Here is a 56540-nt window from a genome sequence, read left to right on the forward strand (position 1 = left end):
CGGCCGGCACGGGGGCGGCCGGCGCCGGCACCGGGCCCAGGCGCTGGCCGCCGCGGTCGGCGCTGAGGTACCAGCCCAGCACCGCGGGGTGGCCGCGCAGCGCGTCGGCCAGCGGCCGGTCACCGCCCAGCGCGGGCGCCAGCGCCTGGGCAGCCGCACGCAGCGGGCTGTGCGGCGGGACCTGGGCCAGCAGTTCAGCGGCGTGGCCGTCGTCGGGCTCGGCAAACACCATGTCAAAGCCCAAGGCCGCGACACGCTGGCGGTCAAACAGCTCGTCGGCCAGCGCGGCCAGCCGCTGACGTGGCCAGGGCCAGCGGCCCAGGGCCTGCAGGCTGGCTTCGTCGATGTCGACGATGGCGATATCAGGGTGGGGGCCGGCGGGATCGGGGGCCAGCAGGCGCAGGCGCAGGTCGTCGCTCAGCCATTCCAGGCGGTCCACCACCTGCCAGGGACCCTGGGCCGCACTGAGCAGCAGCGGAATCAGCCACAGCAGGGCCGCCAGCCAGGGGCCGCTGCGGCGGGTCAGTCGGCGCAGCATGGGCGCAGCCGACGGGCGACAGGCGCGCGGGCTCTCAGCCCTGGATGAACTGCATCTGGGTGCCCGCCAGGTCGATGACGTCGCCGTTCTTCAGTGGCGCCACGTCCTCGGTCAGCTGGCTGCCGTTGATGGAGGGCCGCGCCGTGCCCTCGACATGGGCCAGCACATAGCCATTCGGGCGCTTGGAGATGGACGCCACCTGCATGCCCGGCTTGCCCACCGTGGTGACCACCTTGGTCAGCAGCACCTCGCGGCCGGCCGCGCCGCCGTTGAGCACCTTGATCGAGGCAGGCAGCATGGACACCGAGGGCGGCACCGTGGCCGGGCCGCTGGCCGGGTGCTGACCGGGGCGCAACACCATGGTCTTCTCGTAGTCGGCGACTTCTTCGGTCAGGTACTTGATGCGGTACTTGCCGATCTCGACGGTGTCGTTGTGCACCAGCAGCTGCTTCTTGATCGCCTTGCCGTTGATGTAGGTGCCGTTGGTGCTGTTGAGGTCTTCGATGTAGACGTCATCGCCCACCGCCAGCAGCACGGCGTGCTCGCCGCTGACCGCCAGGTTGTCGATCACGATGTCGTTGTAGGGACGCCGGCCAAGCGTGGTGCGGTCCTTGGTGATCTGGAACTCTTTGATCACCACGTTGTCGAGGGAGACGACCAGCTTGCTCATGGGAATCCTTGTTTCGTGTCTTGTCACCGGGCGGACGCTCAGCGGCGGAAGGGCCACCAGCCGCGTCCGGCCCGGGTCAAACCTCCGCGCACCCGGGCCAGCACGACGGCGATGTTATCCCGTCCACCCGCGGCGTTGGCGGCATCGACCAGGGCCTGGGCCATGGCCTCGAGCGACTCGTGGCTGCGCATCACCTGGGCGATGACGACGTCTGGAAGCATGTCGGACAGGCCATCGGAGCACAGCAGCACGACGTCGCCGCCACGCAGGTCGTGGGCATGCACATCGGCCACCACCTCAGGCTCCACACCCACCGCCCGGGTGACCAGGTTGCGGTGCATGGAGTAGCTGGCCTCCTCAGGGGTGAGCAGGCCGGCGTCAATTTGTTCCTGCAGCAGCGAATGGTCGCGGCCGAGCTGCTCGAACAGCGCCCCGCGCAGGCGGTAGGCGCGCGAGTCGCCAACGTGGGCGATCCAGACCGAGTCGGTGGCGAACAGCGCCGACACCAGCGTGGTGCCCATGCCGGCGTACTCGGCGCGGCTGCCGGCCGCCTCGTGCACCGCGTGATTGGCCTGCTGCGTGGCCTGGGCCAGGGCACGGCGGATGCTGTCGTCATCGTGCGGGCCGGGCGACTGGCGCAGCCAGGCGGACAGCTGCTCCAGCACGCGGCCAGCGGCCAGATCGCTGGCCACCTCGCCGGCGTTGTAGCCGCCCATGCCGTCGGCCAACACGGCCAGGCCCAGCAGAGGGTCGAGCTTGACCGTGTCCTCGTTGTTGTGCCGGGCACGGCCGGTGTCGGTCAGGCTGGCAAATTCGAGCAGGGGGGGCACGTCAGCGGGTGCGGGGGAAGCGGAATCAGTCATTGTGCCTTGGGAGCCCGAGTGGTGGCGCATCCGGCGTGTTCCGAGTGGGAGGCAGTGTGGCGGCAACGAGCCGAAGCTCCCGTGCCCAGTGCGATGCGTCACGCTGCCTGTCGGCGGGTGACTTGGACAGCCCGCGCTGCAGGATGTCGGACAGCAGCGGCGGCAGGTCGGGGCGCACGCTGCTGAGCAGGTCCGGCGGGCGGTGGACGATGGCCTGCAGCAGCTCGGCCAGCGAGGTCGCCTCGAGTGGCGGGCGTCCTGTGAAGAGCTGCCAGGCCAGGGCGCTGAGGGCGTAGAGGTCGCAGCGCCCGTCGATGGCGCCGCCCAGGACCTGCTCCGGTGCCATATAGACCGGTGAGCCCAGCATCACGCCCGAGCGGCTGCGGTCGGCATCGCTGAGGCGGGCGCAGCCGAAGTCGGCGATCTTCACCACGTTCTGCGCCAGGTTGACCAGGATGTTGCTGGGCTTGAGGTCGCGGTGGATCACGCCCTGGGCGTGCGCATGGGCCAGCCCGTCGGCCACGCGAGCCAGCAGCTCCAGGGCCAGTCGCTCGGGCAGCAGCCAGGGCGAGCTGGCGTAGCGACTCAGGTCGTGCCCGGAGACCCACTCCATGGCAATCCAGCCATAGGCCGCATCACCCAGGCCATCGATGCCTGAGGCGTAGGTGGCGACGATGGACTCGTGGCTGAGGCGAGCAGCGGCGGCTGACTCTGCCAGGAAGCGTTCTCGGGTGAGGTCGTGGCCCGCGAAGCGCACGGTCTTCAGGGCCACAGGCAGGCCCGAGGCCGGGTCGGTGGCCAGGTGCAGCTCACCGAAACTGCCCTGCGCCACGGTGCGCACCAAGGCGAAGCCGCCGATGCGGATGCCCGGCATCTCGCCGGGGATGGGCAGTTCGGGCTCAGGCTCGGTGTCCGGTGGCCGCTGCCACAGGCGCAGCGCACGCTGCCAGAAGCCGGCGCCGGTCAAGGGCATCTCGCACACCTACCACTCGGGGATTCAGGTGGCGGGACCTTAACACAGGGGTGCGCCAGCGTTGGCGCCTTGGGCGTCCCCAGTTGGTGGGATCAGGCCTCGGCGGCGGGCATGCGCGACTGCACCAGCTTGCCGATCAGATAGACCAGCAGTGCCCCTGCGATGCCGGCGCCGTAGCGGACCGTGGACACCACCTCGGGCGGCAGCTCCGGCCGGGCGGCCGGCGTGGTGGGCAGGTAGGCCATCACCGCCGGGTCGGACACGGCCATCGTGCCGGCGATCCAGCCCAGCAGCATGCCGCCCAGCACGATGATGGCGGGGAATCGGTCCATCAGCTTGATCACCATCTGGCTGCCCCAGACGATGATCGGGATGCTGACCAGCAGGCCAAAGATGACCAGCGGCATCTGGTGATCGCCCCCGGCGGACTGCGCAGCGCCGGCGATCGCGATGACGTTGTCGACGCTCATCACCAGGTCGGCCACGATGACGGTTTTCACGGCGCCCCAGAGCTTGTCGCTGCCCTCGATGTTGCCGTGCTCCTCCTCGTCGCCCGGCGCAATCAGCTTGACGCCGATCCAGATCAGCAGCGCGGCACCGGCGATCTTCAGGTACGGAATGGCCAGCAGCGCCAGCGCAAAGAAGATCAGCACCACGCGCAGCACGATGGCACCGGCCGTGCCCCACAGAATGCCCTGGGTGCGCTGGTGGGCCGGCAGCTTGCGGCAGGCCAGCGCGATGACCACCGCGTTGTCGCCGCCCAGCAGGATGTCGATCATGATGATCTGGCCGACGGCGATCCAGAATTCGGCGTGCATGAACTGGTCCATGGGGTGTTCTCGTGGGGAGCTGGGTTCGGGCCGCAGTGTAGGTGCAGCAGGCTGGTGCGTCGTGCGTGGAACTACAGATCCGGCGCCGGCCGAAAAGCACACGGGCCGCATGCTGCGGCCCGTGCGGGGTCAGGCGAAACGCCCGGGGATCAGAGCAGGCCCTTGAGCAGGCGGCCCATTTCCGACGGGTTGCGGGTGATCGTGAAGCCGCACTCTTCCATGATGGCGAGCTTGGCATCGGCGGTGTCGGCGCCGCCCGAGATCAGCGCGCCGGCGTGGCCCATGCGCTTGCCCGGAGGGGCGGTGACACCGGCGATGAAGCCGACCACCGGCTTCTTCATGTGGGCCTTGACCCAGCGGGCGGCTTCGGCCTCGTCGGGGCCGCCGATCTCGCCGATCATGATCACGGCGTCGGTGTCCGGATCGTCGTTGAAGGCCTTCATCACGTCGATGTGCTTGAGGCCATTGATCGGGTCGCCACCGATGCCGACGGCGCTGGACTGGCCCAGGCCGATCTCGGTCAGCTGCGCCACGGCTTCATAGGTCAGCGTGCCCGAGCGCGAGACCACGCCGATGCGGCCCTTGCGGTGGATGTGACCGGGCATGATGCCGATCTTGATCTCTTCCGGGGTGATCAGGCCGGGGCAGTTCGGGCCCAGCAGCAGCGTCTTCTTGCCACCGGCGGCTTCCTTGGCCTTCATCTTGTTGCGCACCTCCAGCATGTCCCGCACGGGGATGCCTTCGGTGATGCAGATGGCCAGGTCCAGGTCAGCCTCGACGGCTTCCCAGATCGCGGCGGCGGCGCCCGCGGGCGGCACGTAGATCACCGACACGGTGGCGCCGGTCTGGCTGGCGGCTTCCTTGACGGTGCCGTAGATGGGGATCTCGGAGAACTTCTCGCCCGCCTTCTTGGGGTTCACGCCGGCAACGAAGCAGTTCTTGCCGTTGGCGTAGGCTTGACAGCCCAGGGTATGGAACTGACCGGTCTTGCCCGTGATGCCCTGGGTAATGACCTTGGTGTCCTTGTTGATGAAGATCGACATGGTGATGGTGCCCCTCGTTTGCGGGGTACCGCAACCGATCCCCCGGGGGGATCTCGCCCGTCTTGGGGCGGCCCGGCGACGGGCTCGGTGCGGTATCCGCGGTGGTGGATTACTTGACGGCTTCGACGATCTTCGTCGCAGCTTCGGCCATGGTGTCGGCGGCGATGATGGGCAGGCCGGATTCGGCCAGCATCTTCTTGCCCAGTTCCTCGTTCGTGCCCTTCATGCGCACGACCAGCGGCACCTGCAGGTTGACGGCCTTGCAGGCGGTGATCACGCCTTCGGCGATGGTGTCGCAGCGCATGATGCCGCCGAAGATGTTGACCAGGATGCCCTTGACGTCCGGGTTCTTAAGCATGATCTTGAAGGCCTCGGTGACCTTCTCGGCGGTGGCACCGCCGCCGACGTCCAGGAAGTTGGCCGGCTCGCCGCCGAACAGCTTGATGGTGTCCATGGTGGCCATGGCCAAGCCAGCGCCGTTGACCAGGCAGCCGATGTTGCCGTCCAGGCTGATGTAGGCCAGGTCGAACTTGGAGGCCTCGACTTCAGCGGGGTCCTCTTCGTCCAGATCGCGGTAGGCGACGATCTCGGGGTGGCGGAACAGGGCGTTGGCGTCGAAGTTGAACTTGGCGTCCAGGGCGATCAGGTTGCCCTTGGAGTCGCAGTTCAGCGGGTTGATCTCGACCAGCGAGGCGTCCGTCTCCATGTAGCAGCGGTACAGGTTCTGGAACAGCTTGACGGCCTGGTCGTGCGAGCCGGCCGGCAGGCCGACCGCCGTGGCGATCTTGCGCGCCTGGGCGTCACCCAGACCGGTCAGCGGATCGATCACCTCGGTGATGATCTTCTCGGGGGTGCTGTGCGCGACCTCCTCGATGTCCATGCCGCCCTCGCTCGAGGCGATGAAAGCCACCTTCTGGCTGGCGCGGTCGGTCACGATGGAGACGTAGTACTCCTTCTGGATGTCCGCGCCTTCCTCGATGTAGAGGCGGCGGACCTTCTGGCCTTCGGCGCCGGTCTGGTGCGTGACCAGCTGCATGCCCAGGATCTGGCCGGCCAGGTCCTTGACGCCGTCGAGCGTCTTGGTGACCTTGACGCCACCGCCCTTGCCCCGGCCACCGGCGTGGATCTGGGCCTTGACCACCCAGACCGGACCGCCCAGCTTCTGTGCCGCTTCGACGGCCTCTTGCACGTTGAATGCCGGGTAGCCGCGGGGCACCGGCACGTCGAACTGGCGCAGGATTTCCTTGCCTTGGTACTCGTGGATCTTCATGGGAGGCTTGTCGTGGGTTCAGGACGAATGAGCAGGCGGAAAATTTCGTATGACGAAATGCTGATGCACACTGCTCGCCGGCGCCGGATTGTGCGGCACTTTCCTGCCAATTGGCTGACGGACCGACCCGCGGGGCCGGCCTGCAGCTGCCCGGGAACAGGCAGGTTTCAGGGCGGTTTCAGACCGGCGGCGACTGTAGCACGCATGTTGCGATGCAGCATCCTGCATGGTGAAACCCGGCGGGGCCGGGTTCAGTCGTCGTCGCGGCCGCCGACAATGCGCCGGATCAGCGCCGGCGCAAAGCCCCGCGCGGCCAGAAAACGCATCTGGCGCGCGCGCTCGGCGGGGTCGGTGGCGGGTTCGCCAAAGCGCTTGCGCCAGACCGCGCGGGCGCGCTCGGCCTCGGAGTCTTTCAGCGCCTGCTGGGTGTCGGCATCGAGCTCGACACCATGGCGCGCCAGCTCCTGGCGGATGCGCGCCTGGCCCAGCTTGGGCGCGCGGGCGTGCACGCGCGACTCGATGAAGCGCGCGTCACTCTGGTGGCGGCGCTCGGCCAGCCAGTCGAGCACGGTGTCGACCTCGGCGGCCAGGGCTTCGGGGTCAGGTTCGGCGGCGGTGGCCGGCAAGGCGTCACCGTCGAAAAAGGCCTGCAGCGGATCGGCGGCGCCCCCCAACGGATCGGTGGCCGCCCACTGCGCACGCTTGCGCGCCTGGGTGATCAGGCGGCCGCGCAGCTCCTGCCGGCTGTACTCGCGCCGGGCCAGCAGCGACAGCGCATAGGCCTTCAGGCCCAGGGGCTCGCGGGCCATGCCAGCCGCGCCCAGCGGGGATTACTCGGCGCTGACCGCGTTGGGCAGCAGGCGCACGCCCAGTTCGGCACGGACCTTGTTCTCGATCTCGTGGGCCAGGTCGGGGTTCTCTTTGAGGAACTCGCGGGCGTTGTCCTTGCCCTGGCCGATCTTCTCGCCGTTGTACGAGTACCAGGAACCCGCCTTCTCGACGATGCGGGCATTGACGCCCAGGTCGATGATCTCGCCCTCGCGGCTGACGCCTTCGCCGTAGAGGATGTCGAACTCGGCTTCCTTGAACGGCGGCGAGACCTTGTTCTTGACGACCTTGACGCGGGTTTCGTTGCCGATGACCTCGTCGCCCTTCTTGATCGAGCCGATGCGGCGGATGTCCAGGCGCACCGAGGAATAGAACTTCAGCGCATTGCCGCCGGTGGTGGTTTCGGGGCTGCCGAACATCACGCCGATCTTCATGCGGATCTGGTTGATGAAGACCACCATGCAGTTGGACTTCTTGATGGTGGCGGTCAGCTTGCGCAGCGCCTGGCTCATCAGGCGGGCCTGCAGGCCGGGCAGCTGGTCGCCCATCTCGCCTTCGATTTCGGCCTTGGGCGTGAGGGCGGCGACCGAGTCGATGATGACCAGATCGACCGCGCCGGAGCGCACCAGCGAATCGACGATTTCCAGCGCCTGCTCGCCGGTGTCGGGCTGGCTGATCAGCAGTTCCTGAAGGTTCACGCCCAGCTTCTGGGCGTAGCCGGTGTCCAGCGCGTGCTCGGCGTCAATGAAGGCGGCGACGCCGCCGAGCTTCTGCATCTCGGCCACCACCTGCAGCGTGAGGGTGGTTTTGCCGGAGGATTCAGGGCCGTAGATCTCGACCACCCGGCCGCGCGGCAGGCCACCCACGCCCAGCGCGATGTCCAGACCCAGCGAGCCGGTGGAGACCACCTGGATGTCCTCGACCGCCTCGCCCTCGCCCAGGCGCATGATCGAGCCCTTGCCGAACTGCTTCTCGATCTGGGCCAGCGCAGCCTGCAGGGCCTTGGCCTTTTCGGGGTTGAGGGTCTTGGTGGGGGCGTCCATGGTGATCTCCTGAGTTCGGCGCGATTATGGCAGCAAAGCTGGATATTCGTACAGTACCGGGTGAGTGTCGACAGACAGGGGCCCAGGGCCTGCCTAAAATCAGCATACCGGCCCGCGCTGGACCATAACGAGAGCCCCGTGGAGACATGCCATGCGCATCCTGATTGCGGAAGATGACCAGGTGCTGGCCGACGGCCTGCTGCGCACGCTGCGTGGCAACGGCTATGCGGTCGACCAGGTCGGCAGCGGTACTGAAGCCGACGCGGCGCTGGCCTCCCACGAGTTCGACCTGGTGATCCTGGACCTGGGCCTGCCGCGCATGCACGGCCTGGAGGTGCTGCGCAAGCTGCGTGGCCGCGGCTCGTCGATGCCGGTGCTGATCCTCACCGCTGCCGATTCGGTGGAGCAGCGCGTCAAGGGGCTGGACCTGGGCGCCGACGACTACATGGCCAAGCCCTTCTCGCTGCAGGAGCTCGAAGCCCGCGTGCGCGCCCTCACCCGGCGCGGGCTGGGCACCGCCTCCAGCGTGATCAAGCACGGCCCGCTCACTTTTGACGCCACCGGCCGCGTGGCCTACATCAACGACCAGATGATCGAGCTCTCGGCGCGCGAGATCTCGCTGCTCGAGGTGCTGCTGCAGCGCGCCGGCCGACTGGTCAGCAAGGACCAGCTGGTGGCGCGCCTGTGCGAGTGGGGCGAAGAGGTCAGCAACAACGCGATCGAGGTCTACATCCACCGCCTGCGCAAGAAGATCGAGCAGGGCCCGATCCGCATCGCCACCGTGCGCGGCCTGGGCTACTGCCTCGAGAAGATCGCGGCCTGAGCCCGGGTCGGGCGGCGTGCGACTGAGAGCGTGAGAGTCTTCCCGCCCCTCGTCGCGCCCGGTCCGGCGCCGCGCGAACAGCACTCGCTGTTCGGCGAGATCCTCGACTGGATGCTCGCCCCGCTGCTGCTGCTGTGGCCGATGAGCGTGGCGCTGACCTGGCTGGTGGCGCAGAACATCGCCGCCCGCCCCTATGACCGCGACCTGGGCCAGCTGACCCGCATGATCGCCCAGCAAATGGCGGTGGAATCGGTGGCGGCAGCCCCCGACGCCCCGCTGAAGCTGCCCGAGTCGGCCGCCGCGCTGCTGCGCAGCGATGATGTCGATCGCATCTACTTCCAGGTCCTGGGCCCGCGCGGCGAGCTGCTGGCCGGCGACCGCGAGCTGCCGCCTCCCGAGCTGGACCGGCTGGTGGTGGGCGAGCTGGCCTTTCGCGACGAATCGCTGCAGAACGAGACCGTGCGCATCGCCGCGCTGCGCCCCGGCAGCCACCCGCGGGTGCTGCTGGTGCAGGTGGCCGAGACCCTGGACAAGCGCTCGCGCCTGGCCACCGAGATCATCAAGGGCGTGATCCTGCCGCAGTTCGTCATCCTGCCGCTGGCGGTGCTGCTGGTGTGGTTTGCGCTGGCGCGCGGCATTGCCCCGCTGAACCAGCTGCAGCAGCGCATCCGCCAGCGCGAGAGCGGCGACCTCAGCCCGATCGACGAGCACGACGCCCCTGAAGAAGTGGCCCCGCTGGTGCGCTCGATCAACGACCTGCTGGCCAGGCTGGACCAGTCGATGGCCACCCACAAGCACTTCCTGGCCGATGCCGCGCACCAGCTCAAGACGCCGCTGGCCGGTCTGCGCACCCAGGCCGAGCTGGCGCAGCGCGAGATCGACGCCGGCTCCGACCCCAAGTCGGTCAAGCGCTCGCTGCAGCAAATCTCGCTGAGCAGCCAGCGCGCGGCGCACATGGTCAACCAGCTGCTGTCGATGGCGCGCGCCGAGGACCAGGAGCAGGCCCGCCGCCAGCAGGCCTACAGCCTGGTGCGGCTGGCCACCGAGACCGTGCAGGACTTCGTGCCCAAGGCCATGGACAAGCGCATCGACCTGGGCTACGAGGGTCCCGACAGCGCCGACGGCGCACCGCGTCTGACCGGCCAGCCGCTGCTGGTGCGCGAGGCCATTCGCAACCTGGTCGACAACGCGCTGCAGTACACCCCCGAGGGCGGCACGGTCACCGTGCGCATCACGCCCGATCCGTTCGGCCAGGTGGTGGTGCTGGAGGTGGAAGACAACGGCCCGGGCATTCCCGAGGCCGAGCGCGAGCTGGTGCTGCAGCCCTTCTACCGCGCACTGGGCACCGAGGTCGACGGCAGCGGCCTGGGCCTGGCCATCGTCAAGGAGATTGCCGAGCGGCACGGCGCCGAGCTGAGCATTTCAGCCGCGCGGCTGGCGCCCGCGAGCGAGCGGCCGGGGGCGCGCTTCACGCTGCGTTTTCCGGTCACCGTCGAGCCTAACCCGTCGGCTTGATCAGCTCTGCATCAGCCGCCGGCTGCGGGCAATGGACATCAGCATCCCCAGTGCCAGGCCCAGCGTGGTCATCGCCGTGCCGCCGTAGCTGATGAAGGGCAGCGGAATGCCCACCACCGGCAGGATGCCGCTGACCATGCCCATGTTGACCATGGCGTAGGTGAAGATCGACAGCGTGATGGCCCCGGCCAGCAGCCGGGTGAACAGGGTGGGCGCCTCGGCGGCGATCGTCAGGCCGCGCAGCAGCACGAAGCTGAAGGTGGCGATCAGTGTGAGAACGCCCAGCAGGCCGAACTCCTCGGCGAAGGCGGCGAAGATGAAGTCGGTGGTGCGCTCGGGGATGAACTCGAGGTGGGTCTGGGTGCCCTGCATCAGCCCCTTGCCGGTCAGGCCGCCGGAGCCGATCGCGATCATGCCCTGGATGATATGGAAGCCCTTGCCCAGTGGGTCCTTGCTGGGGTCGAGCAGCGTGCACACGCGGTGCTTCTGGTAGTCGCGCAGCAGCGGCCATTTGACGTCGGGCTCGCAGATCGCATCGCCAAAGCTCACCAGCGCGCCGATGCCCACCGCGGCGGCCAGCACCACCGGCAGGATCAGGCGCCAGGACAGGCCGGCGAAGAAGATCACGTACAGCCCACCGCTGAGGATCAGGATCGCGGTGCCCAGGTCGGGCTGCTTGACCACCAGGCCCACCGGCAACAGCAGCAGGCCGGCGGCGGCGATGAAGTCCAGCGTGCGCAGCTGGCCCTCGCGCTTCTGGAACCACCAGGCCAGCATCAGCGGCATGGCCAGCTTCAGGATCTCGCTGGGCTGGATCACGATGCCCAGATTCAGCCAGCGGGTGGCCCCTTTCTTGGTGATGCCGAACAGCGCGGTGGCGATCAGCAGCGCCACGCCGAGGGTATAGAGCGGCACCGCCAGCTGCATCAGGCGCTGCGGCGAGATCTGCGCCACCGCGAACAGCACCAGGCCCGCGATCAGCATGTTGCGCCCGTGGTCGACGAAGCGGGTGCCGTGATCGAAACCCGCGGAGTACATGGTCACCATGCCCAGCACCGCCAGCACCATCAGGCCCAGCATCAGCGGCAGGTCGAAGCCGCTGAACACCGGCCGCAGCCGCTGCCACAGCGACGGCCGCTCGAACACCACGCTCATCGCGCACCTCCACTGGCAGCGCTGGCCGCCGACGACGCCGCCGAGGCCGCAGGCACCGGCCCCGACGCCGCCGGTCCGGCCACCAGCAGCGTGGCGTTGCTGGCCGTGGGCAGCGGCACGCTGTCCACGGTCCGCGTCGGCCCGATCGGCGCCGCCGACTGGCCCTTCTGCGTGGCGGCAATGTCGTCGGCGTTGGGGTACTGGCCCAACAGCACGTAGTCGAACACGCGGCGGGCGATCGGCGCCGCGGCAGCCGCGCCCCAGCCGGCGTTCTCAACGACCAGCGCCAGCGCGATGCGCGGCTGATCCAGCGGTGCGAAGGCGACATACAGCGAGTGGTCGCGCAGGTGCTCGGCCAGGCGCGCGGCGCTGTACTTCTCGTTCTGGCGGATGCCCACGGCCTGGGCGGTGCCGGTCTTGCCGCCGCTCTGGTAGGGCGCACCGGCAAAGACCCGGGCCGAGGTGCCGCCCACCGTCACGCCGTGCATCGCCTGCAGCACGACCTGGGCGTGCTCGGGCTTGAGTGGCAGCGGCTCGAGCGGCTTCTTCTCGACGGGGTGGCGCTCGCGCGAGACCAGGTCCTCGACCTCGCGCACCAGGCGCGGCTCGAAGCGCTGCCCGCCCGAGGCCAGCGTGGCCATGGCGCTGGCCACCTGCAGCATGGTGAAGCTGTTGTAGCCCTGGCCAATGCCCAGCGAGATGGTCTCGCCGGCATACCACTTGCGCTGCTCGGGGCGCTTGTAGGTGCGGCGCTTCCACTCGGTGGACGGCAGGATGCCGGTGACCTCACCTTCCAGGTCGATGCCGGTGCGCCGCCCGAAGCCGAAGGGCGAGAGCTGCTCGTGGATCAGATCCACCCCCATCTCGTTGGCCAGCGTGTAGTAGTAGACGTTGCTCGACTCGACGATCGAGCGGCGCATGTCCATCGCGCCGCCGCGCTCGTTCTCGGGGCTGCCGTAGCGGTGGCCGCCGAACATGAAGTAGCCCGGGTCGTTGATGATGACCGAGGGGCTGCGCTTGCCGGAGTTCAGCGCGGCAATCGCCATGAAGGGCTTGTAGGTGGAGCCTGGCGGGTAGGTGCCGCGCAAGGCGCGGTTGAGCAGCGGCTTGTCGATCGACTCGTTGAGCTCGCGCCAGTTCTCGACATCGATGCCGTCGACGAACAGGTTGGGGTCGAAGGTGGGTTTGCTGACGAAGGCCAGCACCTCGCCGTTGCGCGGGTCGATCGCCACCAGCGCGCCCCGGCGGCTGCCGAACAGCTCCTCGATCAGCGCCTGCAGCTTGATGTCGATCGACAGCACCAGGGTGTTGCCCGGCGTGGCGGGCAGGCTGTCGAGGCGGCGCACCGCGCGGCCGCCGGCCGAGGTCTCGATCTGCTCGAAGCCGGTGGTGCCGTGCAGCTGGCTCTCGTAGGCCTGCTCCAGGCCCAGCTTGCCGATGTACTCGGTGCCGCGGTAGTTGGCCTGGGCTTCCTCGTCCCAGTCTTCCATGGCCTGCTTTTCGGCCTGATTGATGCGGCCGATGTAGCCGATCAGGTGGCTGGCCAGCTCACCATAGGGGTAGTTGCGAAAGAGGCGCGCCTTCACGTCCACGCCGGGAAATCGGTAGCGCTGGGCCATGAAGCGCGCCAGCTCCTCGTCGGACAGGCGGTTGCGGATCGGCAGCGACTCGAAGCTCTTGCTCTCGTCGAGCTGGCGCTTGAAGCGACGGCGGTCGCGCGGCTGGATGTCGATGAACTCGGCCAGCGCGTTGATCGTGGCCTCCAGGTCATCCACCTTGGACGGCGTGATCTCCAGCGTGTAGGCGGTGTAGTTGGTGGCCAGCACCACGCCGTTGCGGTCGATGATGCGACCGCGGTTGGGCACGATGGGCACCACCGCAATGCGGTTGGCCTCGGCCCGCGTGGACAACTCCTCGTGGCGCAGCACCTGCAGGTAGACCAGACGCGCCACCAGCAGCGAGAAGCCGAGCAGCACGAAGGCCGCCGCCGCGAAGACGCGCAGCCGGAAGCGATCCAGCTCGCGCTCAAGATTGCGTAACTCCGTCATGCAGGCTCGCCGCTGGCGTTCACAGCGGCCGGTTCTCGTCCGGATCCGGCGGCCGGCGCTGCGGCGCCAGCAGCAGCCAGCTGGCCACCGGCCACAGCAGGGCCTCGGCCACCGGTGCCAGCAGCAGACCCCAGCCGGGCAGGCCGTCGCCAGCGGCCAGCCGCACCAGCAAGGTCACCAGGTGGGCGGCGGCGAACAGCGGCATCACGTGCAGCACCTGCTCGGCCAGGCTGAACCACAGCACCCGGCGGTGGATGGTGATGGCCAGGTAGGACAGCAGCGTGTAGGCCAGCGCATGCTGGCCCAGCAGCGCGCCCTGGTGCACGTCGACCAGCAGGCCAAAGACGAAGGCGGCGATCACGCCCACGCGGCGCGGCTGGTGCACGTTCCAGAACACCAGCACCAGCGCCACCAGGTCGGGCAGCGCCGGGTGCGGGCCCAGCGGCACCATGTTCAGCAGCAGCGCCATCACCAGCGTGAACCACAGGAAGACGGGGTTGACCGGCAGCAGCAGCTGGTCGGATCCGCGCGGCATGATCATCAGCGGCGTCCTCCGCGGTGCGGCTTGGACGCGCCCCGCTCGGGCTCGGGCGGCTGCGGACGGGGCGGCTGCTGCGCGGCCAGCGGCTCCAGCACCAGCACATGGCGCACGCCATCGGGCAGCGCGGTGGGTGCCAGCGTGATGCGGGCAAAGGCCGAGTCGCTGCGCCGATCCACCGCGGTGACGCGAGCCACCTGCAGGCCGGCGGGATAGACGCCGTCGACGCCGCTGGTGGTCAGCACGTCGCCAGTCTGGACGTCGTCATTGCCCGCCATGAAGCGCAACTCCATCGTGTGGCCGGACCCGCCGCCACCGAACGCTGCGCTGCGGTGCTCGGTGCGCGCATTGAGCACCGGAATGGCGGCGTCCTTGTCGACCAGCAGCGTCACCTCGGACGACAGCGGGTAGACGCGGGTCACCTGGCCCAGCACGCCGTCTTCATTGATGACCGGCGAGCCGGCGACGATGCCGTGCTGGCTGCCGCGGTCGAGAAAGACCTTGCGCGAGAAGGGATCGGGCGCCTCGTAGAGCACCTCGGCGGCCTGCGACTTGACGGTGACCGCCGGCCGCAGCTCGAGCAGCGCGCGCAGGCGCTCGTTCTCCTGCGTCAGCCGGTCCACGCGCGACGAGCGCTCGGCCTGCTGCGCCAGCCGCGCCTCCAGCGACTGCACCTGGCTCAGCGCCGAGCGCAGGCCGCCGGCATAGTCCAGCGCGGCGCGCCAGCCGGCCACCGGCAGGTCGAGCAGGCGCACCGCCGGCAGCAGCAGCGTGGCCATGGCGGCGCGCAGCGGCTGGGTCATCGTGAAGCGGGCGTCGGCCGCCATCAGGAACAGCGCCAGCGCCGTGCACAGCACCAGCTTCGTCAGGGCCGAGGGGCCCTGGCGGAAGAAGGGTGGCGGGGTGCGGTCGAGGGTGCCGAGCATGGCGCCTCAGGCGGGGAGGGGTGGGAAGCGAAGAAGCCGGCCCCGTGTCGAAGGTGCCGGCTCCTGCATGGTGGCCCTGGCCTTACTCGCTGGTGAAGATCGAGCCCAGGCGCTCCATGCGCTCGAGTGCCATGCCGCAGCCGCGCACCACGCAGGTCAGCGGGTCCTCGGCCACCAGCACCGGCAGGCCGGTTTCCTCGGCCAGCAGGCGGTCCAGGTCGCGCAGCAGCGCGCCGCCGCCGGTGAGCATCATGCCGCGCTCGGCGATGTCGGCGCCCAGCTCGGGCGGGGTCTGCTCCAGCGCGTTCTTGACGGCGCTGACGATCTGGTTGAGCGGGTCGGTCAGGGCTTCAAGGATCTCGTTGGACGAGATCGTGAAGCTGCGCGGCACGCCCTCGGACAGGTTGCGGCCCTTGACCTCCATCTCCTTGACCTCGGAGCCGGGGAAGGCGCTGCCGATCTGCTTCTTGATGGCTTCGGCGGTGGGCTCGCCGATCAGCATGCCGTAATTGCGACGGATGTAGTTGATGATGGCTTCATCGAACTTGTCGCCGCCGACACGGACCGAGCCCTTGTAGACCATGCCGCCCAGCGAGATGACGCCCACCTCGGTGGTGCCACCGCCGATGTCCACCACCATCGAGCCGCTGGCCTCGCTCACCGGCAGGCCGGCACCGATGGCCGCGGCCATCGGCTCCTCGATCAGGTACACGTCACTGGCGCCGGCGCCCAGCGCCGATTCGCGGATCGCGCGGCGCTCGACCTGGGTAGAGCCGCAGGGCACGCAGATGATGATCCGCGGGCTGGGCTTGAGCACCGAGCGCGGGTGGACCATCTTGATGAACTGCTTGAGCATCTGCTCAGTGACGGTGAAGTCGGCGATCACGCCGTCCTTCATCGGGCGGATGGCCTCGATGTTGCCGGGCACCTTGCCCAGCATGGCCTTGGCCTCGTGGCCCACGGCCTGGATGGTCTTCTTGCCGCTCGGGCCGCCCTCGTGGCGGATCGAGACGACCGAGGGCTCATCCAGGACGATGCCCTTGCCGCGCACGTAGATCAACGTGTTGGCGGTACCCAGGTCGATGGCAAGGTCGGTGGAGAAATAGCGGCGCAGCGAAGCGAACATGGAAACAGGCGTCAGGTCAGGGCAGCCCCGAGGCGTTCCCCTGCTGCCTCTTCGGGCAGACCAGCGGGACCATCGGCCAGGGGGCGATGCATGAATCGGGTGGGGCGGCAGAGGTGGCTGACGGCTGGCAGCACAAGACTGCCAACACCCGCGCCACGGGCGGTTGTGGATAACCGGAGATAATACCGCATCACCCCCTGTTCACCCGGGGCGGCTGCCCGTTTTTTACGCACGGCAACCGGCACTTTCCGGCGGTTTCCAGACCGCCCAGGGCCGCTGCGCCAGGCTCTATTTCACCCGCATCCACCATGGCACTCTCTTCCGAGGACGTGGACCGCATCGCCCACCTCGCGCGGCTGGACCTCTCCGGCGCCGAGCAGCAGGCGATGCTCACGCAACTCAACGGCTTCTTCGACATCGTCGAGCAGATGGGCAAGGTCGACACCCAGGGTGTCGAGCCGCTGTTCACGCCGCTGTCGGCAGCGATGGACGTGCACCTGCGCCTGCGCGAGGACGCCGTGACCGAAAGCAACCAGCGTGAGGCCAACCAGCGCAGCGCCCCGGCCGTCGAGAACGGCCTGTTCCTCGTGCCCAAGGTGATCGAATGAGCGCGCCGCTGCACACCCTGGGCGTGGCCGCCGCGTCGCGCGCGCTGGCCGCGGGAGAGGTCTCCAGCGTCGAGCTGACCGCCGCGCTGCTGGCCCGCGCCGAGGCCCACGCCGAGCTGGGCGCCTTCCTGCACCTGGACCGCGACAGCGCGCTGGCCGCCGCGCTGGCCGCCGACGCCGCCCGCGCCGCCGGGCCGGTGGGCCCGCTGTGCGGCGTGCCGATCGCCCACAAGGACATCTTCGTCACCGCCGACATGCCCACCACCGCCGGCTCGAAGATGCTGGCGGGCTACCGCAGCCCCTTCGATGCCACCGTGGTGGCCCGCCTGAAGGCCGCTGGCACGGTCAGCCTGGGCAAGCTCAACTGCGACGAGTTCGCGATGGGCTCGGCCAACGAGAACTCGGCCTTCCAGCCGGTGAAGAACCCCTGGGACACCACCCGGGTGCCCGGCGGCTCCTCGGGCGGCTCGGCCGCCGCGGTGGCCGCGCGCCTGATCCCGGCCGCCACCGGCACCGACACCGGCGGCTCGATCCGCCAGCCGGCCAGCTTCTCGGGCCTGACCGGCATCAAGCCCACCTACGGCGTGTGCAGCCGCTACGGCATGATCGCCTTCGCCTCCAGCCTGGACCAAGCCGGGCCGATGGCGCGCAGTGCCGAGGACTGCGCGCTGTTGCTGTCGGCGATGGCCGGCTTTGACGAGCGCGACAGCACCAGCGCCGAGCGCCCCGCGCCCGACTACCTGGCGCTGATGAACACGCCGCGCGCCGAGGCCACCGCCTCGCAGCCGCTCAAGGGCCTGCGCATCGGCCTGCCGGCCGAGTTCTTCCCGGCGGCGCTGGCGGCCGATGTGAACGGCGCCGTGCGCGCCGCGCTGGCCCAGCTGGAGCAGCTGGGCGCCACGCTGGTGGACGTGAGCCTGCCGCGCACCGAGCTGTCCATTCCCGTCTACTACATCATCGCCCCCGCCGAGGCCAGCTCCAACCTCAGCCGCTTCGACGGCGTCAAGTTCGGCCACCGCGCCGCCCAGTACGACGACCTGCTGGACATGTACCGCAAGACCCGCGCCGAGGGCTTCGGGCCTGAGGTCAAGCGCCGCATCATGATCGGCACCTATGTACTGAGCCACGGCTACTACGACGCCTACTACCTGCAGGCGCAGAAGCTGCGCCGCATGATCGCCGACGACTTCCAGCGCTGCTTCACGCAGTGCGACGTCATCGCCGGCCCGGTCGCCCCCACGGTGGCCTGGCACATCGGCGAGCAGGGGGGCGATCCGCTGCAGGCCTACCTGGCCGACATCTTCACGCTGCCTGCCAGCCTGGCCGGCCTGCCCGGCATGAGCGTGCCGGCGGGCTTCGGCGCCGGCGGCATGCCGGTCGGACTTCAGTTGATCGGCAACTACTTCCAGGAAGGCACGCTGCTGCACGCCGCCCATGCACTGCAGCAGGCCACCGATGTCCACCTCCGCACCCCGGAGGGCTTTTGAGATGACAACGCCCCAACTCGTGCGTGGCTACGAGGTCGTGATCGGCCTGGAGAACCACGTCCAGCTGTCCACCCAGTCCAAGATCTTCAGCGGCAGCGCCACCGCCTTCGGCGCCGAGCCCAACACCCAGGCCAGCCCGGTGGACCTGGCGCTGCCGGGCACGCTGCCGGTGCTCAACCGCGCCGCGGTGGAGCGGGCCATCCGCTTCGGCCTGGCGGTGGGCGCCAAGGTGGCGCCGCTCAGCATCTTTGCCCGCAAGAACTACTTCTACCCCGATCTGCCCAAGGGCTACCAGATCAGCCAGTTCGAGATCCCGGTGGTCCAGGGCGGGCTGGTGGAGTTCTTCGTCGGCGAGACCAAGAAAACGGTGCGCCTGACCCGCGCCCACCTGGAAGAGGACGCGGGCAAGAGCCTGCACGAGGACTTCCACGGCCAGTCGGGGATCGATCTGAACCGCGCCGGCACGCCGCTGCTGGAGATCGTCTCCGAGCCCGACATGCGCTCGGCCCAGGAGGCGGTGGAGTACGCCAAAACGCTGCACGCGCTGGTGATGTGGCTGGGCATCTGCGACGGCAACATGCAGGAGGGCTCGTTCCGCTGCGATGTGAACGTGTCGGTGCGCAAGCCCGGCGCGCCTTACGGCACGCGGCGCGAGATCAAGAACCTCAACAGCTTCCGCTTCCTGGTGGATGCGGTCAACTACGAGGTCAACTGGCAGATCGACGAGATTGAGGACGGCCGCAGCATCCAGCAGGCCACGGTGCTCTACAACCCCGACAAGGGCGAGACCCGGGCGATGCGCAGCAAGGAGGACTCGGCCGACTACCGCTACTTCCCCGACCCCGACCTGCCGCCGCTGGTGATCGCCCCCGAGTGGGTCGAGCGCGTGAAGGGCGAGATGCCCGAGCTGCCGCGCGCCATGGCCGAGCGCTTCGTCTCGCAGGACGGCCTGCCGGCCTACGACGCGACGATGATGACGCAGAGCCTGGCCTTCGCCCGCTTCTACGAGGCCGCGCGCGACGCCTGCCGCCAGCCCAAACTGGTGGCCAACTGGCTGATGGGCGAGGTCTCCAAGCGCCTGAACACCGAAGGCCGCGACATCGCCGACGCGCCGGTGGCGCCCACCACGCTGGCCGCGCTGATCGGCCGCATCCAGGACGGCACGATCAGCAACAACGCCGCCAAGCAGGTGTTCGACGCACTGTGGTCGGGCGATGCCTCGGGCGTGGACGCGATCATCGAGGCCAAGGGCCTCAAGCAGATGAACGACACCGGCGCGCTGGAAGCCATCGTCGCCGAGGTCATCGCCGCCAACCCGAAGTCGGTCGAGGAGTACAAGGCCGGCAAGGACAAGGCCTTCAACGCCCTGGTCGGCCAGGTCATGAAGGCCTCCAAGGGCAAGGCCAACCCGGCGCAGGCCAGCGAGTTGCTGAAGGCCAAGCTGAACTGAACGCGGGCGGCGGCAAGCTGCGCTGAGCGTCCGCTCGACGTCATTGACTGCGGAGGTGGTGGCGCAGCCAAGGCCCGAGCGGCCAGGGCCTGTCGTCGCAGACGGTGGCGGTCGGCTGCGCCGACTCCCCTGCGGTGCTCGAACTGCAGGGCGGCCCACAAACTCGCTCCGCTCGCCTGCGGCTCGCTGTGCTCAAACAGTGTGGGCCAGTCAGAAGGGATTGCCCTGCAGTCCTGCGCTCCTCGGCGCCCCCGACAGCGCCGCCAGTCCCTGGCCGCTCGTTCCTTGTCTGGGGCAGCGGTTGCGGGACTGCTCGCGCGAGCAGTGCGAGAACGTTGGCAGCGGGTGAGGGGGAGTTCGCTTGGCCGAAGTCAAGGAGGAGGCCGCAGGCCGGGGGACATGAGGACAAGCGAACTCCCCCTCGCCCGCCGCGCCACACCGCTGCAGTCAACCCTACGGCTGGTCAGGGCAGACTTCAGCCCTTCAGAATCCTCGCCACCTTGGCCCGCCGCAGCCGGAAGGCATCCGGCATGCCGGAGCCGAGCAGCGGGCGCAGGTACAGACGGAAGGCGTCGGTCACGTCGGTGCCGCTGGGGGCGATGAACTCGTCCTCCATCGTGCGGGTCTTGCCGGCCACGGCTTCCAGCGGCAGCAGCTCGTAGTCGGCCGAGTAGAAGCCGGTGCGCTTGATCGCCACCGAGCCATTGCGGTCGCCCCACATCGCGAACTGAACGGCCTTCTCGCCCACCTCGCGGGCCTCGCGCTGGTCCACGTCGGACACGCAGCCGACAAAGCTGCGCTGCAGGTAGCCGAAGGTGTCGCCGCGTACCCGCTTGATGCCCAGATTGCGCTTGATTTCCTCGCACAGCAGGTCGGCCAGCGCGCCGCTGCCGCTGAGCTGCACATTGCCGTGGGCGTCGCGTTCCAGGTCCTTGGCCAGCTGGGCCAGGATGGGCTGGCCGCTGGCGTCGTGGATGCCCTCGCTGACGGCCACCACGCAGCGGCCGTAGCGCTCGTGCACGGCCTTGACGTCGGCCAGGAACTTGGGGATCTCGAAGGTGCGCTCGGGCACGTAGATCAGGTGCGGGCCGTCATCGGGGAACTTCTTGCCCAGCGCCGAGGCGGCGGTCAGGAAGCCGGCGTGGCGGCCCATCACCACGCCCACATAGACGCCCGGCAGCGCCGCGTTGTCCAGGTTGGCGCCGGCAAAGGCCTGGGCCACGAAGCGCGCCGCGCTGGGAAAGCCCGGCGTGTGGTCGTTCAGCACCAGGTCGTTGTCGATTGTTTTGGGGATGTGGATGCAGCGCAGCGGGTAGCCGGCCTTGGCGGCCTCCTCGGCGACGATGCGGATGGTGTCGGAGCTGTCGTTGCCGCCGATGTTGAAAAAGTGCTCGATCTGGTGCGCGCGCAGCACCTTGAACATCTCCTGGCAGTAGGCCAGATCGGGCTTGTCGCGCGTGCTGCCCAGCGCCGCCGCGGGCGTGCCGGCGACCAGCTCCAGATTGTGGCTGGTCTCCTGGGTCAGGTCGAGGAAATCCTCGTTCACGATGCCGCGCACGCCGTGCATGGCGCCGTAGACGCGCTGCACCGCATGGTGGCGTCGGGCCTCCAGCACCACGCCGACGAGCGATTGGTTGATGACGGCGGTGGGGCCGCCGCCCTGGGCGACGAGAATCTTGCCTGAAGACATGGAAGGATCCGCAGAGTCGGTGATGAATGCCTCAGGTTAGCGCCGGCCCGGCGCGGACACAACCGGGCGACTCAAGCGCCACTCAGAGCGGCCGATATCCGACCGAGGCCCGTCCATGCCCCGCTCCAACGCCCTTCTGTCCAAGCTGCTTGCCCGCCGACCCCGCACCGTGGTGTGGGGGGCGCTGGCGCTGCTCGCCTCGATGATCGCCAGTCTGGCGGTGATGGGTCTGTGGCAGAGCCGGCTGCAGCACCAGGCCCGGGCGGAGGCGCAAAGCCAAAACCTGGCCACCCTGACCGATGCCTACCTGGCCGCCCACCTGAACCAGCTGGACCAGTCGCTGCTGGGCGTGGTGCACGGTATCGAGGCCTCGCTGGCGCTGCGCGGCCGGATCGAGCCCGCCGAGGCCGCCAGCCTGATCGAGGCGGTGCAGGGCGAACGGCCCGACCTCAGCGGCGTCTACCTCGTGGACGCCGCCGGACGCATCGTCGGCGGCGGGCTGGGGGTGCAGGCCGCCGATCTGGACCAGTCCGACCAGCCCTGGTTCCAGGCCCTGCGCCAACAGGCGCACCCGGGTCTGCAGGTGGCCGCGCCGCGCCTGAGCCTGGTGGGTGATGGCTGGGTGCTGCCCTTTGGCCGTCGCGTCAACGGCCCGGACGGCCAGCCCGCGGGCGCGGTGCTGGCCACGATGCAGATTTCGCACCTGTCGCTGCTGCTCTCGCGCGTGGATGCCGGGCCCGGCGGCGTGGTGGTGCTGCGCAGCGCAGCGCTGCACCAGATCGTGCGCTATCCAGCGCTGGCCGGGGACTCCGGCCGCATCGGTCGCCAGAACGCCTCCCCGGAGCTGCGTGCCCTGGTGGCGCGTCCCGACTGGCGCGTGGTGAACTACCACACCGGCCAGACACCTGACGGCGTGACGCGCACCTACGCCGTCCGCCGCATGAGCGCCGCGCCACTGCTGGTACTGGTGGGCCTGGCCGAGCAGGACACGCTGGCGGGCTGGCAGCGCGAGCTGCGCACCACGCTGGCGCTGGTGGCGAGCTTTCTGCTGCTGCTGTCCGGTGCCGGCCTGATGCTGGTGCGCGCCCTGGCCCGTGGCGAGGAAGCGCGCCAGCGCGCCCGGCTGCTGACCGCGGTGTTCGAGCACAGCGGCGAGGCCATCGTGGTCACCGATGCCGACAACCACATCGTCGAGGTCAACCCCGCCTTTGTGCAGCAGACCGGCTACACCCCCGACGAGGTGGTGGGCCGCAACCCGCGGCTGCTGGCCTCCGGCCACACCCGGCCGGACGAGTACGAAGCCATGTGGGCCTCGCTGACCGAACGGGGCCAATGGCGCGGCGAGCTGCTGGACCGCCACCGCGACGGCCGCGTGTCGCCCAAGTGGATGTCGATCTCGGTGGTGCGCGACGCCCAGGGCGCCGTCACCCACCACATCGCGCAGACCATGGACCTCAGCGAGCTCAAGGCCGCCGAGCAGCGCATCCTGCACCTGGCCCACCACGACCACCTGACCGGCCTGCCCAACCGCGTGCTGCTGCGCGGCCGGCTGGAGCAGGCGCTGGCGGCGGCGCAGCGCGGCGACTCGGAGCTGGCGATGCTGTTCATCGACCTGGACCGCTTCAAGGACATCAACGACAGCCTGGGCCACCATGTGGGCGACGCCATGCTGGTCGAGGTGGCCCAGCGCCTGCAGGCCCTGGTGCGCGGCAGCGACATCGTCGCCCGCCTGGGCGGCGACGAGTTCGTGCTGGTGCTGACCGAGCTGGGCGACGAGGGCGCGCGCGCCAGCGCCCTGGTGGCGCAGAAGGTGCTGGAGGCGCTGCGCCAGCCGGTGAAGGTGGAAGGTCACGCGCTGCACACCTCGGCCAGCATCGGCATTGCCATGTACCCCAGCGACGGCGACGACATGGACGCGCTGATGAAGGGCGCCGACGCCGCGATGTACCACGCCAAGGCCGCCGGCCGCGATGGCCTGCACTTCTACACCGCGGCCATGAACCAGGACAACCAGGAACGCCTGGCGCTGGAACAGGGCCTGCGGGTGGCGATCGACCGCCAAGAGCTGTTCCTGCAGTACCAGCCGCAGATCGAGGCCGGCGGCCTGCGCACCGTCACCGTCGAGGCGCTGCTGCGCTGGCGCCATCCCAGCCTGGGCCTGGTGTCGCCGGTGCGCTTCATCCCGATCGCCGAAGACACCGGCCTGATCGCCAGCATCGGCCGCTGGGTGCTGCACGAGGCGCTGCGCCAGCTCGCGCTCTGGCGCGCCCAGGGGCACACCAGCTTGCGGGTGGCGGTCAATGTGTCGGCCCAGCAGCTGCGCGACGACCAGTTCGCCGTGGCCGTGGCCGACGCCCTGGTGCAGCACGGCGTGCCCGGCGGCGCGCTGGAGCTGGAGGTCACCGAAAGCACCGCCATGCGCGACCCGCGCCGCACCATCGCCCAGCTGCAGCAGCTGCGCCAGCTGGGCGTGGGCCTGTCGATCGACGACTTCGGTACCGGCTACTCGTCGCTGGCCTACCTGAAGCAGCTGCCGCTCAACAGCCTGAAGCTCGACCGCAGCTTCGTCATGGACATCGAGCACGACGCCAACGACGCCGCGATCTGCGCCGCCACGATCACGCTGGCCCACAGCCTGGGCCTGGAAGTGGTGGCCGAGGGCGTGGAGACCCGCGCCCAGCTCGACTATCTGCGCGGCCTGGGCTGCGACCTGGTGCAGGGCTACCTGTTCGCCAAGCCGCTGGACCCCGACGCCTGCCAGGGCTTCATCGAGGCGCAGCTGGCACCCACGCCCTGATCAGGCCGGATCAGGTGTCATAGCCGGGCAGCTGCCGATCCAGCCGGCGCCGCAGCCCCGGCCAGACCAGGTCGGCGCCCTGGCCCACGCTGACCTCGCGCGCCTGCGCCAGCATGTCGGCGATGATGGGTTGGCCCACCCGGGTGAGGGCCGCGCCACCCGACTGCGCCAGGATCTGGATGCGGCAGGCCATCTCCAGCAGGTACATGTTCTGGAAGGCCTCGCCCACCGTGCGGCCCACGGTCAGCAGGCCGTGGTTGCGCAGGATCATCCACATCGCGCCGCCCAGGTCGGCGGCCAGGCGCGGGCGTTCGGCGTCGCGCAGCGCCACGCCCTCGTAGTCGTGGTAGGCCAGCGCGTTGAGGATGAAGCCGCTTTGCTGCGACAGCGGCAGCAGGCCCTCGGCCTGCGCCGCCACCGCCACGCCGTGCGGCGTGTGGGTGTGCATCACGCAGGCCACCTCGGGCCGCGCCGCATGCACGGTGCTGTGGATCACGAAACCGGCCGGGTTGACCGGAAAGCGCGTCTCCTGCAGCGGCCGCCCGGCGTGGTCCACCTTGATCAGGCTGGAAGCGGTGATCTCCTCGAAGAACAGGCCGTAGGGGTTGATCAGGAAGTGATCGGCCTCGCCCGGCACGCGCATCGAGAGGTGGGTGTAGACCAGGTCGTCCCAGCCGAACAGCGCGACCAGGCGGTAGGCGGCGGCCAGGTCCACCCGGGCCTGCCATTCGGTGGCGGACACCTGGTCCTTGAGCGAGGGGATCATCATCGGGCTTCTCCGGTGGCTGTGCTGGTCAATCTAGGCCATCGTTCGCGCCTTGCCCATGCGGACCCACCCGCGTCCCCGACGCGACAGGCCCGGCGCTTGCTACGCTCCTGTCATGAACACGCGCTTTCTCGAAACCCTGGTGGTGCTGGCCCGCGTCGGCAGCTTCCGCGAGACCGCGCAGGTGCTCAACGCCACCCAGGCGGCCATCTCGCAGCGCATCGCCAACCTCGAGGACGACCTGGGGGTGGAGCTGGTCGACCGCAGCCAGCGCCGCCTGACCCTGACCGCCGCCGGCGAGCAGGCGGTGCGCCAGGCCCAGCGCATGCTGGACCTGGAGCGCGAACTGCGCGCCAGCACCCGCCCCGAGGCGCCGCCGGCCGGCCGGGTGCGGCTGGGGGCGATCGAATCCGTGGTGCGCACCTGGCTGTCGCCGCTGGTGCGGTTGCTGGCCGAGCGCCACCCGCAGATCGAGCTGGACATCACGGTGGACACGGCGAAGAACCTGCACGAGGCGCTGCGCGGCCGCAAGCTCGACCTGATGGTGCAGAACGACCCCTACGCGCCCGCCGTGGGCAGCACCGAGCACCGGGTGACGCCGCTGTGCGAGTTTGCGCTGCACTGGATCGCCCGGCCCGAGCTGGCACCGCAGCGCGGCGCGCTGACGCTGGCGCAGCTGGAGCGGGTGCCGCTGCTGACCTTCTCGCGCACCTCCAGCCCGCAGGCCCATGTGCGTGCCCTGTTCGCCGACCGCGGCACCGAGCCGCGCATCTGCAATTTCCCCTCGGTGGAGTCGATCATCCAGCTGGTGCGCGACGGCTACGGCATCGCCGCCATCCCGCCGGTCTTCGTGCGGGCCGATCTGGACAGCGGCGCGCTGCGGCTGTGCGAGGGACCGGCACTGCCGGCGATGACGATCAGTGCGATCAGCGAGCGCGATGCGACACCGGCGGTGCGCGCCACCCAGGCCTTGACGGCCGAGGTGGTGACGCACTACTGCGCCGAGCAGGACCCGGCCTGGGTGCGACCACTGCACTGACCCCGGGGCAACCCTGAGCCGCGATCAGCAAAAGTTGTCGCGCGGCGCAAAGATTTCTCGTTGGACAGCCCCGGCCGATTGGCCCGACAGTCGGGACCATCCTGCCGGCCGCGCGCCAGGCAGGCCCCGACCCACCCTGTCCCACGAGGAAGCCGATGAACCGTCGCCTGATGATCGCCACCGCCGCGGCCGCCGCCGCGCTGGCCGCCCTGCCTGCCGCCGCCGCCACCAGCTGGAATGTGTCGGCCGAGCAGCCCGACGCCAACTACCTGACGCAGAACGTGCGCCAGTTCGCCGAGGACGTGAAGGCGGCCACCGGCGGCGCGCTGGAGCTCAAGGTGCAGTCCAACTCGGTGCTGCTCAAGCGGCCTGAGGTCAAGCGCGGCGTGCAAGCCGGCATCGTGCCGGTGGGCGAGGTGCTGATGTCGGCGCTGGGCAACGAGGACCCGATGTTCGAGATCGACTCGATCCCCTTCGTGGCCACCAGCTTTGACGCCTCCGAGAAGCTCTGGAAGGCTGCGCGCGAGCAGATCGCCGCGCGCCTGGACAAGCAGGGCGTGGTGCTGCTGTACGGCGCGCCGTGGCCGCCGCAAGGCATCTACACCGAGAAGCCGGTCAGCTCGATGGCTGACTTCAAGGGCGTGCGCTTTCGCGCCTACAGCGCTTCCACGACCCGCATGGTCACGCTGATGGGCGCGGTGCCCACCACCATCCAGACCGCCGAGGTGCCGCAGGCCTTTTCCACCGGCGTGGTCGACATGATGATCACCTCGCCCGCCACCGGCGTGGACACCCAGGCCTGGGACTACGTCAAGCACTACTACGACGCCCACGCCTTCATCCCGCAGGCCATCGTCATCGCCAACAAGCGCGCGCTGCAGGGCCTGCCGGCCGACCAGCAGGCCGCCGTGATGGCGGCCGCGAAGAAGGCCGAGGCGCGCGGCTGGGCCACCGCCCGTGAGCGCACCGGTGTGCTGACCCAGACCCTGGCGACCAAGGGCATCAAGGTGCAGCCGGTGCCGCCGGCCATCGCCGCCGAGCTGACCAAGATCGGCCAGACCATGGCCGACGAGTGGCTGAAGAAAGCCGGTGCCGAAGGCGCCGCCGTGCTTGACGCCTTCCGCCGCTGAGCCCGCCGTGAAGCTGCTGCACCGACTGGCCACCGCGGCCGGCGTGGGCGCCGCCGTGGCGCTGGTGGCGATTGCGCTGGTGATCCTGGCGCAGATCGTCGCCCGGCTCGCTGGCACCCAGGTGCCGGCGGCCGACGACTTCGCCGCCTGGGCCATGGCCGCCTCGGCCTTCCTGGCCCTGCCCTACGCGCTGCACCATGGCGAGCACATCCGCGTCACGCTGATCCTGGGCCGCCTGCAGGGCGGCGCGGCGCATGCGGTCGAGACCCTGGCCACCGCACTGGGTCTGGGCCTGGCCGCCTGGGCCGCCTGGCAGGCCGGCGCCTTCGTGTTCGACTCCTGGCGCTACGACGAGGTGGCCCAGGGCGTGCTGCGCGTGCCAATGTGGATCCCGCAGCTGCCCATGCCGATCGGCCTGGCGCTGCTGGCCGCGCTGCTGGCCGAGCGTCTGTGGCGCTGCCTGAGCGGCCAGGACCTGAGCGACGGCGGCGAGACCGCCCGCACCGAATGAGCAGGAGCGCCGCATGACCGAACTGAGCCAGGCCGCCCTGCTGATGGTGGTCCTTTTCATTGCCCTGGGCCTGGGCCTGTGGGTGGCGCTGGCGCTGCTGGGCTGCGGCCTGGTGGGGCTGCTGCTGTTCACCTCCACGCCGCCGGGACTGCTGTTCGCCACCACGGTGTGGAGCGCCACCGCCAGCTGGGCGCTGACCGCGCTGCCGCTGTTCATCTGGATGGGCGAGATCCTCTACCGCACCCGCCTGGCCGAGGACATGTTCGCCGGCCTGGGCCCCTGGGTGCGCGGCCTGCCGGGGCGGCTGCTGCATGTCAACGTGATCGGCTGCGGCATCTTCGCGGCGGTCAGCGGTTCGTCGGCAGCCACCGCCGCGACCATCGGCAAGATCACGCTGCCCGAGCTGAAGTCGCGCGGCTACGACGAGGCCATCGCCGTGGGCTCGCTGGCCGGTGCCGGCACGCTGGGCCTGCTGATCCCGCCGTCGATCGTGATGATCGTCTACGGCGTGGCGGCGCAGGTGTCCATCGTCAAGCTGTTCACCGCCGGCGTGCTGCCGGGGCTGATGCTGATGGCGCTGTTCTCCGGCTACATCGCCTTCTGGGCCTGGCGCCACCCGGACCGCGTGCCCGAGGACGGCGAATCGGTGCCCATGGCCGAGCGCTTCAAGCGCCTGCGCCTGCTGGCGCCGGTGACGCTGCTGATCATCGCGGTGATCGGCTCGATCTACGCCGGCATCGCCACGGCCACCGAGGCGGCGGCGGTGGGCGTGGTGGGCGCGCTGGCGATTGCCGGCGTGGGTGGCTCGCTGACGCGGGCCTCGCTGGCGGCCAGCCTGATGGGCGCGGTGCGCACCTCCTGCATGATCGGCTTCATCCTGATGGGCGCGGCCTTCCTGACCAGCGCGATGAGCTTCACCGGCCTGCCGGCCACGGTGGCCGGCTGGATCACCGGTCTGGGCCTGGCGCCCTGGCAGCTGCTGACGGTGCTGACCGCCTTCTTCGTGCTGCTGGGCTGCTTCCTCGATGGCATCTCGATCGTCGTGCTGACCACCGCGGTGCTGATGCCGGCCATCCAGGCTGCGGGCATCGATCCGCTGTGGTTCGGCATCTACCTGGTGCTGGTGGTGGAGATGGCGCAGATCACGCCGCCGGTGGGCTTCAACCTGTTCGTGATCCAGGGCATCACCGGGCTGCAGCTGTTCACGCTGGCGCGCATGGCCCTGCCCTTCTTCCTGCTGCTGGTGGCGGCCACGGCGCTGATCACGCTGTTCCCGCAGATCGTGCTGGCGCTGCCGGCGGCGATGGGCTGATGCGCGACGCGCCCACCATCGAGCCGCTGGGCGACTGCGCCTTGCGCGTGGGCCTGGGCAGCGAGCCCGATGCCGCCACGGTGGCGCGCGTGCAGGCCGCCGCCCGCACGCTGCGCGAGGCGCCGCCCGCCGGCCTGCGCGAGGTGGTGCCCGCCTACACCACGCTCACGCTGCACTACCGCCCCGAGGCGGTGGCCGGCGAGCCCGACGATCTGCAGCCCCCGTGGCAGCGCCTGGCCGCCCAGGTGCAGGCGCTGCTGCGACGCCCCCGCCGCCGTGCGGCCGCGGCTGCGCGCGAGGTGGTGGTGCCCGTCTGCTATGGCGGTGAGCACGGACCCGACCTGGCCGCCGTGGCCGCCCACTGTGGTCTCAGCGAAGACGAGGTGGTGCGCCGCCATCTGGCGTCACCGCACCAGGTGGCGATGCTGGGCTTCGCGCCGGGCTTTCCGTTCATCACCGGCCTGGACAGCGCGCTGCGCACCGCGCGCCGCGCCACGCCGCGCACCCGCATTCCGCCGGGCTCGGTGGCCATCGCGCGCGAGCAGACCTGCATCTACCCGCTGGAAACCCCCGGCGGCTGGAACCTGATCGGCCGCACGCCGCTGCGTCTCTTTGACCCCGCTGCCAACCCACCCAGCCGGCTGCGCCCGGGCGACCGCCTGCGCTTCGAGCCGATCGATGCGGCCCGCTTCGCGGCGCTGTGGGCCCAGGAGCGCACATGATCGAGGTGCTGGATCCCGGCTTGCAGACCCAGCTGCAGGACAGCGGCCGCTGGGGCTGGCAGGCCGACGGCGTGCCGGTGGGCGGCGCGATGGACGGCTGGAGCCACCGCGTGGCCAACCTGCTGGTGGGCAATGCCGGCGACGAGGCCACGCTGGAGATCCTGCTGCAAGGCCCGCGCCTGCGCTTTGCGCGCGCCGCCTACATCGCCCTGGTCGGCGCCGAGCTGCCATTGACGCTGGACGGCCAGGCCGTGCCCGCCGGCCGGCGCCTGCTGGTGCCCGCCGGCGCCGTGCTGGCCTGTGGCCGCGCCCGCGCCGGCCTGCGCGCCTACCTGGCGGTGCAAGGCGGCTTCGACGTGCCACCGGTGCTGGGCAGCCGCAGCACCTATGTGCGCGGCGGCTTCGGCGGCTGGCAGGGGCGCGCGCTGCAGGCCGGCGATCGGCTGCCCCTCGGGCCGGCGGCTGCCGAGCCACCCATCACGGCCGGTCTCGACACCACGCCCACGCTGCCCGACCCCGCCCAGACCGAGCGCGTGCTGGTGGTGCCCGGCGAGCATTGGGAGGCCTTTCCCGCCGCAGAGCGCGCCGCCTTCCTGGCCACCGCCTGGCGCGTCGGCCCGCAATCCGACCGCATGGGCTACCGCCTGCAAGGGCCCGCACTGGGCGCGCCGGCGCTGGGCGAGCTGCTCAGCGAGGGCGTGGCCTTCGGCACTGTGCAGGTGCCGCCCGACGGCCAGCCGATCGCGCTGATGGCCGAGCGGCAAAGCACCGGCGGCTACCCCAAGATCGCCCATGTCGCCGCGGTGGACCTGCCACTGCTGGCGCAGATGGCCCCGGGCCAGCGGCTGCGCTTCGAGCTGATCAGCACCGACCGCGCCCAGGCCCTGCTGGAAGACCGTGAACGCACGCTGGCGCAACTGCGCCGCACGCTGCTGGAGACACCATGAGCACCCTCGACCTGAACTGCGACATGGGCGAAGGCTTCGGCGCCTGGACGATGGGCGACGACCTGGCGCTGCTGGACCACGTCAGCTCGGCCAACATCGCCTGCGGCTTCCATGCCGGCGACCCCGCCACGATGCGCGGCGTGGTGGCCGCCGCACTGGCGCGCGGCGTGGCCGTGGGCGCCCACCCGGGCCTGCCCGACCTGGTGGGCTTCGGTCGGCGCGAGATGAAGGTGAGCCCGGCGGATGCCTACGCGATGACGCTGTACCAGGCCGGCGCGCTGGCTGCCTTCGCGCGCGCTGCCGGCGGCCGGCTGCACCACGTCAAGCCGCACGGCGCGCTCTACAACATGGCCGCCCGCGACCGCGCGCTGGCCGACGCATTGGCCCAGGCGGTGCACGACCTGGACCCGTCGCTGGTCTTCTACGGCCTGGCCGGCAGCGCGATGGTCGACGCCGCCCGCGCCCGCGGCCTGCGCGTGGCCGAGGAGGTGTTTGCCGACCGCGCCTACGAGGACGACGGCCGCCTGGCCGCGCGCGGCACCCCCGGCGCGATGATCGAGGACGCCGACGCCGCGCTGGCCCAGGTGCGGCTGATGCTGCAGGGCCAGGTGCGCGCGCGCAGCGGTGCGCTGGTGGCGCTGCGCGCCGACACGCTGTGCCTGCACGGCGACCAGCCCGGCGCACTGCACTTTGCGCAGACGCTGCGCGCCGCGCTGGCCGCCGACGGGGTGACGGTGCGCGCGCCTTAGGCGGCCGGCCCCAGCGCGTCGATCAGCGGCCCCAGCCAGGGCTCGAAGGCGCGCCAGTGCTCGACCGCGCCAGCGTGGATCGGCCGGCGCACCTGCTCGGAGCTGGGCGTGGTGACGCCGCGCGGGTTCTCGTGGAAGCGCAGGCAGGCGTCATCGAAGGGCAGGTTCAGCGCGGCCAGCAGGCGGCGCGTCTGGCCCTCGGGGTCGGCCACCAGGTCTTCGTAGTGCAGCCGGGTGATGGCGCCGGGCAGCACCGCCTGGAAGTGGTCCATCAGCGCCAGGTAGTCGCGGTGGTAGCGGCCCAGCTCGGCCAGGCCCAGGCGCCCCTTGCTGCTGAAGGACTTGAAGATCGACAGCGCGCTGGCCACCGGGGTGCGGCGCACCTCGACGATGCGCGCCTTCGGCAGGATCAGCCGGATCAGGCCCAGGTGGAAGAAGTTGGCCGGCTTCTTGTCCAGCACCACCGGCCGACCCAGGTGGCGGTGGCGCTGCAGCAGCGCCAGGTAGCGCTCGCCCAGGCCGCGCAGCCGCTCGGGCGGCAGCGCCACCAGCGCATCCAGCCAGGCGGTGCCCAGCGCGGTGTCCTTGCGGCCCGCCAGCTCGGCGGCGATCGCGCCGATGTAGGGCAGCTCGGCCGTGGCCTCGACCTGCGGGTGGCTGGCCAGGATCTGCTCGACCAGCGTCGAGCCCGAGCGCGGCCGGCTGACGATGAACACCGGCGCCTCGTCCAGGCAGCCGTAGCTGGCGCGTTCAGCGAAGAAGGCGGGCGTGAAGACCGCGCACTGGCGGGCCACGCCGCGGCTCAGCGTGTCGGGGTCGTAGTCGATGCGCGCGCGCAGCGCCGCGGCGCCCTGGGCGTACAGCGTGAACGCGCCCTCGGCATCGCCGGCGTCCTCGCGCGCCTTGGCCAAGGCGTACTGCAGCGCGGCGCGCTCGGGCACGGGCAGCTCGGGGCGGGCCAGCTGCTGCTGCATCGTCGCCAGCTCGGCCGGCTCGAAAACGTGGTTGCGCAGGTCAGCCAGTGCCCACCAGGCCCCGCCCAGGCCGGGGCGCAGGGTGCAGGCGCGGCGGTAGGCGGCCACACAGTCGTCGCGCCGGCCCAGCGCGCGCAGCGCGTGCCCCAGATCCAGCCACGACAGCGCGCGCGATGGGTGGGCATCGGCCAGCCGCTGGTAGATCGCCAGCGCCGCAGCGTGCTCGCCCAGCGCCAGGTGCAGGTGGGCCATCAGCTCGGCGAACAGCGGGTGGTCAGGCTCGGCCGCCAGCAGTCGGCGCGCTTCGGGCTCGGCCTCGGCGGGCCAGCCCTGCTGATCCAGCAGCTTGGCCAGGTTGTAGCGCGCGGCGCTGAAGTCGGGCTGCGCCGCCACGCAGCGGCGCAACGCGGCGATCGCCTGCGCCGGCCGGCCGGTGCGCAGCTGCGCGCGGGCCAGCAGGTACAGCGCGTCGGCATCGTCGGGGCGGCGCGCCAGGTGGGGGGCCAGCAGTGGCTCGACCAACGCGTCCCGGCCGGTTTGCAGCAGCTCGGCCGCCTGGCGCAGCAGCGGCGTGGCGGGCGGGCGCTGGGCGGCCAGCCGCTGCATCGCCCGGGCCCAGGGGTCCGGCGGGGAGGGAGGGGCGGCCGCAGGCATCCGGCCGAGTGTATCGATCCGCCCGCGGGTATTCATCAAGCCCGCCGCGCGCCGGCCGATATACCTTTGCGCCATGCCCTCGCAAGGCGTCCGGCATCCACGGGCGCCACCGGCAGGCGGGTCCCGATCCCATGCAGTACCGTCCCGACCCACCCGAGCCGATCTCGCCGCGCGCCATCGACGCCGAGATCGCGCTGGAGCGCGTGCGCGCCATCTACCGCCTGGCGCCGCAACCCCAGTTGGGCGCGGCGGTGTTCGGACTGGTGGTGGCCTGGGCGATGTGGGGCCGGGTCGCTAACGCCTGGGTGCTGGGCTGGCTGGCATGGCGGCTGCTGATCAGTGCTGTGCGGGCCCTGGACACCGGCCGCTTCGAGCGCGACCCCCATCGCGCGCAGCGGCTGCGCTACTGGCAGATCCGCTTTGACGTACTGATCACGCTGGACAACCTGTGCTGGGCCGTGATCTCGCTGGTCTTCGTGCCCGCCGTGCGCGATACGCTGCTGGGCACGCTGCTGTTTGCCAGCGTGCTGTGCATCACCGCGGTCGGCGTGTTCCTGCTCGTCAGCAGCCTGCGCACGGCGATCATGAACTTTGTGGCCGTGCTGCTGCCGGTCATCCTGCAGGCGTTGTGGTCCGGTCACCCGGACGCCTGGATCGTCGTGGCCTGCGTGCTGATCTATGCCGCGGTGCTCACCCAGGAGAGCTGGCGCAGCTGCCGCGACTGGACCGAGATGACCCGGCTGCGGCTGGAGGCCGCGTCGGTGGCGGCCGAGCGCGAACAGGCGCGCCGGGTGGCGGTGGAGGCCAACCTGGCCAAAAGCCGCTTCCTGGCCAACATGAGCCACGAGATCCGCACGCCGATGAACGGCCTCCTGGGCATGTCCGAGCTGCTGCGCGACACGCCGCTGAACGCCGAACAGACGCGCTACGTGCAGGCCATCTCCAGCGCCGCCAACGCCCTGCACGAACTGCTGGGCGACATCCTCGACCTGTCCAAGATCGAGGAGGGCAAGGTGGTGCTGGAGCGGGTCGATTTCGACCCGGCGCAGCTGTTGGGCAGCGTCGCGGCCATCTACCGCGAACTGGGCCAGGCGCGCGGCGTGGCGGTGCGGACCGAGCTGTCCTTGTCCGGGCTGCCACCGGTCAGCGGCGACCCCACCCGGCTGCGCCAGGTCATGACCAACCTGCTGGGCAATGCGCTGAAGTTCACGCCCTCGGGCACCGTGCTGCTGCGCGCCGGTACCGTGGCCGCGCCGGAGGGCGATGCGCGGCCCTGGCTGCAGGTGTCGATCCAGGACAGCGGCATCGGCATGACGCCCGAGCAATTGGGCCAGCTGTTCCAGCGCTTCTCGCAGGCCGACAGCTCCACCACCCGCCGCTTCGGCGGCAGCGGCCTGGGGCTGGTGATCTGCCGGCACCTGGTGGCGCTGATGGGCGGCACCATCCATGCCGAGAGCGAACCGGGCCAGGGCAGCCGCTTCTGGTTCGAAGTGCCGCTGACGCCGGCCGAGCGCGCCATGGTCGAGCCCGCTGCGGACCCAGGCCGGGCCATGGTCACCGACGCCAGCGCACCGCGGCCGTCGCGCATCCTGGTGGTGGAAGACAACGCCGTGAACTGCATGGTGGTCCAGGCCATGCTGGAGCGCATGGGCATGACGGTGCTGCTGGCCGGCGATGGCGCCCAGGCGGTGGCTGCCGTGCAGGCGCAGGCCGTCGACCTGGTGCTGATGGACTGCCAGATGCCGGTGATGGACGGCTATGAGGCCACGCGACAGATCCGTGCCGGCGACCCGCCCAGCGCGCAGGTGCCGATCATCGCGCTCACCGCGCACGCGCTGGCCGAGGACCGTGAGCGCTGCGAGGCCGCCGGCATGGACGACTACCTGCCCAAGCCCGTCACTGCCGAGGCGCTGGGGGGCATGCTGCGCAAGCACCTGGGTGCCGCCAACGGGACCTGAGCTGCCTCAGGCCAGCTCGGCCGACGCGATCACGCCGCCGCCCAGGCAGACCTCGCCGTCATAGACCACCGCCGACTGCCCCGGCGTGACCGCCCACTGCGGCTGGGCGAACAGCAGCGACAGGCCGGCGGGCGAAGGGTCCAGCGCGCAGGCGGCATCGGCCTGGCGGTAGCGGGTCTTGGCGCCATAGCCACCGGCGCGCGGCGCCTGGCCGGCCACCCAGCTGAGGTCATCGGCCACCAGGCGGCGGTACTGCAGCCAGGGGTGCTCGTGGCCCTGCACCACCACCAGCGCGTTGCGGTCCAGGTCCTTGCGCGCGACGAACCAGGGCAGGTGCTCGCCGCCGCCGCGCGGCGCCTTCTTGTCCTTCACGCCACCGATGCCCAGGCCCTGGCGCTGGCCCAGCGTGTAGAAGCTCAGGCCCACATGCTGGCCCAGCGTGCGGCCGCGCTCATCGACGATCGGGCCGGGCTCGTGGCTCAGGTAGCGGTTGAGAAACTCGCGAAACGGCCGCTCGCCAATGAAGCAGATGCCGGTGGAGTCCTTCTTCTTCGCATTGGGCAGGCCGATCTCCTCGGCCAGGCGGCGCACCTCGGTCTTGGGGAGCTCGCCCACCGGAAACAGCGTCTTGGCCAGCTGCGCCTGGTTCAGGCGGTGCAGGAAGTAGCTCTGGTCCTTCAGCGGATCCAGCCCCTTGAGCAGTTCATGCCGGCCATCGCGCTCGCGCACCCGGGCGTAATGACCCGTGGCGATCTTTTCGGCGCCCAGCCGCATCGCGTGGTCCAGGAAGGCCTTGAACTTGATCTCGGCGTTGCACAGCACGTCGGGGTTGGGCGTGCGGCCGGCCTGGTACTCGCGCAGGAACTCGGCGAACACGCGGTCCTTGTACTCGGCCGCGAAATTGACGTGCTCGATCTCGATGCCGATGACATCGGCCACCGCTGCCGCATCGACGAAATCGACGTTGGACGAGCAGTACTCGCTGTCGTCGTCGTCTTCCCAGTTCTTCATGAAGATGCCGACGACCTCGTGCCCCTGCTGCTTGAGCAGCCAGGCCGAGACCGCGGAATCGACGCCGCCGGACAGGCCGACGACCACGCGTTGCTTGTGCATGGCGGGATTGTCGCCGGGCGTCCAGCGTCAATCATCCCGGGGCGGCTTTTCACATCATGCAACGACCGACAGGTCGGAAAACCCGGTGTTCACTTGTGGAGCAGCTTGACGCTGGGGTGCATGTGCAGCAAATCCAGCGCAAACCCGCGCCCCGCCGCGTGGTCCTCGATGCTGCATAGCAGCATCGGACTGCGGTGCCGGTCAGGGCAGGCGCGCAGCTCGTCCAGGCTCATCCACAGCGTGCGCTCGATGGGCTGGTCGTAGCCGCGGCCGGGCAGTTCATCGCCCACCGTGCCAGCGATCGCGAAGCGCAGGTAGGTGATGTCCTCGCCGGTGCTGGCGCGCTGCATTCGCCCCAGGTAAACCCCGACCACGTGGGTGGGCGTGAAGACGCGCGCGGTCTCCTCCAGCGCCTCGCGGATCACGGCCTCGATGAGGGATTCGCCAGGGTCCAGGTGGCCGGCCGGGTTGTTGAGTTTCAGGCCCTCGGGTGTGCGCTCCTCGACCAGCAGATAGCGGCCCTCGCGCTCGATGATCGCGGCCACGGTGACGCTTGGTTTCCAACGTTCCATCGGGCCATCTTAGAGCCCGGGCAAACCGCCGGACGACAGCGCTCCGCGATTGGGTAAGCTAGGCGGCAAACGACGGGGGCGCCGAGGCGACCGCACGACAGCGGCGCCGCCGCCCCTGCACAGTGGACGTTGGAGAGGAGAGTCATGGCTCTGTTGATCGGGGTGCCGCGCGAGACTGCGGCCGGGGAAAAGCGCGTCGCGACCGTGCCGGACGTGGTCGAGAAGCTCATCAAGCTGGGCTTCTCGGTGGCGGTGGAAACCGGCGCCGGTGACGCGGCCAACTGCGACGACGACAGCTACCGCGCCGCCGGCGCCAAGGTGGCGGGCAGCGCGGCCGAGTTGTTCGGCATGGCCGACATCGTCTTCAAGGTGCGCCCGCCCACGCTGGACGAGGTGGCGCTGCTGCGCCCCGGCGCCACGCTGATCGGCTTCGTCTGGCCGGCGCAGAACCCCGAGCTGATGGCCGCGCTGCAGGCCCGGCAGGTGACCGCGCTGGCGATCGACTGCCTGCCGCGCCAGCTCAGCCGCGCCCAGAAGATGGACGCGCTGACCTCGCAGGCCGGCGTCAGCGGCTACCGCGCGGTGATCGAGGCGGCCAATGCCTTCGGCCGCTTCTTCAACGGCCAGATCACCGCCGCCGGCAAGGTGCCGCCGGCCAAGGTCTTCATCGCCGGTGCCGGCGTGGCCGGCCTGGCGGCCATCGGCACCGCCGCCAACCTGGGCGCCATCGTGCGCGCCAATGACACCCGCGCCGAGGTCGCTGATCAGGTGGTCTCGCTGGGCGGCGAGTTTGTCAAGGTCGACTACGAAGAAGAGGGCTCGGGCGGCGGCGGCTACGCCAAGGTCATGAGCGAGGGCTTCCAGGCCGCGCAGCGCGCGATGTACGCGCAGCAGGCCCGCGAGGTGGACATCATCATCACCACTGCGCTGATTCCCGGCAAGCCGGCGCCCAAGCTGATCACCGCCGAGATGGTGGCGACGATGAAGCCCGGCAGCGTGATCGTCGACATGGCCGCCGAGCAGGGCGGCAACTGCGAGCTGACCGTGCCCGGCCAGGCCGTGGTGCGCCATGGCGTGACCATCGTTGGCTACACCGACCTGGCCAGCCGCCTGGCCAAGCAGAGCTCCACGCTGTACAGCACCAACCTGCTGCGCCTGACCGAGGAGCTCTGCAAGACCAAGGACGGCGTCATCAATGTCAACTTCGAGGACGACGCGATCCGCGGCCTGACGGTGGTGAAGAACGGCGAGCTGACCTGGCCCGCCCCGGCGCCCAAGCTGCCGCCACCGCCGCCGCCGAAGGCGGCCGTCGCTGCACCCAAGGCACCGGCGCACGGCCACGGCCCCGGCGAGCCGATGAAGGGCAGCACGCTGGCCATCGTGTTCGCGGTAGGCGCGGTGCTGTTCGCCTTGGTGGGCCTGTACGCACCGGCCGCCTTCCTGTCGCACTTCACGGTCTTCGTGCTGGCCTGCTTCGTGGGCTACATGGTGGTGTGGAACGTGACCCCGTCGCTGCACACGCCGCTGATGAGCGTGACCAACGCGATCAGCTCGATCATTGCCATCGGCGCGCTGATCCAGGTGGCGCCGCCGCTGGACGCCGCAGGTGCCACCGACCGCCCGCATGCGCTGATCCTGGGCTGCGCGGTGGTCGCCCTGGTGCTGACCGCCGTGAACATGTTCGGCGGCTTTGCCGTCACGCGCCGCATGCTGGCCATGTTCCGCAAGTGATCGTCAGAACAAGAACAAGGAACCGGACATGACTTCCAGTCTCGCGACCGTGGCCTACATCGGCGCCACCATCCTCTTCATCCTCAGCCTGGGCGGGCTGTCCAACCCGGAAACCGCCCGCCGCGGCAACCTGTTCGGCATGGTCGGCATGACCATCGCGGTGCTGGCCACGGTGCTGGGCCCGCGGGTCACCGCGGCCGGCGTGCCCTACATCGTCGGCGCCCTGGTGGTGGGCGGCGGCATCGGCCTCTTCGCGGCGAAGAAGGTGCAGATGACGCAGATGCCCGAGCTGGTGGCGCTGATGCACAGCCTGGTCGGCCTGGCGGCCTGCCTGGTGGGCTTCGCCAGCTATGTGGACACCTCCACCGTCTTTGCCACGCCGGCCGAGAAGGCCATCCACGAGGTCGAGATCTACGTGGGCATCCTGATCGGCGCGGTCACGTTCTCGGGCTCGATCATCGCGTTCGGCAAGCTCTCCGGCCGCATCGGCGGCAAGCCGCTGCTGCTGCCGGCGCGCCACTGGCTCAACCTGGCGGGCCTGCTGGTCGTCATCTGGTTCGGCCGCGAATTCATCAACGCGCACGATATTGCCTCGGGCATGACGCCGCTGCTGGTGATGACCGTGGTGGCGCTGCTGTTCGGCGTGCACATGGTGATGGCCATCGGTGGCGCGGACATGCCGGTGGTGGTGTCGATGCTCAACAGCTACTCCGGCTGGGCGGCTGCGGCCACCGGCTTCATGCTCAGCAACGACCTGCTGATCGTGGTGGGCGCGCTGGTGGGCTCGTCGGGCGCCATCCTCAGCTACATCATGTGCCGGGCGATGAACCGCAACTTCATCAGCGTGATCGCCGGCGGCTTTGGCGGCGGTGCGCCGGCGCCTAAGGCCGAGGGCGGTGCCGCCGAGCCGCAGGGCGAGGTCTCGCCGATCAGCGCCGCCGAGACGGCCGAGCTGCTGCGCGAATCGAAGAGCGTGATCATCGTCCCCGGCTATGGCATGGCGGTGGCCCAGGCCCAGCACACGGTGTTCGAGATCACCAAGCTGCTGCGCGAGAAGGGCGTGAACGTGCGCTTCGGCATCCACCCGGTGGCCGGCCGCATGCCGGGCCACATGAACGTGCTGCTGGCCGAGGCCAAGGTGCCTTACGACATCGTGCTGGAGATGGACGAGATCAACGAGGACTTCCCGGACACCGACGTGACCATGGTGATCGGCGCCAACGACATCGTCAACCCGGCCGCGCAGGACGACCCCAGCAGCCCGATCGCCGGCATGCCGGTGCTGGAGGTCTGGAAGGCCCGCACCAGCATTGTGATGAAGCGCTCCATGGCCAGTGGCTATGCCGGCGTGGACAACCCGCTCTTCTACAAGGACAACAACCGCATGCTGTTTGGCGACGCCAAGAAGATGCTCGACGAGGTGCTGGGCGCGCTGAAAGCCTGAGCGCGGGGGCGGGAATCCAGCCGCCTTCGACCTGGATCAAGGTTTAAAATCAGGGTAAGTGCTAGGCCGCCTCCGCGGCGGACCCGGCAGGCCCGGTTCCTTCATCCTCCCGGAGATTGTCTTGAGCGTCCTGAGCTTCCCCCGCACCGCCGAGGTGTCCGCATGACCCCCGCCCAACTCGCCCTGGGCGTCGCCGGCGTGGTTGGCGTCTTCAATGCCGCCTTCTTCAGCGTCGTGGCCTACGAGATCAGCGGCCATTCGATGGCCGCCGGTGCTGCTGGCGCCCTGATCATCCTGGTGGCCGAAGCGCTGCTGGTGAAGAACCTGGGCCCCAAGATCGGCGCCAAGCTCAACGAGAGCATGGCCCCCGCGTCGGGCTCCTGAGCGCCCAAGGCCACATCGAAGGCGCCCACCGGGCGCCTTTTTCATGGCCGGCGCACAATCAAAGCCATGACCCTCGCGATCGTCAGCGCCCTGCCCGACGAACTGGCCGCGCTGCAGGCGCGGCTGGATGTCGACCATGCCAGCACCCTGGCTGGCCGCACCCTGCACAGCGGCCGGCTGGCCGGGCACGAGGTGATCCTGGTGCTCAGCGGCGTCGGCAAGGTGGCGGCAGCCACCACGGCGGCGCTGCTGCTGGACCGCTTTGATGTGCGCGCCCTGCTGTTCACCGGTGTGGCCGGCGGCCTGGGCACTGGCGTGGCGGTGGGCGATGTGGTGATCGGCCGCCAGTTCCTGCAGCACGACATGGACGCCTCGCCGCTGTTTCCGCGCTGGGAGGTGCCAATGACCGGGCGCAGCCGCTTTGACGCGGATGCCGCCTGGTCCGACCGCCTGGTGGCCAGCGCGCACCAGGTGCTGGCCAGCGAGCACCCGGCGCTGGCCAGCTTCGGCATCACCGCGCCGCGGGTGCACCAGGGCCTGGTGATCAGCGGCGACCGCTTCGTCAGCTCAGCGGCCGAGTGCGCGCGTCTGCAGGCCGAGCTGCCCGACGCGCTGGCGGTGGAGATGGAAGGCGCCGCGCTGGCGCAGGTGGCGCACGACTTCGGCCGCCCCTGCGCGGTGCTGCGCACCATCTCCGACCGTGCCGATGACGCCGCGCATGTCGACTTCCCGCGCTTTCTGCGCATGGTGGCGGCCGAGTACGCGCGTGACATCGTGCTGGCGGCGCTGACCGCCTGAAGCGGCTCAGCGCGGCAGCGCGCGTTGCTCGCCGCGACGCAGGGCGGGCGCGCCAGCGGTGGCCATCGGCACCAGCGACGCCGTGAAGCTGCGCTTGCCGCTGTCGCACAACTGGACCTGTTTGGTCGAGCTGTCGAGGTCGACAAACTCCGGCGTGCGGCCCAGGAAGCTGCCGCTGATCTGGTCGCCGGCGCCATTGAACTTCAGCGTCCAGCTCTGGTAGAGCGCATTGCCCCGCACCTCGAAGCTGGCCTTGCGGGCGACGATCGACTGGGACACGCCAGCGCCCCAACCCACCCAGCGGCCCGGGCCGGACTTGGTGCAGCTGGCGATGTAGCCAATGCCGACCTCGTGCACCCGGGGCTGGCCGAATTCGTCGTGCTCGACCTTGATCGTCAGCGAGTCGCCGGCATCGGTGAGACCTTCGTAGGTGCCGACCTGCTGGGCCTGGGCGAGCGATGCCGTCAGGCCCAGCACCAGCGCGGTAGGGGGCAGGAGAGCGTGCAGATGACAGGGCATGGAAACCTCCGGATTCAGATTGAGTGACGCCGCCACGCGGCCGGCATGCCGATGCTGCAGCGCCAGCGTTCGTCAATCGTTAGCCAGCGCGCGCGCCACGGCCTCGTCGAGCGTCCAGCTCTCGGCGCTGGCCCACAGCCACCGGGCCTGACCTGGCTCGCCCTGGGCCGACGCCAGGCGCCGCACCCGCCGCACGAAGCGGCGCTCGGCGGCCGTGAGGCGGCCGTAGTGGCGGTCCCACCAGGCGGCGGCAAAGGCCAGCAACTGCAGCGCCAGCACGGCCTGACCGGGCAGGCGCGCCAGCGCCCGCGGCAGGTTCCACAGCGCGTAGGCCAGGTCCAGTCCGGAGCGCACCTCCCAGGCCTGGCGCACCGCCTCGCGCAGGCTGGCGGCGGCCTCGGCCGGGCGGCGCAGGCGCAGTTGAAGGTTGCCGCGGGTGTTGAAGACGCTGCTGAGCGTCTCGCGGTCGCCCAGGGCCTCGGATTGGCGCGCTGCCTCGTCCAGACCCGCCATCGCCTCGACCGCGTGCCCCCGGCGGGCCAGCCAGCTGGCCAGGCGGTAGCGGCAGGCCAGCTGCAGGTAGGCGTTGCCGCTGGCCTGCGCGGCGGCCAGCGCGTCCTGCAGGCGCTGGCCGCCGCGCGCGGGGTCGTGCCCATGCACCTCGGCCACGGCGCCGTCGAGCTGCCGCAGCAGGCTGCACAGCGCGGGGGCATCCAGGGGCATCGCGGCCAGCGCGCGGTCCAGGTGTCGGCGCAGGCGCGGCGGGTCTTCACAGTCGCGCCAGTCGATCACCAGACGGGTCCAGCGGGCCAGGGCGCGGGCCGCAGGCGGGCCGCGCCGCGCCGCCTGCAGGGCGGTGCAGGCCCAGCGACGCGCCTCGGTCGGATCGCCGGCCAGATGCCATTGCCATGCCAGCGTGGCCAGCGCCACCGCCTCGGCCGGCACGCCGGCGCACAGCAGCGAGAGCCGGGCCAGCGTGGGCCGGTCCAGCCACAGGTGGTGCAGCACGGGCCGCCAGGCGCCCAGCCAGGCCTGCGCGAACGCAGCATCGGCACCGTCGAGCGCAGCGGCGAGGTGCGGCAGCCGTGCGCGCGCCTCGGCCAGCGGGGGCGTCGCCGACCAGCAGGCGGCCCAGGCCAGCAGTCCCTGGCGCAGGCGCTGGCGGTGCGTCTGGCGCAGCTCGGGTGTGCCCTGCAGCAGAGCGAACTGCTGCACCGGCACGGCCATCGCGTAGCGGGCGGGTTCGTCGGTGTGCAGCTCAGGCAGCCGCTGCAGCAGAGACTGGGCGACCAGTTCGTCCAGCGCGTCGGCCAACTCGGCGGGCGTCAGCGCAGGGTCGGCCAGGGTTTGTGCCAGGCCGCGGGTGAAGGGAGCGGACAGGCTGCCCAGCGCTGCCGCCAGCTCGGCCAAGGGCGGTGGCAGCAGGCGCCAGCTCCAGTCCACCACGGTGCGCAGGCTGGCCTGGCGCGGCGGCGCGCCCGGCTGCCGCGGCCGCCCCACCAGGTCCAGGTGCGGGGTCCCGGCGGCGCCGCTGAGCAGTGTCAGCAGCTCGGCCGGCGGCAGGCTGCGCACCCGGGCGGCAGCCAGCTCCAATGCCAGCGGCAGGCCATCCAGCGCCGACACCAGCGCGGCCACCGCTGCCGCATTGCCCGCATGCAGGTGGAAGTCCGGACGCACGGCGCGCGCGCGGTCGACGAACAGCGCCACCGCCGGGTGGCGGGCCAGCGCCTCGTGCGACAGCCCGGCACCCGGCACAGGCCCCAGAGGCGGTGGCGCCAGCTCCTGCAGGCCCGGCAGCGCCAGCGCCCGGCGCGAGGTCACCAGCACGCGCAGCCAGGGCGAGGCGCGCAGCCACTGACCCAGCAGCGCATCGGCGTCGGCCGGCAGCTGCTCGAAGTTGTCCAGCACCAGCCAGCCGTCGGTGGCCGCCAGGCGCTCGCAGAGCGTCCAGGCGGTGTCCGGCGCTGCCGGCATGGCGGTGGCCACCGCCTCGGCCATCGCCGCCGCATCGGTGCAGGCGCTGAGATCAACGAACAGCACCGGCAGGTCCTGCGGCAGGCTGCGCATCAGCTCCACCGCGCAGCGGGTCTTGCCCGCGCCGCCGGGCCCGCGCAGCACCAGCGCGGGTGCGCTGTCCAGCGCGGCGCGCAGGCGCGACAGCGCGATGTCATCGGCGAAGAAGCGCGTCAGGTAGCGCGGCAGCGCGCCGCTGCGCGGGCGGGTGGTCAGGGCCAGCGGCACAGGCGGCGGCGGCGCGCCGGTGTGGCGGGCCTGCAGCCGCTCGTGCAGGGCCTCCAGGCGCAGCCGCTCGTCGGCCACCCAATCGTCGTAGAGGCCGGGCAGCAGCTCGCCACCGTACAACGCGGCCGCCTCGGCATCGCGCCGGCCGGCCAGCAGGCGCTCGAAGTCCTGGGCGTCGCAGCCCAGCGCGCCGGGCAGCAGGCGCAGCGCATGGCGGTCGGCCTGCAGCACCGCCGGCGCACCCACCGGCTCAAGCTGCGCGCGCAACGTGGACAGCACCTGGCGCAGCCGGTTGCGCCCCACCTCCTGCGCCACGCCGGGCCACAGCAGCTCCACCAGCTCCTCACGCGGATGCACGCGCCGCGGCCACAGCGCCAGCCGCGCCAGCAGCAGCAGCGCGGCCCGGCTGGGCCAGCGGTGCCGCTCGCCGCCCTGGCCATCGTCCAGCGTTGCCGTGCCCAGCAGGCGCAGGTACCAGCGCGGCGAGGCGCTGGCGGGCCGATGAGACGCGGGGGGGTCGACGGGCTGCACGCGCCCTAGCTTAGCGGCATGGCCCACGAAAAAAGGGCCCGCCGGTGGCGGGCCCTTTCAGGACGGGTGAAGTGCCAGCCACTCAGGGCTTGGGCACAGCCTTGGCGGCGTTGATGATGCCCGAGCCGCAGCTGGGGCAGGCGCCCGGGAAGGCGCGCGCGGTCGACTGCATCTTCGAAAGCACCTGGGCCGGGGTCCAGTTCGGGCGGTTGGCCAGCATCAGCGCGGCCACGCCGGCCACGTGCGGTGCGGCCATCGAGGTGCCCTGGTAGTAGGCGTAGCTGTCAGCGCCCGGCGAGGAGACGCCAGCGTTCAGCGTGGAGCGCACGCCGTTGGCGGGGTTGCCGGTGGTGTCACCACCCGGGGCGGCGATTTCGACGACGGCGCCGGTGTTCGTGTACCAGGCCTTCGCGCCATTGCGGTTGACCGAGGCGACCGTGATCACGTTGGCGCAATTGGCCGGCGTGAAGTTGGCGGCGTTGGAGTTGCTGTTGCCAGCGGCCACGACCACCACGGTGCCACGACCGACCGCGTTGTTGATCGCGGTCTGCAACGTGGCCGGGCAGGCACCCGAGCCGCCCAGCGACATGTTGATCACCCGGGCCGGGTTGGTGTTGGCCGGCACGCCGGCGACGGTACCGCCCGAGGACCACTCGATGGCGTCGACGATGTCCGAGAAGGTGCCGCCACCGCAGCCCAGCACGCGCACCGGGACCACCTTGGCCTGCGGCGCCACGCCCGCGACGCCGACGCCGTTGTCGGTCACCGCAGCGATCGTGCCGGCCACGTGCGTGCCGTGCCAGGAGCTCTGGCCACCGCAGCCGTCGCCCGGGTCCTGGGCGTCGCTGTCGCGGCCGTTGCCGTCGTTGGCGGTGCCGGTGTTGGTGATGAAGTCGTAGCCCGGCAGGATGTTGGCCACCAGGTCAGCGTGCGGACGGTAGCCGGTGTCGATCACCGCCACCACCACGCCCGCGCCCATGGACTTGTTCAGCGCCTTGGGCAGGTTGATGCCGCCGGTGGCCTCGTGGTAGTGCCACTGGGTGGACCACATCGGGTCATTGGGCACCAGCTGGGTCGTGGCCCACAGGTCGGCTTCGACCTCGGCGAAGGCCGGGTTGGCTGCCTTCAGTTCCTTCTCGAGTTTTTGCGCCTCGATGTTCGAGATGCGGCGGTCCAGGCGCAGGAACTTGCCCTCGACCGAGGCCAGCGACACGCCGTACTTGGCCAGCGTGGCCTGCACGCCGGCATGACGCGCCACGGCATCGGCAGCGGCGGCGTCGCGGAACTTGACCACAAACTGGTCGGTGGTATCAGCCAGGGCCGACTTGGTGGCCATCGGGGCGCCACCGGCCAGGGCCGGTGCAGCCAGGGCAGCCAGGGCGGCGACGCAAAGCGTGGTGCGAATCTGAGCGAGCATGAAAGGCCTCGTGATGAGAACTGCAAGGAAGGCCATGCTAGGCACCCGCCGCCCAGGCGAACCTCCCTAGAGTGGGGGTCTTCAGCCAACGCAAAGGTAACTCCTTGTGCGGTCTCGGCGAAAAACCTAGGGAGAATCCCCGAGACCGCGCTATCGAATCCCCCGATGCCCCGGCTCGATGGCCCCAGGGACAATCGCCCGTCGAGCTCGGAGAGAAGATGGATCGGACCTGGCTGAAGAACTACCCTGAAGGCGTGCCCGCCGAGATCGATGTCTCGCTCTACCCCTCGCTGGTGGCGCTGATCGACGAGAGCCTGCGCCAGCATGCCGCCCGGCCCGCCTACAAGTTCATGGGCAAGGCCTACAGCTTTGCCCAGATCGACGAGGCCTCGCGCGCCTTTGCCGCCTACCTGCAGGGCCTGGGCCTGCAGCCGGGTGACCGCGTCGCGGTGATGATGCCCAACCTGCCGCAGTACCCGGTGGCGGTGGCCGGCATCCTGCGCGCCGGGCTGGTGGTGGTCAACGTCAACCCGCTGTACACGCCGCGCGAGCTGGAGCACCAGCTCAAGGACTCGGGCGCCAAGGCCATCGTGATCGTCGAGAGCTTTGCGTCCACGCTGCAGCAGGTGGCGCGCGAGGTGCCCACCAAGCACGTGATCATGGCCGCGATGGGCGACATGCTGGGCCTGATCAAGGGCGCCGTCGTCAACCACGTGGTGCGCAAGGTCAAGAAGATGGTGCCGCCCTTCGAGCTGCCCCAGGCGGTGCGCTTCAATGCCGCGCTGGCCCGCGGCCGCGGCCAGACCTGGACGCCGCCGGCCACCGGCCCCGACGACATCGCCGTGCTGCAGTACACCGGCGGCACCACCGGTGTCAGCAAGGGCGCGGTGCTGCTGCACCGCAACCTGGTGGCCAATGTGCTGCAGTGCGAAGCCTGGTACCAGCCGGCGCTGCGCCTGATCCCGCCCGGCGAGCAATACACGGCGATCTGCGCGCTGCCGCTCTATCACATCTTTGGCTTCAACACGAACATGATGCTGGGGATGCGCCTGGGCGGGTGCAACATCCTGATCCCCAACCCGCGCGACATTCCGGCGGTGCTGAAGGACCTCTCGCGCGAGCGTTTCCACAGCCTGCCGGCGGTCAACACCCTGTTCGGTGCGCTGGCCAACCACGCCGATTTCTCCAGTGTCGACTGGAGCCACCTGAAGATCTCGGTGGGCGGCGGCATGGCGGTACAGCAGGCCACGGCGCGGCTGTGGCTCGAGAAGACCGGCTGCCCGATCTGCGAAGGCTACGGCCTGTCCGAGACCAGCCCGGTGGCCACCTGCAACCCGGTCGACACCAAGGCCTTCACCGGCACCATCGGCCTGCCGGTGCCCAACACCGAGCTGGCGCTGCTGGATGACGACGGCCACGAGGTGCCCGCCGGCCAGTCCGGTGAGATCGCCATCCGCGGCCCGCAGGTCATGGCCGGCTACTGGCAGCGCCCCGACGAGACCGCCAAGGTCATGACCGCCGATGGCTATTTCCGCACCGGCGACGTCGGTGTGGTCGACGAGCGCGGCTTCTTCCGCATCGTCGACCGCAAGAAAGACATGATTCTGGTCTCGGGTTTCAACGTCTACCCGAACGAGGTCGAGGACGTCATCACCCAGATGCCGGGCGTGCTGGAGTGCGCCGCGGTGGGCATCCCCGACGAGAAGGCCGGCGAGGCCGTCAAGGTGGTGCTGGTCAAGAAGGACCCCGCCGTCACCGAGGCCGATGTGCGCGCCTGGTGCGAGGCCAACCTGACCGGCTACAAGCGGCCCAAGCTGATCGAGTTCCGCACCGAGCTGCCCAAGACACCGGTGGGCAAGGTGCTGCGTCGGGAATTGCGCGACAAACCGGCGGCACGCGCATAATCAAACGCTTCCGGGAAGTCGCGCCAGTGAAGCGCACCAGGGCCGTCACAGGTTCATCGTTGGGACATGCACACGCGATTTGTCCGCACCACCGCGGGTCAGGACGAGATCCGCTCTCGCGCGCTGGGTCTGCCACGCCACCAGCGCAATCTGCTGCTCGTCATCTCGCCGGACAAGCCGGCGGGCTTCTGGCTGTCGCAGGTCAAGGGCTGCGAAGCGGCCGACCTGGAGCAGCTGGTCGAGGCGGGCCTGCTGGCCCCGGCCTCAGCGCCAGCGCCGGCCGCCGCGCCTGCGGCGCCGCCGTCGGACGCCGGGGCTCCCGCTGATCTGGCCCGCTTGCGCCAGCGCCTGCGCGAGAGCAGCTACAGCCGCCTGTACGACGCACTGAACGCCCATGGCCGCGAAACCCTGGGCCTGGTGGCCTCGTACCGTTTCGCGCTTGAGCTGGAACGCTGCGCCGGTGCGCCTGAGCTGCAGGCGCTGGCGCTGGACTACCTGGACCGCATCGCCGATCACCACGGCCTGGCCGCGGTGCGCCGCCTGAACGAGCTGCTCTGAGCGCCCCCAGGGCCGGGCGGCGGCCGGGCCATCGGGCACACTCGCGCCATGTCCACGCGTCACCATGTCGCGCTGCCGCTGCAGGCCGGCGCCACCCTCGATCTGCCGCCCGAAGCGGCCCGCCATGTGCAGGTGCTGCGCTGCCAGCCCGGCGACACCCTGGCCCTGTTCAACGGCGACGGCCACGAATGGCAGGCCGAGATCACCGCGATGGGCCGGCGCGAGGTCAGCGTGCGTGTGCTGGCCGAGCGGGCCGCGCCCGACACCGAACTGCCCTGCGCCGTCACACTGGCGCTGGGCATGCCGGCCAACGAGCGCATGGACGCGCTGGTCGAGAAAGCCACCGAGCTGGGCGCTGCGGCCATCCAGCCGCTGCACACCGAGCGCTCGGTGCTGCGCCTGAGCGGCGAGCGCGCCGAGCGCCGCCGGGCGCACTGGCAGGGCGTGGCGGTGGCCGCCGCCGAGCAGTGCGGCCGCCGCCGCGTGCCCGAGGTGGCGCCGGTCGGCGCGCTGGCCGAGTGGCTGGCCACGCTGGCCCCCGATGCGACCGTGCAGCGCCTGGTGCTGAGCCTGGGGCCGGATGCGCGGCGATTGGCCGACCGGCTGGCCGATCTGCCCGCCGCGGTGCTGCTGCTCAGCGGCCCCGAAGGCGGCCTCAGCCCGGCCGAGGAGGCGCTGGCCCGCGGCGCCGGCTTCGCCCCAGTGACGCTGGGCCCGCGCACGCTGCGCGCCGACACCGCGCCACTGACGGCCTTGGGCTGGATCGCGCTGCGGGGCTGAGGCGCTTCAGCTACGCTTGCGGTCTTTCAGACCCGGCACCCTCTTGTTCGCCTTTTTCGAGCGGCTGGTCCGCCCCTACCCCGACGCCATCCCGCCGGTGCCGCCGCGCGGCCTGGCGCGCTTCATCTGGGCCTGCTCCGACGGCCTGCGCGGCCACGTGGCCGGCATGGCCGCGCTGACGGCGCTGATCGGCGTCTTCGAGGCCATCCTGTTCGGCTTCATGGGCCGCATCGTCGACTGGCTGGCCGAGGTGCCGCCGGCCCAGCTGTGGGCCCAGCGCGGCGACGAGCTGCTGGCACTGGCCGGCGTGCTGGTGGGCAGCACGGTGCTGGTGGCCGCGCAGGCGCTGCTGAAGTACCAGACGCTCAACGGCAACTTCCCGATGCGCCTGCGCTGGAACTTCCACCGCCAGATGCTGGCGCAGAGCCTGGCCTTCTTCCAGGACGAGTTCGCCGGCCGCGTGGCCACCAAGGTCATGCAGACCGCGCTGGCGGTGCGCGACGTGGTGATGCTGCTGACCGACATCCTGGTCTTCATCATCATCTACTTCGCCACCATGCTGACGCTGGTGGGCAGCTTCGACACCACGTTGCTGTGGCCCTTCGGCATCTGGCTGCTGTGCTACCTGGCGGCGCTGCGCTTCTTTGTGCCGCGTCTGGCCAAGGTGGGGCAGGCGCAGGCCGACGCGCGCTCGCTGATGACCGGGCGCATCACCGACGCCTACACCAACATCACCACCGTCAAGCTGTTCTCGCACGCCCAGCGCGAGTCGGGCTATGCGCGCAGCGCGATGCACGAGTTCATGGGCACGGTGCACCAGCAGATGCGCATGGTCACCGCGCTGGAGCTGGTGATCCACGGCCTGAGCGTGGGCCTGGTGCTGGGCACCACCGGCAGCGCGCTGTGGCTGTGGTCGCGCGGCGAGGTGGGCGTGGGCGCGGTGGCGGCGGCCACCGCGATGGCGCTGCGCCTGAACGGCATCTCGCACTGGATCATGTGGGAGATGGCCAGCCTGTTCGAGAACATCGGCACCGTGCAGGACGGCCTGAACACGCTGACGCGCGCGCCCACCGTGGTTGACCGCGCCGACGCGCAGCCGCTGCAGGTGCCGCACGGCGAGGTGGTGTTCGACCACCTGGTCTTTGGCTATGGCGCCAGCAAGCGCGTGATCGACGACCTGTCGCTGACGATCCGCCCGGGCGAGAAGATCGGCCTGGTGGGCCGCTCGGGCGCCGGCAAGTCCACGCTGGTCAACCTGCTGCTGCGCTTTCATGACCTGGCCGACGGCCGCATCCTGGTGGACGGCCAGGACATCGCTGGCGTCACGCAGGAGAGCCTGCGCGCGCAGGTGGGCATGGTGACGCAGGACACCTCGCTGCTGCACCGCTCGGTGCGCGACAACCTGCTCTATGGCCGCCCCGACGCCGACGACGCCGCGATGATCGCCGCCGCCCACCGCGCCGAGGCGCATGAGTTCATCCAGGGCCTGACCGACCCCAAGGGCCGCAGCGGCTACGACGCCCATGTGGGCGAGCGCGGCGTCAAGCTCAGCGGCGGCCAGCGCCAGCGCATCGCCATCGCCCGGGTGATGCTCAAGGACGCGCCGATCCTGCTGCTGGACGAGGCCACCAGCGCGCTGGACAGCGAGGTCGAGGCCGCCATCCAGGACAGCCTGTACCGGCTGATGGAGGGCAAGACGGTGGTCGCCATCGCCCATCGCCTGTCGACCATCGCCGCGATGGACCGCCTGGTGGTGATGGACGCCGGGCGCATCGTCGAGCAGGGCACGCATGCCGAGCTGCTGGCCGCCGGCGGCCTGTATGCGCGGCTGTGGGCCCACCAGAGTGGCGGATTCCTCGGCGAGGAGTGACCGACTGCACGCCGCCGGCTCAAGACCGCCGCGCCGCTGCCGACACCAGAGAGTCCGGCCCTGCGCGGCTGTGTTACTTTCAGTCACATCAAGGATCCGCCATGTCGTTGCGCCTGCTTCTGCCCCTTGCCGCCCTGGCGCTGAGTGCCTGCAGCCTGATGCCCCAGGTCGCCCCGATCGCCGCGGCCCGCCCCGCCACGGGCGAGTTTGTGCGCGCCCTGACGCCGGACAACCGCCTGCTCGGCCTGGACGCCGCCGCGCCGCAGACCCTGGTCAGCCAGTGCGCGATCAGCGGCCTGAAGCCGGGCGAGCAGCTGCTGGGCATGGATTACCGCGTCGCCCGCGGCCAGCTCTATGCGCTGGGCCGCAGCGGCCAGCTCTACACGATCGACACCGCCCAGTGCGCCGCCAGCCCGGTGGGCAGCGGCATCGGCTGGCCGCTGCTGGGCGCGCGCGTGGGCATCGACTTCAACCCCGTGGTCGACCGCCTGCGCGTGGTCACCGAAGCCGGCCAGAACCTGCGCGTGCACCCCGACACCGGCCGCGTGGTCGACGGTGCCCCCGACACGCTGCTGGGCTACGTCAACACCGACCGCCACGCCGGCCGCACGCTGCGCGTGGTGGCCGCCGGCTACACCTACAACCAGGACAACGACAAGCTCACCACCAACTACGCGATCGATGTGGGCCTGGCGCAGCTGGTGATGATGGGCTCGCACGAGAGCAAGGTGCCGCCGGTCTCGCCCAACACCGGGCGGGTGATGAGCGTCGGCCCGCTGGGCGTGGACGGCCTGGTCGAGGCCGATCTGGACATCTCCGATGTGAAGAACCAGCCGCTGGCGATGCTGCGCACCGACCAGAGCCGGCTGTACCGAGTTGACCTGACCACCGGCCGCGCCACGCTGATCGGCGCCATCGGCGACGGCGGGCCGATCCGCAGCATCGCGATCGAACCATGACCGGCCGCGCCACGCTGCTGCTGATCGCCGCCGCCGTCCTGGCGGACGCGGCGGCCGCGGCCAGCGTGCGTGTGACGGTGCTGAACCCGGCTGGCAACCTGCTGTCCGACGCGGTGGTGATGCTCGAGCCCACCGGCGCGCGCGTGGCGCCCAAACCGCTGGCCAGCGCCGAGGTGGGCCAGCAGGACAAGCGCTTCCAGCCGCAGGTGGCGGTGGTGCCGGTGGGCACGCGGGTGGACTTTCCCAACCGCGACACGGTGCGCCACCATGTCTACTCGGTGTCCGAGGCCAAGCGCTTCGAGATCAAGCTCTATGTCGGCCGCCCCGAGAAGCCGGTGCTGTTCGACAAGCCCGGGGTGGTGGTGCTGGGCTGCAACATCCACGACAGCATGCTCGGCTGGATCGTCGTCGCCGACACGCCCTGGTACGGCCGCAGCGGCGCCGACGGCGTGGTGCAGCTGAGCGAGGTGCCGGCCGGCAGCTACCGGCTGCGCACCTGGCACCCGGTGCTACCGGCCGGCGGCTTTGGCGTGGAGCAGGCCCTGGTCGTGGCGGGAGACGCCGAGGTCCTGGTGCGCCTGCCGGGAGCAGCGCGGTGAAGTCGCGGCCCTTCTGGCGCAGCCTGGGTGGGCGCATCGTGATGGTCTTCGTCGCACTGCTGCTGGCGGTGCAGGGCGTGTCGCTGCTGCTGACGCGGCTGGGCATCGAGCGCAGCGCACGCGAGCAGATCGACGTGCGGCTCTCGCATGGCGAGGCCCTGCTGCGCGAGCAGCTCAGTCAGCGCGGCGAGCTGCTGCAGGCTGGCGCCGCCACGGTGGGCGCCGACTATGGGCTGCTGTCGACACTGCAGGGCGAGGTCGACGCAGACACCGTGCGCTCGACGCTGGAAGACAAGCTGGGCCGCCTGCGGCCGGCGCGCCTGGCCGCGGTGCTGGACCGCCAGGGCCGCCTGCTGGCGGCGGTGGGCCCGCAGGCCGCCGCGCTGGCCCAGCAAGCTGCCCGGCACGACGACGGCCGCTGGCAGGAAGCCCGCCTGGTGCGGCTGGGCGATCTGCCCTGCCAGGTGGTCAAGGTGCCGATCGGCCAGCGCGGCGAGGCGCCCAGCGGCTGGCTGCTGGCCGCCGTGCCGCTGGCCGACCTGCTGCCCGAGCTGGCCCGGCTGGCCCAGGCCGAGCTGAGCCTGATCGGCCCGCAGCAGGTGCTGGCCAGCACGCTCAGCCCGGCCCGCGGCACCGCCGCGCTGGCGCCGCTGCTGCAGGCCGGCCCGGCAGCGCAGGAGCTGACGCTGGCGGGCGACGCCCTGGAGGTGCGCCGGGTCGAGCTGCCGGCGCTGGGCGAGGCGGGCGTGCCGCTGGTGCTGTCGCTGTCGATTGACGAAGCGGTACGCCCCTACGAAGGCCTGCAGGGCAGCCTGCTGCTGGTCAGCGGACTGGGCCTGGGCCTGTTCGCGCTGGGCAGCCTGCTCACCGCGCGCCGGCTGACCGCGCCGATGCAGGGCCTGGTCGATGCCACGCGCCGACTGGGCCGCGGCGACTACGCCACGCCCGTGGCCACCGTCGCCAGCCAGGACGAGATGGCCGAGCTGGCCCAGGCCTTCGAGGGCATGCGCCAGGGCATCGCCGAGCGCACCGAGCACATCCGCCAGCTGGCCTTCTGGGACACGCTGACCGGCCTGCCCAACCGCAGCCAGTTCGAGGACGAGGCCGCGCGCCTGGTCAGCGGCGAGGCGGGCGCAGCCCTGCTGATGCTCAACATCGACCGCCTGGAGCGCGTCAACCAGGTGCTGGGCCGCGCGGCCGGCGACCAGGTGCTGCGCCAGGTGGCCCAGCGCCTGCGCGCGCTGGCCCTGGACCTGCCCGAGCGCCAGCCGCTGGTGGCCCGCCTGGGCGGGGACGAGTTCGCGCTGCTGCTGCCCGGCGCCGACCTGGGCCGGGCGCGCGAGGTGGCGCGCCTGGTGCAGCGCCAGCTGACCGAGCAGGCGCTGGTGCTGGACGGCTCCACGGTGGACCTGTCGGCCGGCGTGGGCATCGCCGTGGCACCGCTGCACGCCAACGACACCGAAGCCCTGCTGGCCCGCGCCCTGCTGGCGCTGACCGAGTGCAAGCGCCGCACCGCCGGCATGCTGGCCTACGACCCGTCGATCGACGCCGGCAGCGCGCAGACGCTGTCGCTGCTGGGCGAGCTGCGCCAGGCCATCCGCGGCCAGGAGCTGCGCCTGTACCTGCAGCCCAAGCTGCGCCTGGCCGATGACCAGGTGCTGGCCGCCGAGGCCCTGGTGCGCTGGCAGCATCCGCAACGCGGCCTGGTGCCGCCGGTGCAGTTCATCCCCTTTGCCGAGGAAACCGGCTTCATCCACGAGCTGACGCTGTGGGTGGTCGACGAGGCCGCGCGCCAGGCCGCGCTGCTGCGCGCGCAGGGGCTGGCGCCGCGCATCTCGGTCAACCTGTCGGCCCATGACCTGATGAAGCCCGAGCTGCAGCAGCGCCTGCGCACCGCACTGCAGCGCCACGGCGCCGAGCCCGGCTGGCTGTGCCTGGAGATCACCGAAAGCGCGATCGCCCACGACCCGCAGCGCGCGCTGCAGACCCTGCATGCGCTCAAGGCCGAGGGCTTTCGCCTGTCGATCGACGACTTCGGCGCCGGCCAGACCTCGCTGGCGCAGCTGATCGACCTGCCGGTGGATGAGCTCAAGCTGGACATGCTGTTCGTGCGCACCATGGACCAGGATGCCGACAAGGCCTCGATGGTGGGCGCGCTGGTGCGCATGGGCCACGACCTGCGCCTGAGCGTGGTGGCCGAGGGCGTGGAGAACGCCGCCATCCTGCAGCGCCTGCGCGCGCTGGGCTGCGACGAGGCCCAGGGCTGGCACATCGGCAAGCCGATGCCGGCCGAGGAGCTGCCGTCCTGGCTGCAGGCGCGGGCGCTGCTGGCCTCAGTCCAGCGCGCCTGAGTGCTGCAGCGCCAGCACGGCGCGCGCCAGCGCCTGGGGACCGGCACCGGCCAGCGGCGGTAGCGCGGCGCGGGCGGCCTCGGCCAGCAGGCGCTCGACCACCGCCGCATGCGGCAGCACGGTGCCGAAGAAGCGTGGCTGGCCGTCCTGCAGCAGCAGCAGCGTGGGGAAGTTCTGGATGTCGGGCGCGTGGCCGGCATCGTCTTCGAGCGCATCGGCATGGTCCTCGATGTCGACCCAGACGAAGTCGGCCAGCGGATGGCGCGCGGCCAGCGCATCAAAGGTGGCGCGGTAGGCGTCGCAGGTGGTGCACCAGCCGGCACACAGGCAGGCCACGAGCAGGGGCGGGGCGGCGGTCATGCCGCCCAGTGTGCCGCAGCTCAGGTCAACCGAAGTTGGGCTGCTCCGGTTTGGCCACGGCCTGACCGGCGGCCACCCAGGCGTCAAAGCCGCCGGCGATCGAGCGCACGTTGAGGTAGCCCATCTCCTGCATCGCCACCGCCGCCAGCGCGGCGCGGCCGCTGGTCTTGCAGTAGACCAGCACCTTCAGGTCGCGCGCCTGCAGCGCCGGGTTGGCGCTGAGCTTGAACTCCAGCATGCCGCGCGAGGCGTGGATCGCGCCGGGGATGTGGCCGGCGGCGAACTCGCTCTCCTCGCGCACGTCGATCAGCACGTCGGCCTCGCGCACCGCGGCGGGCGCGTCGGCAGCAGGCACTTCGGTGATGCGGGCCTTGGCGGCCATCACCAGGTCCATGGCGTTCTTCATGCGGGGGTCTCCTCAGGCGGCAGTGACAGGGATGATCGGGGCGACCGGCTCAGGCGCCAGCAGGCTGCCGTCGCGCAGGCCGCGCACCGTGCCCATGGCCAGTCCCAGGATGATGATGCTGGTCAACGCCAACAGCACCGGGCCGGCCACCGCCATCGGGCTGCCGGCCTCAGCCAGTCGCAAGGTCAGCGCGGTGAAGGCGGCCAGGGGGAAGCTCATGCCCCAGTGCGGCAGCGCGAAAGGCAGGTTGCGGATGCGCCCGGCCAGCGCGTAGCCCACCCAGGCGAAGGTGAACGCGGCCATGCCCCAGCAGGCCCAGGCGACGGTGAGCGAGCCGCCCAGCTGCAGCGCGCCCAGTCCGGCCAGGGCGGGCGGCGCGATCAGGATGAAGGCGGTGGGCAGCAGGCGCTCGGGCACCGGGCCCTGCACCACCAGCCGCGCCAGCAGCAGCACCAGCACCACCGGCCAGAACAGCAGGCCGATGCCGAACTGCGCCGCCGCCCAGTGTTCGTAGCCCAGCGGCACGCCGCCCAGCGGCGCGATGATGTTGCCCACCACTGGAATGAACAGCGCCGGCGTCACCGCCATCCAGGACAGACCGCCCTGGGTCGCCGGGCGCCACCAGCGCGCCATCACCCACAGCGTGGTGAACAGCTGGCCCAGCGAGCCGGCCCACCACAGCGCGTCCACGGCCGGGTGCGCCAGGCCCAGTTGCGCGGCCAGCGAGCCCAGCAGCATGGCCGAGACCGGCAGCGTGGCGATGAAGGCATGGCGCACCGGGTGCTTGCGGTCCTCGGCCCAGGCCTCGGGGTGGCGCTGGCCGCGCAGCACGGTGAAGACCAGCAGCACGGCAAACACCGCGGCCGCCAGCGCCCCCAGCACCAGCGCAAAGCCGGTGGCCATCTCGCCCATCAGCGAGGTGGCGCGCAGCCAGGCCAGCGCCAGGCCGGTCAGGCCCATCGGAATGGCATACCAGCCGGGCTGCAGGAACTTCAGGGGGTGCGCTTGCGCCATGGGACA

Annotated in this window: 50 protein-coding genes; 25 read left to right on the plus strand and 25 right to left on the minus strand. The window is 70.8% G+C overall.

Annotated elements, in window-relative coordinates; all coding sequences use genetic code 11:
* From KAK06_RS18485 to recA, 9 genes are all read right to left on the minus strand, one after another.
* Positions 1 to 538 (minus strand): CHASE2 domain-containing protein (locus KAK06_RS18485; RefSeq protein ID WP_210803626.1); only part of this gene is annotated, 538 nt, incomplete at its 3' end.
* 34 nt (positions 539 to 572) lie between these two features.
* On the minus strand, positions 573 to 1208 hold the full coding sequence (locus KAK06_RS18490) for an FHA domain-containing protein (protein WP_210803627.1): 636 nt from the start codon (positions 1206 to 1208) through the stop codon (positions 573 to 575).
* A gap of 38 nt (positions 1209 to 1246) precedes the next feature.
* On the minus strand, positions 1247 to 2038 hold the full coding sequence (locus KAK06_RS18495) for a Stp1/IreP family PP2C-type Ser/Thr phosphatase (RefSeq protein WP_310741120.1): 792 nt from the start codon (positions 2036 to 2038) through the stop codon (positions 1247 to 1249).
* Positions 2039 to 2063: 25 nt separating this feature from the next.
* The gene (locus KAK06_RS18500; protein ID WP_210803629.1) at positions 2064 to 3044 is read right to left on the minus strand and encodes a serine/threonine-protein kinase; all 981 of its coding nucleotides are present in this window, start codon (positions 3042 to 3044) and stop codon (positions 2064 to 2066) included.
* Positions 3045 to 3136: 92 nt separating this feature from the next.
* Positions 3137 to 3874 (minus strand): TerC family protein, encoded by a 738-nt coding sequence (locus KAK06_RS18505; protein WP_210803630.1) that lies wholly within the window; start codon positions 3872 to 3874, stop codon positions 3137 to 3139.
* 149 nt (positions 3875 to 4023) lie between these two features.
* Complete coding sequence (gene sucD / locus KAK06_RS18510) at positions 4024 to 4917, minus strand: succinate--CoA ligase subunit alpha (RefSeq protein WP_210803631.1); 894 nt, start codon at positions 4915 to 4917, stop codon at positions 4024 to 4026.
* Positions 4918 to 5026: 109 nt separating this feature from the next.
* Entirely contained in the window at positions 5027 to 6187 is a 1161-nt protein-coding gene (gene sucC, locus KAK06_RS18515; RefSeq protein WP_210803632.1) for an ADP-forming succinate--CoA ligase subunit beta, read from the minus strand.
* A gap of 251 nt (positions 6188 to 6438) precedes the next feature.
* Positions 6439 to 6996 carry a regulatory protein RecX gene (locus KAK06_RS18520; protein ID WP_210803633.1) on the minus strand — a complete coding sequence of 186 codons (558 nt, stop codon included), beginning with the start codon at positions 6994 to 6996 and terminating at the stop codon, positions 6439 to 6441.
* Between the two features lie 21 nt (positions 6997 to 7017).
* The gene (gene recA / locus KAK06_RS18525) at positions 7018 to 8058 is read right to left on the minus strand and encodes a recombinase RecA (RefSeq protein WP_210803634.1); all 1041 of its coding nucleotides are present in this window, start codon (positions 8056 to 8058) and stop codon (positions 7018 to 7020) included.
* A gap of 151 nt (positions 8059 to 8209) precedes the next feature.
* Here recA and KAK06_RS18530 point away from each other — a divergent pair, with 151 nt between their 5' ends.
* Both KAK06_RS18530 and KAK06_RS18535 read left to right on the plus strand, forming a co-directional pair.
* Entirely contained in the window at positions 8210 to 8881 is a 672-nt protein-coding gene (locus KAK06_RS18530) for a response regulator (RefSeq protein WP_210803635.1), read from the plus strand.
* Positions 8882 to 8992: 111 nt separating this feature from the next.
* Positions 8993 to 10396: a sensor histidine kinase gene (locus tag KAK06_RS18535; protein ID WP_210803684.1), complete on the plus strand. Its 1404-nt coding sequence runs from the start codon at positions 8993 to 8995 to the stop codon at positions 10394 to 10396.
* Here the strand turns inward: KAK06_RS18535 and rodA are convergent, their stop codons facing one another.
* From rodA to KAK06_RS18560, 5 genes are all read right to left on the minus strand, one after another.
* Positions 10397 to 11551 (minus strand): rod shape-determining protein RodA, encoded by a 1155-nt coding sequence (gene rodA / locus KAK06_RS18540; RefSeq protein ID WP_210803636.1) that lies wholly within the window; start codon positions 11549 to 11551, stop codon positions 10397 to 10399.
* On the minus strand, positions 11548 to 13599 hold the full coding sequence (gene mrdA / locus KAK06_RS18545) for a penicillin-binding protein 2 (RefSeq protein ID WP_210803637.1): 2052 nt from the start codon (positions 13597 to 13599) through the stop codon (positions 11548 to 11550). Before mrdA ends, rodA begins: the two co-directional genes overlap by 4 nt.
* A gap of 19 nt (positions 13600 to 13618) precedes the next feature.
* On the minus strand, positions 13619 to 14140 hold the full coding sequence (gene mreD / locus KAK06_RS18550; protein ID WP_210803638.1) for a rod shape-determining protein MreD: 522 nt from the start codon (positions 14138 to 14140) through the stop codon (positions 13619 to 13621).
* Entirely contained in the window at positions 14140 to 15063 is a 924-nt protein-coding gene (gene mreC, locus KAK06_RS18555) for a rod shape-determining protein MreC (protein ID WP_210803639.1), read from the minus strand. The genes mreD and mreC overlap by 1 nt, the downstream gene beginning before the upstream one ends.
* An 82-nt stretch (positions 15064 to 15145) precedes the next feature.
* Positions 15146 to 16189, minus strand: coding sequence for a rod shape-determining protein (locus KAK06_RS18560; protein WP_210803640.1), 1044 nt, complete (start codon positions 16187 to 16189; stop codon positions 15146 to 15148).
* 308 nt (positions 16190 to 16497) lie between these two features.
* Here KAK06_RS18560 and gatC point away from each other — a divergent pair, with 308 nt between their 5' ends.
* From gatC to gatB, 3 genes are read left to right on the plus strand one after another with little or no spacing between them, the layout of a single operon-like run.
* Positions 16498 to 16797, plus strand: a complete 300-nt coding sequence (gatC, locus tag KAK06_RS18565) for an Asp-tRNA(Asn)/Glu-tRNA(Gln) amidotransferase subunit GatC (protein WP_210803641.1) — start codon at positions 16498 to 16500, stop codon at positions 16795 to 16797.
* The gene (gatA, locus tag KAK06_RS18570; RefSeq protein ID WP_210803642.1) at positions 16794 to 18284 is read left to right on the plus strand and encodes an Asp-tRNA(Asn)/Glu-tRNA(Gln) amidotransferase subunit GatA; all 1491 of its coding nucleotides are present in this window, start codon (positions 16794 to 16796) and stop codon (positions 18282 to 18284) included. The genes gatC and gatA overlap by 4 nt, the downstream gene beginning before the upstream one ends.
* A gap of 1 nt (position 18285) precedes the next feature.
* Entirely contained in the window at positions 18286 to 19734 is a 1449-nt protein-coding gene (gene gatB / locus KAK06_RS18575) for an Asp-tRNA(Asn)/Glu-tRNA(Gln) amidotransferase subunit GatB (protein WP_210803643.1), read from the plus strand.
* Between the two features lie 475 nt (positions 19735 to 20209).
* On the opposite strand, the gene KAK06_RS18580 is transcribed toward gatB, so the two are convergent.
* Entirely contained in the window at positions 20210 to 21424 is a 1215-nt protein-coding gene (locus tag KAK06_RS18580) for a 6-phosphofructokinase (protein ID WP_210803644.1), read from the minus strand.
* Positions 21425 to 21539: 115 nt separating this feature from the next.
* Between KAK06_RS18580 and KAK06_RS18585 the strand changes: the two genes are divergently transcribed.
* Positions 21540 to 24221 (plus strand): bifunctional diguanylate cyclase/phosphodiesterase, encoded by a 2682-nt coding sequence (locus KAK06_RS18585; protein ID WP_210803645.1) that lies wholly within the window; start codon positions 21540 to 21542, stop codon positions 24219 to 24221.
* A gap of 10 nt (positions 24222 to 24231) precedes the next feature.
* Here the strand turns inward: KAK06_RS18585 and KAK06_RS18590 are convergent, their stop codons facing one another.
* Complete coding sequence (locus tag KAK06_RS18590; protein WP_210803646.1) at positions 24232 to 24990, minus strand: class II aldolase/adducin family protein; 759 nt, start codon at positions 24988 to 24990, stop codon at positions 24232 to 24234.
* A 112-nt stretch (positions 24991 to 25102) separates the two neighbouring features.
* On the opposite strand from KAK06_RS18590, the gene KAK06_RS18595 reads away from it, so the two are divergent.
* From KAK06_RS18595 to KAK06_RS18625, 7 genes are all read left to right on the plus strand, one after another.
* Complete coding sequence (locus KAK06_RS18595; protein WP_210803647.1) at positions 25103 to 26026, plus strand: LysR family transcriptional regulator; 924 nt, start codon at positions 25103 to 25105, stop codon at positions 26024 to 26026.
* Positions 26027 to 26181: 155 nt separating this feature from the next.
* Positions 26182 to 27156, plus strand: a complete 975-nt coding sequence (locus KAK06_RS18600) for a TRAP transporter substrate-binding protein (protein ID WP_247652973.1) — start codon at positions 26182 to 26184, stop codon at positions 27154 to 27156.
* A 7-nt stretch (positions 27157 to 27163) separates the two neighbouring features.
* On the plus strand, positions 27164 to 27667 hold the full coding sequence (locus KAK06_RS18605) for a TRAP transporter small permease (RefSeq protein WP_210803648.1): 504 nt from the start codon (positions 27164 to 27166) through the stop codon (positions 27665 to 27667).
* A 13-nt stretch (positions 27668 to 27680) separates the two neighbouring features.
* Complete coding sequence (locus tag KAK06_RS18610; protein WP_210803649.1) at positions 27681 to 28979, plus strand: TRAP transporter large permease; 1299 nt, start codon at positions 27681 to 27683, stop codon at positions 28977 to 28979.
* The gene (gene pxpB / locus KAK06_RS18615) at positions 28979 to 29701 is read left to right on the plus strand and encodes a 5-oxoprolinase subunit PxpB (RefSeq protein ID WP_210803650.1); all 723 of its coding nucleotides are present in this window, start codon (positions 28979 to 28981) and stop codon (positions 29699 to 29701) included. Before KAK06_RS18610 ends, pxpB begins: the two co-directional genes overlap by 1 nt.
* Positions 29698 to 30648, plus strand: a complete 951-nt coding sequence (locus tag KAK06_RS18620) for a 5-oxoprolinase subunit C family protein (protein ID WP_210803651.1) — start codon at positions 29698 to 29700, stop codon at positions 30646 to 30648. Before pxpB ends, KAK06_RS18620 begins: the two co-directional genes overlap by 4 nt.
* On the plus strand, positions 30645 to 31397 hold the full coding sequence (locus KAK06_RS18625) for a LamB/YcsF family protein (protein ID WP_210803652.1): 753 nt from the start codon (positions 30645 to 30647) through the stop codon (positions 31395 to 31397). Before KAK06_RS18620 ends, KAK06_RS18625 begins: the two co-directional genes overlap by 4 nt.
* Here the strand turns inward: KAK06_RS18625 and KAK06_RS18630 are convergent.
* Positions 31394 to 33025 (minus strand): tetratricopeptide repeat-containing sulfotransferase family protein, encoded by a 1632-nt coding sequence (locus KAK06_RS18630; RefSeq protein WP_210803653.1) that lies wholly within the window; start codon positions 33023 to 33025, stop codon positions 31394 to 31396. The two genes, KAK06_RS18625 and KAK06_RS18630, sit on opposite strands and share 4 nt — an antisense overlap.
* A 131-nt stretch (positions 33026 to 33156) precedes the next feature.
* Between KAK06_RS18630 and KAK06_RS18635 the strand changes: the two genes are divergently transcribed.
* Positions 33157 to 34983 carry an ATP-binding protein gene (locus tag KAK06_RS18635; protein WP_210803654.1) on the plus strand — a complete coding sequence of 609 codons (1827 nt, stop codon included), beginning with the start codon at positions 33157 to 33159 and terminating at the stop codon, positions 34981 to 34983.
* A gap of 6 nt (positions 34984 to 34989) precedes the next feature.
* Here KAK06_RS18635 and mnmA read toward each other — a convergent pair whose 3' ends face one another.
* Both mnmA and KAK06_RS18645 read right to left on the minus strand, forming a co-directional pair.
* Positions 34990 to 36096, minus strand: a complete 1107-nt coding sequence (mnmA, locus tag KAK06_RS18640) for a tRNA 2-thiouridine(34) synthase MnmA (RefSeq protein ID WP_210803655.1) — start codon at positions 36094 to 36096, stop codon at positions 34990 to 34992.
* A gap of 89 nt (positions 36097 to 36185) precedes the next feature.
* The gene (locus tag KAK06_RS18645; RefSeq protein WP_210803656.1) at positions 36186 to 36668 is read right to left on the minus strand and encodes an NUDIX domain-containing protein; all 483 of its coding nucleotides are present in this window, start codon (positions 36666 to 36668) and stop codon (positions 36186 to 36188) included.
* Positions 36669 to 36812: 144 nt separating this feature from the next.
* Between KAK06_RS18645 and KAK06_RS18650 the strand changes: the two genes are divergently transcribed.
* The 4 genes from KAK06_RS18650 to KAK06_RS18665 all read left to right on the plus strand — a co-directional run bounded on the left by KAK06_RS18650 (position 36813) and on the right by KAK06_RS18665 (position 41025).
* Positions 36813 to 38399 carry a Re/Si-specific NAD(P)(+) transhydrogenase subunit alpha gene (locus tag KAK06_RS18650; protein ID WP_210803657.1) on the plus strand — a complete coding sequence of 529 codons (1587 nt, stop codon included), beginning with the start codon at positions 36813 to 36815 and terminating at the stop codon, positions 38397 to 38399.
* Positions 38400 to 38427: 28 nt separating this feature from the next.
* On the plus strand, positions 38428 to 39843 hold the full coding sequence (gene pntB, locus KAK06_RS18655; RefSeq protein WP_210803658.1) for a Re/Si-specific NAD(P)(+) transhydrogenase subunit beta: 1416 nt from the start codon (positions 38428 to 38430) through the stop codon (positions 39841 to 39843).
* Between the two features lie 162 nt (positions 39844 to 40005).
* Positions 40006 to 40227 carry a hypothetical protein gene (locus tag KAK06_RS18660; RefSeq protein ID WP_210803659.1) on the plus strand — a complete coding sequence of 74 codons (222 nt, stop codon included), beginning with the start codon at positions 40006 to 40008 and terminating at the stop codon, positions 40225 to 40227.
* A 66-nt stretch (positions 40228 to 40293) separates the two neighbouring features.
* Positions 40294 to 41025, plus strand: coding sequence for a 5'-methylthioadenosine/adenosylhomocysteine nucleosidase (locus tag KAK06_RS18665; RefSeq protein ID WP_210803660.1), 732 nt, complete (start codon positions 40294 to 40296; stop codon positions 41023 to 41025).
* Positions 41026 to 41031: 6 nt separating this feature from the next.
* Here the strand turns inward: KAK06_RS18665 and KAK06_RS18670 are convergent, their stop codons facing one another.
* From KAK06_RS18670 to KAK06_RS18680, 3 genes are all read right to left on the minus strand, one after another.
* The gene (locus KAK06_RS18670; RefSeq protein ID WP_210803661.1) at positions 41032 to 41544 is read right to left on the minus strand and encodes a hypothetical protein; all 513 of its coding nucleotides are present in this window, start codon (positions 41542 to 41544) and stop codon (positions 41032 to 41034) included.
* Positions 41545 to 41616: 72 nt separating this feature from the next.
* On the minus strand, positions 41617 to 44316 hold the full coding sequence (locus KAK06_RS18675) for an ATP-binding protein (protein WP_210803662.1): 2700 nt from the start codon (positions 44314 to 44316) through the stop codon (positions 41617 to 41619).
* An 82-nt stretch (positions 44317 to 44398) separates the two neighbouring features.
* Positions 44399 to 45733 carry a S8 family serine peptidase gene (locus KAK06_RS18680; RefSeq protein WP_210803663.1) on the minus strand — a complete coding sequence of 445 codons (1335 nt, stop codon included), beginning with the start codon at positions 45731 to 45733 and terminating at the stop codon, positions 44399 to 44401.
* Positions 45734 to 45951: 218 nt separating this feature from the next.
* Here KAK06_RS18680 and KAK06_RS18685 point away from each other — a divergent pair, with 218 nt between their 5' ends.
* The 7 genes from KAK06_RS18685 to KAK06_RS18715 all read left to right on the plus strand — a co-directional run bounded on the left by KAK06_RS18685 (position 45952) and on the right by KAK06_RS18715 (position 54754).
* On the plus strand, positions 45952 to 47637 hold the full coding sequence (locus KAK06_RS18685; protein WP_210803664.1) for a long-chain-fatty-acid--CoA ligase: 1686 nt from the start codon (positions 45952 to 45954) through the stop codon (positions 47635 to 47637).
* A 66-nt stretch (positions 47638 to 47703) separates the two neighbouring features.
* The gene (locus KAK06_RS18690; RefSeq protein WP_210803665.1) at positions 47704 to 48195 is read left to right on the plus strand and encodes a hypothetical protein; all 492 of its coding nucleotides are present in this window, start codon (positions 47704 to 47706) and stop codon (positions 48193 to 48195) included.
* Between the two features lie 48 nt (positions 48196 to 48243).
* Positions 48244 to 48975 (plus strand): 16S rRNA (uracil(1498)-N(3))-methyltransferase, encoded by a 732-nt coding sequence (locus KAK06_RS18695; RefSeq protein ID WP_210803666.1) that lies wholly within the window; start codon positions 48244 to 48246, stop codon positions 48973 to 48975.
* A gap of 43 nt (positions 48976 to 49018) precedes the next feature.
* Positions 49019 to 50845, plus strand: a complete 1827-nt coding sequence (locus tag KAK06_RS18700; protein WP_210803667.1) for an ABC transporter ATP-binding protein — start codon at positions 49019 to 49021, stop codon at positions 50843 to 50845.
* 101 nt (positions 50846 to 50946) lie between these two features.
* The gene (locus KAK06_RS18705) at positions 50947 to 51804 is read left to right on the plus strand and encodes a DUF4394 domain-containing protein (protein ID WP_210803668.1); all 858 of its coding nucleotides are present in this window, start codon (positions 50947 to 50949) and stop codon (positions 51802 to 51804) included.
* Positions 51801 to 52403, plus strand: coding sequence for a methylamine utilization protein (locus tag KAK06_RS18710; RefSeq protein WP_210803669.1), 603 nt, complete (start codon positions 51801 to 51803; stop codon positions 52401 to 52403). The genes KAK06_RS18705 and KAK06_RS18710 overlap by 4 nt, the downstream gene beginning before the upstream one ends.
* Positions 52400 to 54754 (plus strand): putative bifunctional diguanylate cyclase/phosphodiesterase, encoded by a 2355-nt coding sequence (locus KAK06_RS18715; protein WP_210803670.1) that lies wholly within the window; start codon positions 52400 to 52402, stop codon positions 54752 to 54754. Before KAK06_RS18710 ends, KAK06_RS18715 begins: the two co-directional genes overlap by 4 nt.
* Here the strand turns inward: KAK06_RS18715 and KAK06_RS18720 are convergent.
* The 3 genes from KAK06_RS18720 to KAK06_RS18730 are packed head-to-tail and all read right to left on the minus strand — an operon-like array spanning position 54737 to position 56534.
* Positions 54737 to 55114, minus strand: a complete 378-nt coding sequence (locus tag KAK06_RS18720; protein ID WP_210803671.1) for a thioredoxin family protein — start codon at positions 55112 to 55114, stop codon at positions 54737 to 54739. The genes KAK06_RS18715 and KAK06_RS18720 overlap by 18 nt on opposite strands.
* A gap of 25 nt (positions 55115 to 55139) precedes the next feature.
* Positions 55140 to 55520 carry a rhodanese-like domain-containing protein gene (locus tag KAK06_RS18725; protein WP_210803672.1) on the minus strand — a complete coding sequence of 127 codons (381 nt, stop codon included), beginning with the start codon at positions 55518 to 55520 and terminating at the stop codon, positions 55140 to 55142.
* 12 nt (positions 55521 to 55532) lie between these two features.
* Complete coding sequence (locus tag KAK06_RS18730; protein ID WP_210803673.1) at positions 55533 to 56534, minus strand: SLAC1 family transporter; 1002 nt, start codon at positions 56532 to 56534, stop codon at positions 55533 to 55535.
* Positions 56535 to 56540: the final 6 nt, after the last annotated feature.

Source organism: Ideonella aquatica, assembly GCF_018069755.1.
GTDB classification, from domain to species: domain Bacteria; phylum Pseudomonadota; class Gammaproteobacteria; order Burkholderiales; family Burkholderiaceae_C; genus Ideonella; species Ideonella aquatica.

Coding starts and splice junctions, on each gene's coding strand:
- KAK06_RS18490 (WP_210803627.1), bottom strand. CDS start 1,208: ATGAGCAAGCTGGTCGTCTCCCTCGACAACGTGGTGATCAAAGAGTTC.
- KAK06_RS18500 (WP_210803629.1), bottom strand. CDS start 3,044: ATGCCCTTGACCGGCGCCGGCTTCTGGCAGCGTGCGCTGCGCCTGTGG.
- KAK06_RS18505 (WP_210803630.1), bottom strand. CDS start 3,874: ATGGACCAGTTCATGCACGCCGAATTCTGGATCGCCGTCGGCCAGATC.
- sucD (WP_210803631.1), bottom strand. CDS start 4,917: ATGTCGATCTTCATCAACAAGGACACCAAGGTCATTACCCAGGGCATC.
- sucC (WP_210803632.1), bottom strand. CDS start 6,187: ATGAAGATCCACGAGTACCAAGGCAAGGAAATCCTGCGCCAGTTCGAC.
- KAK06_RS18520 (WP_210803633.1), bottom strand. CDS start 6,996: ATGGCCCGCGAGCCCCTGGGCCTGAAGGCCTATGCGCTGTCGCTGCTG.
- recA (WP_210803634.1), bottom strand. CDS start 8,058: ATGGACGCCCCCACCAAGACCCTCAACCCCGAAAAGGCCAAGGCCCTG.
- KAK06_RS18530 (WP_210803635.1), top strand. CDS start 8,210: ATGCGCATCCTGATTGCGGAAGATGACCAGGTGCTGGCCGACGGCCTG.
- KAK06_RS18535 (WP_210803684.1), top strand. CDS start 8,993: ATGCTCGCCCCGCTGCTGCTGCTGTGGCCGATGAGCGTGGCGCTGACC.
- rodA (WP_210803636.1), bottom strand. CDS start 11,551: ATGAGCGTGGTGTTCGAGCGGCCGTCGCTGTGGCAGCGGCTGCGGCCG.
- mrdA (WP_210803637.1), bottom strand. CDS start 13,599: ATGACGGAGTTACGCAATCTTGAGCGCGAGCTGGATCGCTTCCGGCTG.
- mreD (WP_210803638.1), bottom strand. CDS start 14,140: ATGATCATGCCGCGCGGATCCGACCAGCTGCTGCTGCCGGTCAACCCC.
- mreC (WP_210803639.1), bottom strand. CDS start 15,063: ATGCTCGGCACCCTCGACCGCACCCCGCCACCCTTCTTCCGCCAGGGC.
- KAK06_RS18560 (WP_210803640.1), bottom strand. CDS start 16,189: ATGTTCGCTTCGCTGCGCCGCTATTTCTCCACCGACCTTGCCATCGAC.
- gatC (WP_210803641.1), top strand. CDS start 16,498: ATGGCACTCTCTTCCGAGGACGTGGACCGCATCGCCCACCTCGCGCGG.
- gatA (WP_210803642.1), top strand. CDS start 16,794: ATGAGCGCGCCGCTGCACACCCTGGGCGTGGCCGCCGCGTCGCGCGCG.
- gatB (WP_210803643.1), top strand. CDS start 18,286: ATGACAACGCCCCAACTCGTGCGTGGCTACGAGGTCGTGATCGGCCTG.
- KAK06_RS18580 (WP_210803644.1), bottom strand. CDS start 21,424: ATGTCTTCAGGCAAGATTCTCGTCGCCCAGGGCGGCGGCCCCACCGCC.
- KAK06_RS18585 (WP_210803645.1), top strand. CDS start 21,540: ATGCCCCGCTCCAACGCCCTTCTGTCCAAGCTGCTTGCCCGCCGACCC.
- KAK06_RS18590 (WP_210803646.1), bottom strand. CDS start 24,990: ATGATGATCCCCTCGCTCAAGGACCAGGTGTCCGCCACCGAATGGCAG.
- KAK06_RS18595 (WP_210803647.1), top strand. CDS start 25,103: ATGAACACGCGCTTTCTCGAAACCCTGGTGGTGCTGGCCCGCGTCGGC.
- KAK06_RS18600 (WP_247652973.1), top strand. CDS start 26,182: ATGAACCGTCGCCTGATGATCGCCACCGCCGCGGCCGCCGCCGCGCTG.
- KAK06_RS18610 (WP_210803649.1), top strand. CDS start 27,681: ATGACCGAACTGAGCCAGGCCGCCCTGCTGATGGTGGTCCTTTTCATT.
- pxpB (WP_210803650.1), top strand. CDS start 28,979: ATGCGCGACGCGCCCACCATCGAGCCGCTGGGCGACTGCGCCTTGCGC.
- KAK06_RS18620 (WP_210803651.1), top strand. CDS start 29,698: ATGATCGAGGTGCTGGATCCCGGCTTGCAGACCCAGCTGCAGGACAGC.
- KAK06_RS18625 (WP_210803652.1), top strand. CDS start 30,645: ATGAGCACCCTCGACCTGAACTGCGACATGGGCGAAGGCTTCGGCGCC.
- KAK06_RS18630 (WP_210803653.1), bottom strand. CDS start 33,025: ATGCCTGCGGCCGCCCCTCCCTCCCCGCCGGACCCCTGGGCCCGGGCG.
- KAK06_RS18635 (WP_210803654.1), top strand. CDS start 33,157: ATGCAGTACCGTCCCGACCCACCCGAGCCGATCTCGCCGCGCGCCATC.
- mnmA (WP_210803655.1), bottom strand. CDS start 36,096: ATGCACAAGCAACGCGTGGTCGTCGGCCTGTCCGGCGGCGTCGATTCC.
- KAK06_RS18645 (WP_210803656.1), bottom strand. CDS start 36,668: ATGGAACGTTGGAAACCAAGCGTCACCGTGGCCGCGATCATCGAGCGC.
- KAK06_RS18650 (WP_210803657.1), top strand. CDS start 36,813: ATGGCTCTGTTGATCGGGGTGCCGCGCGAGACTGCGGCCGGGGAAAAG.
- pntB (WP_210803658.1), top strand. CDS start 38,428: ATGACTTCCAGTCTCGCGACCGTGGCCTACATCGGCGCCACCATCCTC.
- KAK06_RS18660 (WP_210803659.1), top strand. CDS start 40,006: ATGACCCCCGCCCAACTCGCCCTGGGCGTCGCCGGCGTGGTTGGCGTC.
- KAK06_RS18665 (WP_210803660.1), top strand. CDS start 40,294: ATGACCCTCGCGATCGTCAGCGCCCTGCCCGACGAACTGGCCGCGCTG.
- KAK06_RS18670 (WP_210803661.1), bottom strand. CDS start 41,544: ATGCCCTGTCATCTGCACGCTCTCCTGCCCCCTACCGCGCTGGTGCTG.
- KAK06_RS18680 (WP_210803663.1), bottom strand. CDS start 45,733: ATGCTCGCTCAGATTCGCACCACGCTTTGCGTCGCCGCCCTGGCTGCC.
- KAK06_RS18685 (WP_210803664.1), top strand. CDS start 45,952: ATGGATCGGACCTGGCTGAAGAACTACCCTGAAGGCGTGCCCGCCGAG.
- KAK06_RS18690 (WP_210803665.1), top strand. CDS start 47,704: ATGCACACGCGATTTGTCCGCACCACCGCGGGTCAGGACGAGATCCGC.
- KAK06_RS18695 (WP_210803666.1), top strand. CDS start 48,244: ATGTCCACGCGTCACCATGTCGCGCTGCCGCTGCAGGCCGGCGCCACC.
- KAK06_RS18705 (WP_210803668.1), top strand. CDS start 50,947: ATGTCGTTGCGCCTGCTTCTGCCCCTTGCCGCCCTGGCGCTGAGTGCC.
- KAK06_RS18710 (WP_210803669.1), top strand. CDS start 51,801: ATGACCGGCCGCGCCACGCTGCTGCTGATCGCCGCCGCCGTCCTGGCG.
- KAK06_RS18720 (WP_210803671.1), bottom strand. CDS start 55,114: ATGACCGCCGCCCCGCCCCTGCTCGTGGCCTGCCTGTGTGCCGGCTGG.
- KAK06_RS18725 (WP_210803672.1), bottom strand. CDS start 55,520: ATGAAGAACGCCATGGACCTGGTGATGGCCGCCAAGGCCCGCATCACC.
- KAK06_RS18730 (WP_210803673.1), bottom strand. CDS start 56,534: ATGGCGCAAGCGCACCCCCTGAAGTTCCTGCAGCCCGGCTGGTATGCC.